Raw genomic sequence first — 57,003 nt, 5'->3', positions numbered from 1 at the left:
TTTGATGGCTGCTTTTCGATATTGGCCGTTAAAATAGATAATTGAGAGTTCTCCAAATTATATTCAATCGCTAATATGCCGCCCTGACAGCCTTTTGAGCACAAACCCAACTTATGTTTTTGGTTTAATTGCGCTATCCATAATTGTTGCTGACGTTCGTCAAGATCGCTTTCGCTCACGTCTATGAGTTTTAATAGTTGCACACTGGTATCGAGTCCTAACACTATTTCACCTTCGCCAAGCAATTTATTATCAATGGTGATTCTTACTGTTAATGGGGCATTGAAAAAATGCTCAGAAAATCCATCAGGTAAGTCTTGATATTGCTTTAGCAGCTTGAGCGAGTCCGATGGCGTGTTATTAGCCAAAGAGCAAGAGCTAAAGATTAGCGTTGCGATCAGAATAGTCAGGATCAAAGATGACAAGTGTGTTGCCTCATATCGAAAAAATGAAAAGCATGAGTCGTTAACTTGAAAATTAATAAAGCTCCCTTTGCGGGAGCTTTTTTGAAATTTAACTTAATAAATCTCTATGGTTTTTTAGGTGGTGCTTCAGATTCGAAAATCATATTGACCATGCCTTGGTAGTTACCTGCGACATAGCCGCTTGCTGGGACAGTTGGAATGATCTCTAGTCCAAGGGTTTTACCCGTTTTAGCATTGTCGACATCGACTAATTCTGTCGCAGATGTCTTCAGTTCAATACCGCCCACTTTAACTGTTAGTGCAATATTATCATTGCCACTGGCGATAATGGCTGGGTTTGATAAGTAACCTGTAATAGCACCAATGGTACTTTTAACTTCTAGTTGCTTATTTAATTGATCTAGCTTTTTTGTATGGGCGTTATATGCTAACTTTTGCTGGCTGTTGATCCAGTTATCATTGCCTGTTGGTTGCACAAAAAAGTTCTCTGACGGAATTTGTGCAATCACAGTGACTTGATGTTCAATCTTTTCAGCCGCAAATGAGTTCATGGCCACTAATAAGGTTATTGGGGCCGCTTTCCATATTTTCATTACAGTCTCCTTTAGGATGCATTAGTTACCAATAACTATGCTTTTGGTTTTATCACCTTCAATCAATTGAAAGTGATAGCTTTCGTTACTATTTTTTACCAGTTGTTTTTTTGAACCGGGTAAGATGTGCAATTTGGTCGCTGTGGAACACTCTTTGGTTTTTTTGTTACATGATTCAAAAAAATCTAAAATGATAGTCGTATTCCCGTTATTTTTTATTTCTGCGCTATTTGTGTCTTCCGTTATTTCAGTTGAGTATTTAGGTTCTTCTGGGGTGATAAATAAAAATGCCCCATAACCTGTTAGTATTTGTATTCCGGCCGTGAGTTCTTCACGAATTTTTTCAGTTTTTTGCTCATCAAATCCATCATTGTTTTTTGGCTGCACTGGTACAAAGCGAACTCTAAAGTAACGTTCTGTGTCTTTTTTATCTAAGAATAACAATCTCGTTGCTTGTACTCCCTTGGCTGGGATAATTAAGCGAGACGGGCTCGCTATCAAGGCGCGGTTTTCTGTTTCCTGTTCTGGCACTTCATAGGGTTGGCCATTTTCATCATATTTTATTTCGTTAATCGATATTTTAATAAATGCGGTTGAATCACCTATGTTCATTATTTTTTTCAAATAAGTGGTTTTATTGCTAGGCATATAGTCAAATAAGGTTCCTATGCTTATTTCTGCCGCAGCATAAACTTGAGAACTATAAAAAATAATACCAAACAGCGCTAAATATAATCGCATTATTATTGAGTTACCTTGTATTGAGTTGCCTTTATTTCATTTTTGGTTGATGTTGCTGTTCGATTGGAACAACATTTTAGCTGTATTTTATATGGATGATTTTTATGCGTTAATAGGAATAGTCCTATAATAAAGTGCAGTGATTTTTTTGTTTTTAGGATTTATCTGATAGAAACGAGTGCCAATTTAGTTAAAAATAAGTCAGATATATTAATATTCTGTAGGTATCTATGCTGTCAGTTAAGCGTAAAAAAGTGAGTGAAGATATTGCAAGCTGCATTATGTCTGATGTGGTTATGCCTTTTTATCAGCCTATTATCGGGGTTGATAAAACCGTTATAGGATATGAAGCACTTGCACGCCGTTGGGATGCCAAGCGTCATGCATATACAGGTATTGATTTTTTATTGTTAGATAAAAATGCTGCTTTGCATATTGATATATGGATGTTGAGGTCGATTATCAAAGACTTACCTCGATTAGCCGATCAAGGCGTTGGCATACTGTCCATTAATTTAAATCCTATGCCATACAGTGTGACTTACCAAAATTTATTACAAATGCTGTTGCTTCAAGCAAAAGTGCTGTGCATCAAAATTTGGTTTGAAGTGTTAGAACACACTTTATTAGATGATAAACAGCATGAATTGATTGAAATGTTACGGGCACGAGGAGCCAGCATCGTACTGGATGATTTTGGCACCCAAGAATGTAATTTCTTGCGTATGATGGTATTGCCCTATGATGTCATCAAGTTAGACCGTTCCCTTTTGCTGCAAGCTTGTCGCTCTTCACATTCAATGCGTATGTTGACGAGCTTAGTTGAGTATTTACAGCGATTAGGAATGCAGGTTGTTTGTGAAGGTGTGGAGACTTTGACGCACATTGATGTGGCAACCTTATTGGGATGCGATTATCAACAGGGGTATGCCTATGCTATGCCTGCGCCGATTTCACACTGGGATCGTTAGGGCGAATCACGCATTAGCTGCAAATTAACTGAGGCTGTTTATTTTTTTTTTCGCTTACCGAGTAATCCAATCCAAAATGTCCCTTCCAATAGCATGCCTAAGATGATGAACACCAATGCACTGGTGGCGCTGCCATAGGCATAAGCGCTTAATGCTGCTATTAGTAACAAGCTTAAGCTTATCCATCGTATGACTGGTTTCATTTTCGCTCCGATTTAAAAATACCGTTACCTGACGCTAAGTTATCTGACTTTAGTCGAGGGCGATTTATTTGCCAATTCCACATTTTAATGACACAGATAGACTAAAATACCCGCTAAAATTCAATCCTCTTGATTCTAAATGGCGAAATTGAGGGTTATCACTGAAAATGTCATGTTTAAAAATCCTCAGATGATCAAAGCTTAATCTTGTTTCCATCGGTGTTTAAGCTGGTATTAGGTAGACTTAACACATTAGCCATAAAATGATTGAGTGTTTGGCTTATCAGCGATTTAGGTTCTGTTGACGTTGGATTTCAGATCAATTGATGGCCGAACCTGAGTTAACGCTGACACAGTGTGATGCTATATCCAGTGGTAAATTGTGAGGGATTAGCTTGGAATTGCATACAGGCGTAATAGGTCCATCGACTTCTAACTGATTGTCTCATAAGATACAAACTTAGCTGATTTATATGGAGGGGCCATGAGACTATGGTTGCTAGGATTCATGTTGGTATCTGGTGTCGCAACGGCGGCTCAGAGCATGTATTCGATGTTTGCGGGTGGAGACTATGTACCGCCGTTGAGCGTTATGCAGCAGATTGAAAAAGGGTTCTCCGGTGTGATTGCCGAATTTCATATGGAAGAGCAAGAGGGTGAATTAGTCTATCAATTTGAGTTGATTAATCCTTTAGCAAACTCTATAACGCGGTTTGAATATCGTGCCCGTGATGGTAAGTTACTGAAACAAAAGGCGAGTAAAGTAAGCGCCGATGATCTGGGTGAGGTTGAGGCAACGCGTATGATCGCGGCAAAAGATCAAACCTTTTCAGGTCTAATCATTAAGGCCACTAAAGATCATAAAGCCTTCTTAACCGAAGCAAAATTAGACCACGACTTAGGTATCAGTTACTTAGAACTTAAGCTGCTAGACGATACGGGTAAGTTTAAGTTGGCCTTTGATGTCGAAAATTTACGACCGTTACCTTTACTCAAGTGGGATTGAAATATCTAAGTCAATCGAGTGCTCACACGAGTGCTTAAGATTGAGGAGCGCAACATACAGATGAAAATACTTTTAGTTGAAGATGATGCGACGACGATTGATTACATCGTCAAAGGATTTCTTGAGCAGGGCCACAATATCGAAACGGCGAGCGATGGCCACCAAGGTTTGTCACTCGCCACGAGTAGTCAGTACGATCTCGTGATCCTCGACCGCATGTTACCCCAGCTCGATGGCTTAAAATTGCTGGCTGCCTTAAGGGCAACGGGCAATCAAACCCCAGTGCTGATTTTATCTGCCTTAGCGCACGTTGATGAGCGAGTGAAAGGCCTGCGCGCGGGCGGCGACGACTATATGACTAAGCCGTTTGCTTTCTCCGAGTTATTAGTCCGCGCTGAAAAACTAATGCACCGTGGGCAATCTGTGCCTGTGACAACTGATCTCGTTGTTGGTGGTTTGAAGATGGAGTTACTGACCCGTAATGTCACTTTAGACGGGCAGGAGTTGATGCTACAGCCAAAAGAGTTTCAGTTACTTAAGTATCTGATGGAACATGCTAATCAAGTTATTAGCCGCACCTTATTGTTCGAAGCAGTGTGGGATTATCACTTCGATCCTCGCACTAACGTCATCGATGTGCATATCGCAAAATTACGCCGTAAATTTGAAGAGTTAGGCCATGGCGAGCTTATCGAAACCGTGAGGGGAGCGGGTTATCGCTTACGACAAAGGCATTAAGCCTTACCAAAGCAGCGCCTGGCGCATCACAATCGTTTTTTCGACCTTAGTGATAGTGATCATCGGGGCGTTGCTATTTGCCCTTTATCGACAGTTGATTATTGAGCAGCAGTATCAAGTGACTCAATATTTAGAGTCAGAGACCCAACGTTATCAGCAACTTGCCCTAACGGTTGATCGCCGTAGTTTTGCCGCTCAAATCCGCGCCGCCGATCCACAAACGGCCCTGATCGCTTGGCGTAATAGCTATGATATGGTCGGTGCCTTGAGCTTTATGCCCGAAGGCATGCCCATGTTGCCGCAAACGCGGGATTTTCCTATCTTAACCGGTGGCCCAGATAAGCTGCATATTCTTACCGGTGGTCTGGTGATGACCCGCTACGGCCCTGTGTTGATTGCGACCCGTACCGATAACTTAGCGACGTTAATTGATAAGTTTATCAGTGCCGCAGCGACGGCTGTCATGCTTACCGTAGTGTTGACTTTAGCGCTCGGCTATCTGTTTTCTAAGGCGATTTTACGTCGATTAGTGCAATACAACCGCTTGAGTGAACAGATTGAACGCGGTCACTATGACACCCGCTTACCCTTGAGTTGGCGTCAGGATGAGTTCGATATGTTGGCGCTGCAGTTTAATAATGTGCTGGATATTCTCGAAAATAACCTGATGGCAGTGCGTGGTGCGACCGATAATATCGCCCATGATTTACGTACTCCACTGTCACATATCCGTATTGGTATTGAAGAGTTAGCGAGTAAGCCGAGCAACGAGATTAGCGAAGGTTGCGCCATTTTGACCGAGGAGCTCGATCATTGTTTAGCGACGTTTGATGCCATGTTGTCGCTCACGCGTATCGAAGAAGGTCAGCAGACACTCGATTTGCAGGAGTTAAGCCTAGCGCAACTGTGTACTGATTTATTGGATATGGCCGATGCTGTGGCTGAATCTAACGAGCAAACCTTGAGTTTATCGTTACTGACAGATCATAAGGTTTTTGGTGATAAATACTTATTATTCCAAGCTTTATATAATCTTGTCGATAATGCGATGAAGTATTCTGGCCAAGGTGCGCGGATTGAGATTATTCAGTCAGGCCCACAAATTCAGATCCGTGATAATGGCCCTGGTATTCCAGATGAGAGTAAAGAAAGAGTGTTCGAACGTTTAGTGCGCCTCGACCCTAGCCGGCATTTACAGGGCACTGGTTTAGGATTATCTATGGTCAAAGCGATTCTCTCACGGCACAATGCCAAAATTAATCTCACGGATAATCATCCCGGCTTAGTCGTCACTATTCAGTTTTAAGTCGATGATCCGCATTACAACGTCGAGTACTCCATGTATCGAATCATAGCCGATGAGGCTGATTTTATTGTTATTTCCAAATCAGCCAAAGTGCATTTCCACAGTCAGAATGGGACTGCAGGCGTGGTGGCGCAGGCTGAGCAAGATTTAGGGATTAAGCTTTTTGCTGTTCATCGACTCGATACACCCACGTCCGGTCTGTTGATTCTGGCTAAGAGCGCGGTCGCCGCCAAGCAATTTACTGAGCTGTTTACCGCTCATAAAGTGCAGAAATATTACCTCGCCCTCGCGAAAGGCAAGCCGAAGAAGAAGCAAGGCTGGGTGATTGGTGACATGGCAAAGTCGCGTCGTAGCATGTTTAAGTTACTGCGGACTAAAGAGAATCCAGCGATTACGCAGTTTTTCTCCTTGAGTGTTGGTGAGGGGTTGCGTTTATATTTGCTTAAACCCCACTCAGGTAAAACCCATCAATTAAGAGTTGCCTTGGCGAGTTTAGGTGTACCCATTTTAGGGGATGATTTATACGGCGGTGGGGCAGCGGATCGGTGTTATCTGCATGCCTATTGTCTGCATTTTCGCTATGGTGATGACGTGACAGGTTGGCGTGATTACGCTTATCGGGATTTGCCGACTCAAGGTGAGCATTTTGACGCTGAAGGTGTCACTGAGGCGCTAGTTTCATGGCGTGAGCCCGATACTTTGGCTTGGCCTGCGAAAGGAGATTAATCTTTGCAGCGTTATGTTGCAAAAGCCTAGCAAGCTTGGCAAATACGGTCTCGACCCTCAGATTTTGCGCGGTACATAGCTTGGTCTGCTTGAATGAGTAGTTTGTCAGGTTGGCATCCTTGATAAATCGTGGCGTAACCTAAACTGGCATGAATTTTTATCGTAACACCTTGCCAGATAAATGAATTGTCCTTAAGTACTTGATGCAATTTCTCGGCGACGACTCTGGCCGCGGGTGCATCAGTCGCGGGTAAAATCACCAGAAACTCCTCTCCACCGTGACGACATAGGGCGTCATTTTCTCGCAATACCGACCCAAACAGTCTCGCCGCCGTCAGCAGGGCGAGATCGCCCGCATCGTGCCCGTATTGATCGTTGATATCTTTAAAATGATCAAGATCCAATAAAATCATACTGTAAGGTACTTTATCCCGCAGCCAGCGTTGATGGATATTGTTTAAAAACTTATGCATAGCACGGCGATTCCACAGGCCTGTGAGTTGGTCCCGCTCCGCTAACATGCGGATTTTACTGACAAGCCGCGTCATGGCATTACCTATCATCACGATATTGATCAATAGGGCCAGAAATACATAGAACCAAAGCACAGGTATGGCTTCTTGCGTGTGCATGGCGATAAACATCGGACTTTCTTCGGGAGAGAGTAAGGCGATAAAGATACGAATGATAAAAATACCCACCATGGCGACTAAGGGCATGGCCATAGCGATGGCAACTCGATTTCCCGTATCGCGTTTGATGGCAAGATAGTTATCTCGAGTTAACATGGCGAAAATGAGCGCGGCGCAGGCTGAGAATGCGATGGCCAAAATGCGTTCGGAGCTGAAATTAGGTGGAACCAAGAGCATCACACCAGCGGTGAGTGCTAAAAGAATAAGATCCGATTTTACGCTGGGCTTGAGTCTAAAAAGCGCCTTCGTTCCCCAACGCGCTAGAATGAAGCCAAATAAAATCGCCATATCCGAGCAGAACCAAAAAAAGTAACTGGAGGCTTCGGTGCGTTGGCTGTTGAGTATTATGCCAAGGAGGACGAACAAGTTCGCCAGAGAAAAGCGCATACTGGCTTGAGTGGCAATTTTTAAAGGTTGTGCAATGAGTCCCCATGCGACGGCAGCCGTGCTAGTAAGCAGGCAAATAAACTTGATGAGTAATAAGGCTTGGGGATCAAATATCATTCTTTTACTTCATATTTTTCTTTAACTATAGATGCTTTTAGGGATTTTCGGTTGGAGTTTACTGGTTATCTTAGTCTACTCTGGACAGATAATGGGTTGAATATCCTTTTTCATTTTAGGGAATGGTAAGGGCCTTCATTTAGGTTGTGACTGGGATTATTTACGCTTTGCAAACTAAAAGGTTTGCAAATTCTGAGTCTTCCTGCGAAGTTAGATCTTGTTGATTTGCCTACAATCTCCGTTTTGAGGATGTTCTGTTATGGATACAAATAAACTACTTTTAGTCATTATTGCGATTTTATTGCCCCCAGTTGCTGTATTTTTGAAGGCGGGAGCGGGTAAAGATCTGCTAATAAACATAGTGTTATGTTTACTGTTCTGGTTCCCTGGTTTATTACACGCACTCTGGGTCGTGACCAAGGCATAATTTGCTTTCTTCCACACAATAAAAAAGCGCAATTTAATTGCGCTTTTTTATGTTTCAAAATGGGCCTTTCACTTAGAAAGGTAAGGTGTAGCCTATTGTTGCAGTACGCCCCATCCCTTTGAAATAACGATCATTTGTACCCATGGTTTGTGAGTAATAATTGAAATAATCCTTATTAAATAGATTTTGCAAACCTAGGCTCAGGGTGCCAGTGTAAAGCGGCATAGAGAAGGAAGCATCGACTGTCGTGTAGCCATCAAACTCTGCATACTTGTTGCCCGCCGCGTTTTTAAAATCGCGGTCCATGTAGTAATTGGCTTGAACGCGGGTCGACATTTCATTATCGAAGCTATGGGTCCAGAACAGGTTGATACGGTTTGGTGAAATATTTGCACCATCGAGATCGGTATCGACTTGGCTATCACCATTTGAATCGTATTCGCCCTGCTGGAAGGCGATATTCATGCCGAGATCATCATTGCTGGTAATGTAGGCGGTGACATTGGCTTCAATACCATCGATCACACTCTTTTCGCGCTTCACGTCGTAGAAACCATCACTATTTAAGGCCAAACGTGAACCAAAATCAGTGGCGGAACGATAGTAAGCTAGCTTAGCGCTTAAGTATTTACCTTGGTAATCGGCGCCGACTTCAACGTTATCTGTGACGATCGGCGTGAGTGCCAGTGAGCCATCTATGCTGGGATTGTCGCCGGGGAAGCTTTTACCATCACGCAGAATTCGGCCGATATCCGGCATGCCAAAACCTTGGTTATAGCTGGTATAAACGCGAATGTCAGGAGTGATTTTATAAGAGATACCGACGTTAAATAAGGTTTCATCGAAGGTGGCTGAACCGCCCGCAATTTGCTTATTGCCTGCACCCCATAGGGTTTTGTAGTCATCGACACTTAACTCGGCATGTTCGTAACGAACACCAGTCGATAAGGTTAAATTTTCAATTAAGTCATAATCTAACTGCAAGTATGGCGCAACGTTGTCATAGGTACTTTCGGGAACCCATGAAAAGCCTGTTTTTACTAAATCTTGCTCAGTGGTGTCGCGGAAAAGGTCGACACCGTAGGCCGCATCAATTCCTGAACCTGCAATATCCTTAGCGATTAAGGCGCTTTTTAAACCCCATTTAACCGAAGAGTTACGCGATTGCTCGTAGTACAAGCTTTCACCTTTACTGCCGATACCGCATTGGATGACTTGATCGCTGCCTTCGAAGGATGGATCGTAGAAACTGTCGAAACAGCCACCGCCATAAACCGCTTTAAAATCTTGATTAAAGAGTTGTAGGCTAAGTTGCTGGCCACCAATATTGGCGTGGGTGTAAGTCAAACTTGTGGTGGTCACTTGGTTGTTGGCGGCTTCCCATGGCTGAGTTTCTTTAACTGCACCTGTGGGGACACCATTGGGCTTGTCACCTACAACGGGCATCCAATCGCCATTGTTGTCTGCATTGTAATGGTTAACCATTAATTCAAGGCGAGACTCATCGAAGTTATGGCCAAGCTTGATGAAGAAGTCTTTACTCTGACTATCCATCGACTCGCCTTGAGTCGTGTCGACACCCACTACGTTATGATTGGCATCGTAATAGACGCCATTATTGCGGTAGCTAACCGAACCTATCATGTCGATAAATTCTGACTCGCCAGAAAACGCATAGCTAGCACCAAAGCTTAAGCCATTGGATTTCATTGAATCAGGCACTGTGACATCGAAACTAGCAACCTGTTCGCTGTCGCCTGTTGGCTTTTTAGTGATGTAGTTGATGATGCCGCCTTGGGCACCGAGACCGTGCATGGCATTGGCGCCGTGAATGATTTCGATGCGCTCAATCATGGCAGGATCTATGGTTTGTCCCTCTCTACCACCACTGCGAAGTGGGTTCGATTGAGGCACGCCGTCGATCATAATCAATGGCGGACGACCACGCAGGGTTTCACCTGTGTTACTCATCTTCTGGCGGCTCGGTGAAAAGCTAGGCGCTAAGTTACCGATAATCGTCGATAAATCTTTAGTGGTGCGGAACTGTTCTTCTAATTGGGCACGGTCGATGATAGTGACAGTATTGGGGATCGAGCTGGGAGATTTATCCATTCGACTCGCGGTGACAGTGATTTTTTCTATGTCTTTATTTTTGTTGTTTGGACTGTTGTCGGTGGCATCTTGGGCCGCAGCGGATTGGGTTAACGCTGCCAATACGGCTAAAGCAACAAACGAGGTTTTGAATGTCATATAACTTCCTGCTAAGGGCGAATGAGTTTGTTACACCGGCTCCCTTGGCATAGGTTAATATTCCATTAAATTGTATTACAAATGATAACGATTTTTATTATTCGCGATTTTAGGGGAGGAATTACAGCTTGTCTAGTCACGCCATACAGGAAATTGCATGATTTGACGACAGTATGAATAAATTGCGACACAGCACTCGGTATCGAGAGATTTTACCGTAAAGGCCATACATATAATGCGATTTAATGTCGGTAAGGCATTACCTTTTTTGGCATTTGTCTTTGATTTAGGAGACCTATGCTTAGTCGCAGGTTTGATTATTTGATTGGGCTACGCGTTTGCTTTAGTGCTTTCGATTGTCTGGCGCGTTGATGGAAGGCTATAATCGCGCCCCTTTATATCGTATCTTGCATTGGTACTCTGATGAACCGTAAAAAGAAGATTAATCAAACCTTGAAGAGCAAGGCAAAAAAGGCCAATGCCAAACTGCAATCTAGCAATAAACCTAAATATATTGCAAAGGCAGAGAGAGAAGCATTAGCTGCGGCAGTTGAGCATGAGACCCCATCAAAAACCGCAGAACCTCAGCTTGATATTGCACTGCCAATAAGCTGATTAAAGTAAGTAGTTAAGCCTATAGTGCAGTTAAATACTCGATAGGGTTTTGATAAAAGGCCTTTTTATAACCTTGGGTTGAAGTATCCATCAGCCAAGGTTTAGGCAATAAGCTCAAAATGGAATAGTGCAGATGGGGCGGTTTACCTTGTGCATTGCCCGTATCGCCGACAGTGCCCAAAGTGTCACCTTGGTAGGCAATCAATCCTGTGGCTGATTCAATTTGTGCTAAATGGGCAAAGTAGTGAATTTGCCATTTCGGACCTAAACCAACCACCACATTTCCTCCTTTGAAGAAGTCACCTCGATACAAGATCAGCATAGGCGTTGGCGCAATCACTGCGGTGTTTTTGGCGGCGAAAATATCTATCCCCTTGTGAACGCCCGATGGACCCCAAGGTTCATACCAAAAGGTTTGGCTGTTCCAATCTTTACTGCTGGCACCTTTTACTGGGATCGCGGGTGACTCAGGGATCAGATAACCACCAAGTAGCAGTAACGTCAGTGCTAATCCAACATATTTCAATTTCATTTTTTATCCTGCATTAAGTGTTTGCGTACCTTAAGTTTTAATGAAACTCGCTAAATTCCCGCCAACTTTCAGGATATTGCAAGCGCTCAGTTTCTGAGAGTGATAGCCAATAGGGGCGCCAAAAATAGCTGCACCAAAAGTCGATATTACCTTGAAGACTGCCGAGGGTATCGGGATCGATATTAGGAAAGCTTTCCCATGGATTGGGCGGGGCAGATTTGAATCTGATTAATGCTTCTAGCAAGGGTTTGTCATTGGTCACTAAGGTTATGCACACACCCGCAAAATCGTCATATTGGTTCAGTAATACGCAGGTCGCTTGGGTTGGATGTTCGATAAAACCGTTAAAGTTGACCGTTTGCTCGGGCAATGTGTTAAAGCCTGCCTGGCTAAGTAAAGTGTTTAAGGCCTCTTTCCCTTGGTAAGTCAGCAAGCAATGCAATTGATAAGCAAAAATATCTGCTCTGTCCATAGGTACAACGAGTGGATAGGTTTGTATGATTGGCAAGCTGATATTGGGCATCTGGGTTTGATGAAAAACAGTGCGTAACTCAGTTTGTGGCCTAGATTGCTTGAGGCTATCACTATTACGTGCAAGGCGTTGTTTAATCCAAGTTAATACTGACATTATTGTTATTTCTCAGTGAACCTTACTGGGGAATGGCGTATTTGCGGATTCAGCAATCGGGGATGCCGTGATTTCCGGAGCCTGCCATCTTAACCAACCTTTTACTCGAGGCGCATCAATATACCAGAGGCCGTTTTGTTGAATTAATGCCAACCGTTCGCGTGATGGGCCAAAGGGGCCGGGATTTTGTTGGGCAATTTCAATACTGCTATCGGTAACTGAGGCAATGATTGCAACGTGACCATAGGGGTTAAATATCCATGGAGAAAACACGAGTAGATCATCCTGCATAGGTTTGGTCTGACTCGCATTAGTGTATTGCTGCATAGCGCGTTTTTCATTCCACATGCCATCGCTTAACTTGTTATCAAAAAAGTCTCTAGCATGGCCTAAAGCGTCAGGCATTTTATGCTGGTAGCGTTGGTAAAAGTAGCGCTTAACAAATTCAACACATTGATATTGAATGCCTAAGTTATAACCATCTATAGATAGGTTACGTCCTGAATGGGTATTAACTCCTCCGTTATAATAGATATTAACCCCGTTTAGAGTGTCGATGACTTCTCCTACTTGATGGTGGGAATTAAAGTTAATCCGAGTTATCAGACTGTAGGCACAGTATACGAGCCCCATCAGTATCGCGAAAAAAGCTAATAGAATGGATAAGCGTCTAATCATCTTTAGTATGGCAAGCTAAAAAGAGTTGTTGAGTAAGATACTTATCTCACTTTCGGGCTGCGTATTTTATGTTCTGAAGAATATGGGCGTCTAGGGTATGGGTTTTATATTGGCACAGGTTAATACTTTTGTGTGATCTAAGGCTATCTAAAACAAAGGCCGCATTAGCGGCCTTTGTTATTTTGGCGGTTAGAGTAAAGCGGTTGCGAGTAGATAACCGACAGCCGATGCTGTCGCTACACCGATAAAGCCTGGAATGATAAAGCTGTGGTTAATTATGAACTTACCTATTTTAGTCGTACCTGAACGGTCAAAGCCGATACAGGCCAGATCACTTGGATAGGTTGGTAGCACGAAATAACCGTAGCTTGCAGGGAGGAAGGCGATTAAGAGTTTTGGATCGACCCCTAAGGCGAGTCCCATAGGTGCGATTGCTGTGAGTGCTGCCGCTTGGCTATTAACAAGCTTAGAGATGAGAAACAGCACTAAGGCATAGGTCCAAGGCTGGCTTTGTACTACATGGGACAGGTTTTCCTGAAGTACATCCATATGGCTGATGAAGAAAGTATCACTCATCCAAGCCACACCAAATACTGAGAAAATTGCTACCATGCCCGCTTTAAAAACGGGACCGTTAGAGATGTTGGTCGGTTTGACTTTACAGGTCATCAGGATAAAAGCACCTGCAATTAACATCATCATCTGGATCACTAAGTTCATCGAGAGCAAGGTCGACTTACCTTTAACGTCAAAGGCGGGACGCAATTCACTAAATGAACCTAACAGTACCACAGCAGCGATAGCGGTGAAGAAAATCCCCGTTGCCCAGTAAGCTTCCTTCGGATATTTTTGATTTAACAGGGTTTCGCTTTTGTCATAGATAAAGGCTCTTTGGACTGGATCTTTAATGCGTTCTTGAAACTCTTCGTCTTTATCTAAATCTTTACCACGACGCAGACTCCAAAGTGCAGCAGCCATGACACCGCAAAGCGATGCTGGCACTGACACCATTAAAATTTCGAGCAGATTGTAAGCGCGGCCTACACCCTGTTGTGATGCCAGAATCGACACCATAGACACCACAGCTACCGACACGGGCGAAGCACAAATCGCCATTTGTGAAGCGACAGATGCCACCGCCATTGGGCGCTCTGGGCGAATATTTTTCTTCAGCGCGATATCGGAAATAATCGGGAACATGGTGTAAACCACATGGCCAGTACCGCAAAGGAAGGTCAGCGTCCACGTGGTCAGTGGTGCCAGAATCGTGATGTATTGTGGATGACGGCGCAGTAAGCGCTCGGCATACTGCATCATCACATCTAATCCACCCGCGGTTTGCAATACGGCTGCACAGCCAATGACTGCAAGTATGGTTAGCATAACTTGCACTGGCGGTTGTCCCGGCGCTAAACCGAAAACAAAAATCAGTAAAAATAAGCCAATACCGCTGATGAGGCCGAGTCCCATGCCGCCGTAGCGGGTACCTAGCAGTAGGCAGCTAAGCACTACTATAAATTCCATTAAAATCATCCGATTTACCTCTGCGGAACTACCGCTTAGCTATTAGTTGAGTGATGAGTGTCTTCAGGAACATTCTGCGGAGTAAAAGTGTTTGAAAAATTGCGCTGGCGCATGGTGTAAATAAAAAATGGCATTAGTTTTTTCGGAAATTTGACCTAACGCTAGAAACACGTGGCGATAAGTTGCATTCTGGTTACGAGTTTTACGGATTGGGCTAACGCTTTGAGCTCACTCCGTTTAAAAGAACGATAACAATACTCAAGGATAAGCCCGTGAAACCTGCCACCTTTAATACCGAAGCCTTTGATGATTGGATCCGCAGCCGCTTTGTGGAACTCAATTCCGAGCTAGAACAGCTTTACTACCAACAAACGGATCGGGCCAATGTGCTCGATATCGGCGCAGAAGCTAAGTTGGCGCTGGAGAGCGAAGGGCGAGAGTTGATTAAGACCTTGCTCGATGAGGGGAATACTGATGAAGGTTTCGACAGTGCCTTCGATTTACTCGGCAATGTGGGCTTGTATATGGCGGCCTGTCGGCGCCATGAAATTACCGAGCCCTCGCGGGAAACGACATCGCCATTAGCTGAGGCTTCTGCGCTCGCCATGCATATTGGCGCTTCAATAGGCGTCACGCCGCGCTTTGCCACCGCACATTTAACCACTCACAATCGTGCCCACAATGGCGTTTATAAGCGCTTTACCGATTTGCCCGCTGAAAAGTTGTTTGTGGATTACAACACTAAAGGCATTTTAGCCTATAAACGCGCCGCCGATGCGCTATTGAAGATCCAGCCTTTGGGCATTTCCCATCCCATCAGTCACGATTTACTGCGAGTCGCTAAACAGGCATTGCAAGATGTGATTGAGTCGAATACCCAATTATTTAATCGATTAGATACGGACCGTTTCTTTTACTGTGTTCGCCCTTACTACAAACCTTATCGGGTGGGCTCGGTCATTTATCGCGGCGCTAACGCCGGGGATTTTGCGGGGATTAATGTAACCGATTTAACGCTAGGTCTTTGTTTTGCAAACGAAGCCTCCTATTCACAAATGCTGGTGGACAAGTTTTTATACATGATGCCGGAGGATCAACAGATATTGCGCGAGTGCATGCGTCGGCCGAATTTGATGGATGATTTTCTACAGGCAAAAGACAGTGCAAACCAAACTTGGTATCAAGAAAATTTGCGACTCTTTATCGAAGTCTGCGAATTACATGGCGAGACTGCGATTCAGCATCATAATGAGTTAGTAACTAAATATATTGCAGAGCCTTCGACAAGTATGGAGCAGCAACATCTGGCTAAAGTTACCGCGAGTGGTCCGCCACTGCATGTGCTACTCGGCTCATTGGAGCGACTCAGAGACAGACGCGCCGCCGCTCAACGCAGCGATATTCGGACTCGTTATTGTGATATTAAAAAACTAAAAGAGAGTTTGAGATAACACTATGTTTGAAGATTTTAAAAAGGACTTTTACCTAGCAGGTCCAGGATATCTATTAAACCATTCCGTTGGCCGGCCATTAAAATCGACCGAGCAGGTCTTTAAAGAAGCCTTTTTTGCGCCTTGGCAGGAGTCGGGGCGTGAACCTTGGGGCCAGTGGTTGGGTGTGATTGATGATTTTACCTTTGCTTTATCTAAGTTATTTAACGGCCACCAAAAGGATTTTTGCCCTCAGGTCAATCTTTCCAGTGCGCTGACTAAAATTGTCATGTCCCTCGACAGATTGAACCGCGAACACGCCGTTGTGTTAATGAGTGAGATTGATTTTCCCAGCATGGGTTTTGCCCTTAAAAAAGCGCTGCCTGCCAGTTGCGAAGTACGCTTTATTCCTAAAGGGCTCGATATCACCGACCCTAATGTGTGGGATACGCATATCAGCCGCGATGTGGATCTGGTGTTTGTCAGCCATGCTTACTCGAATACGGGGCAGCAGGCGCCATTAGCCAATATTTTCACTATAGCCCGTGAGCGAGGTTGTTTGAGCTTAGTGGATGTCGCGCAATCGGCGGGGATTATTCCGCTGGATCTCGCGCGCCTACAACCCGATTTTTTAATCGGTTCGAGTGTGAAATGGCTCTGCGGCGGCCCTGGTGCTGCTTATCTTTGGGTTAATCCCGCCATATTGGAGAGTTGTCAGCCTAAGGATGTGGGTTGGTTTAGCCACGAGAATCCGTTCGAATTTGATATCCATGATTTTCGTTACCAGCATTCCGCGCTGCGCTTTTGGGGAGGGACACCATCAATCGCGCCTTATGCCATTGCCACCCATAGCATTCATTATCTTGCTGGTTTAGGTACTCCGTTGCTGCGTAAATACAATCAGCAATTGATTGATGCTGTGGCGCAAGAGCTCGACCATGAGTTTGTGTCGCCGCGGGATACTGAAAAGCGCAGCGGCACGCTTATTCTGCAGTTTGGTAAACAGCAGCATCAAATGATGACGGCATTGGCGAACGCGAATATTAGTGTCGACGCCCGCAGTATGGGGATCCGGATTTCTCCGCATATTTATAACAATATGGCTGATATCAAGTTGTTACTTGATGTGATTAAAGCAAATCGCTAACTTAAATGATTTAAAATGGCTTGCTAGGCTAAGTTGTACCACGTAATTACAACTAACAAGGCACAACACTCTGGGAGGCAAACCGCGACATGGTCGTTCCCGTATGCCGGCGTTAATTCACCGCCACACGGGCAACTTGAGGTTATTTATTGGGTGCGATCATGCTTAAATCTTATAGTCATAGCGGCAGACCATGGGTCGCGGGGTGTGGAGCTTGGGATCGCTGGGCGTGATCGCTAAATCTGCAGGTAGCATAACAGTATCGATGATCAACGCACTGCTCATATCAACGAGTGTCAGCGGGATGGTAAAGAGCAGTAAGGGTGGGGCCGCTAACGCGGAGATCATCATACACTCCTCGCCATTATCAACAGCCGTTTGCACACTTGAGAAAGAGTGACCCCAAGTTGAATTTTCTCCCATCCTCGACGTTATCGTTGCACATCCCGTGAGAGAACAGCACACGACCAACCAAGTCAACCAACGCATAACCACTCCATTGTTTATATGTGAAAAACTGCATTGCTTCGGTATGATCTACTCACTTGATCAACTGAGAGCGTTAGTGATGTGGAACCAGATCAGGTTTCATTTGACGCCAACCTGTTCTGTTTCAACAGCTTGGCATTCTAACTATATGATTATATCTGTCAATTATTCATCAACAGAAACGAGATACAACCAAGCTCAATAACCTAGTTGTTAACGGCGACTCTTGTTTTGGATTGGTATTAAACATGGAGGTTTGTATGCCGTGCCCTTGCAGAACTCAGATGAGTTTTGAACATACTCTTTAAAATCAGTCTCCACTTCCCTCACTGGCCATCTAGCTACTTTTATTACTTTCCTTAAAACCGTTTCAGTAAATATTCGCTTGAGGGTAGGCCGAGAGCATATTATGTTGCTGATTTAAAATGGATGACTGGATTTACTGCCTGGCGATGGCCACGCTACAAGTAGAGTCTACCGAGAGGTAACAGGATGAACAATAAAGCAGCGTCGCCGCAGTCGACAGAGCAAGAGACACAACCGTTGGACGACAGCCGGTATGAAGACCTGCCGCGCAGTGAGTTCCTGCAATTACCCCAAGAGGAGCAAGACCGGCTCAATAAGCTACGTCAGCAGCGGGTGCGTGAGGCACCCACCCTCTATGAATGGTATATTAAGATAGCGACCGTGTATGGCATGGGGTGGCTCGTTGTCATTATTCCCTGCGGTATAATGGTGCTGATTGGCTTGGTGGCGCACTGGTATGAGTCTGACCAATGGTATGGTTTTTTTTTCATGGCACTGATTTTTGCGCCATTTATCCGCTACCTCTGGTTGGCCGACAAACAGTACCATTATCGGCTCACCACCGAGGGGTTAGTTACCACCTATCATGACGTTATTCCGGATGCCGCCTACGCGGTAGTGCGGGGGCTGGCTTGGTTTGGGGTGGTGGTTTGTATTGTCGGGGTGGCCTTTTTAGGCCCGGCCGTCTTAGTCGGCGCGGGTGGTTTTGCCGTGATGGCATTTTTCTTCACAGGTTTTAAAAATATAGAGACAACTTATGAGAGTCCTATAAAAAATGGGCATCGTCATTTGATTAAGGTAACGCGGAATCGTCCATTTATTGCCTGCCAATCGGATGTGCGAACAATGGGCTTACGCGCAAGTATTCGTCTTCATTGCCCATTGGATAAGATACACATTATCTTGTCATTGCTGATGACGCAGTTACCTGATTCTGAAATCCGTGTATTTAAAAATGAGCGCGTGTTAGATGGCGTACCATTTGCGTCATTTGAGTCAGGCGAACCTGCCCAACTGTCAGATTTCGCCCCTAAGAATCCCCAGCCCAGTTAACGTTTTTTCTCGCGCCTGTTATTGGCGCGAGATTCGGTGTCATCAATGGCAGCTTTGCCACTAAGATGCTGGCAGGCCTTTCGCGGCTAGGTCGTCAAGAGCGAGAAGACATTAAGTACGAGCTGTGTGGGTAGGTTAACGATGACCGTGCAGTCCGTGGGCACAGCAAAGGAATAGCTATATGAATAAGAGAGCAGCGCCGCAGCAGTTGGCGTCGACAGAGCAAGAGACAAAACTGTTGGACGACAGTCGGTATGAAGACCTGCCGCGGAGTGAGTTCCTGCAATTACCCCAAGAGGAGCAAGACCGGCTCAATAAGCTACGTCAGCAGCGGGTACGCGAGGCACCGACCCTCTATGAGTGGGATATTAAGGTAGCGACTGTGTATGGCATTGGGTGGATCATGGTCCTTATTCCGTGCGGGATTACGGCTCTAGTTGGGTTGGTGACATACTGGTATGGATTTGAGCAATGGTATTATTTTCTCATCATAGTGATGATTTTTGGGCCATTCATGCGCTACCTCTGGTTGGCCGACAAACAGTACCATTATCGGCTCACCACCGAGGGTTTAGTTACTACCTATCATGACGCGATTCCGGATGCAGCCTACGCGGTAGTGCGGGGGCTGGCTTGGTTTGGGGTAGTTGTTTGCATCGTCGGCGTGGCGTTGTTAGGCCCGGCCGCCTTGGTCGGCGCGGGTGGTTTTGCCGTGATGGCATTTTTCTTTACTGGTTTTAAAAATGTAGAAACCACCTCAATAAGTGCTATCAAGCGTGGACATCCCCACATGATAAAAGTGACCCACAAGAGGCCATATATATCGTGTGATACAGACAGGTTTTATTTCGGATATTATTCAAATCTCGACTGTTATTGCCATCCCGAAGATATGCATAAAGTGTTGTCGCTACTGATGAAGCAATTACCGGGGTCGGAACTCTTTTTATTGAAAAATGAACGAATAGTTGGCCTCTCTAAAGTTGGCACCCGTGACGGCAAACTAGCCCAACTGTCAGATTTCGCCCCTAAGAATCCCCAGCCCAGTTAACGTTTTTTCTCGCGCCTGTTATTGGCGTGAGATTCGGTGTCATCAGTGGCAGCTTTGCCACCAAGATGCTAACAGACTTTTTAGCGGCGAGGTCGTCAAGAGCGAGAAGACATTAAGTACGAGCCGTGTGGGTAGGTTAACGATGACCATGCAGTACCGTGGGCACAGCAAAGGAATAGCTATATGAATAAGAGATCAGCGCCGCAGCAGTCGGCGTCGACAGAGCATGACACACAACCGTTGAACGACAGCCGGTATGAAGATTTGCCACGCAGTGAGTTCCTGCAATTACCCCAAGAGGAGCAAGACCGGCTCAATAAGCTACGTCAGCAGCGGGTGCGTGAGGCGCCCACCCTCTATGAGTGGGATATTAAGGTAGCGACCGTGTATGCCATGGGGTGGCTCGTTGTCATTATTCCCTGCGGTATAATGGTGCTGATTGGCTTGGTGGCACACTGGTATGAGTCTGACCAATGGTATGGTTTTTTTTTCATGGCATTGATTTTTGCGCCATTTATCCGCTACCTCTGGTTGGCCGACAAACAGTACCATTATCGACTCACCACCGAGGGTTTAGTTACCACCTATCATGATGCGATTCCGGATGCCGCCTACGCGGTAGTGCGGGGGCTGGCTTGGTTTGGGGTAGTGGTTTGTATTGTCGGGGTGGCCTTTTTAGGCCCGGCAGCGCTGGTTGGTGCAGGTGGAATGGCTCTGGGGGCATTTTTCTTTACTGGTTTTAAAAATGTAGAAACCACCTCAATAAGTGCTATCAAGCGTGGACACCCCCATATGATAAAAGTGACCCACAAGAGGCCATATATATCGTGTGATACAGACAGGTTTTATTTCGGATATTATTCAAATCTCGACTGTTATTGTCATCCCGAAGATATGCATAAAGTGTTGTCGCTACTGATGAAGCAATTACCGGGGTCGGAACTCTTTTTATTGAAAAATGAACGAATAGTTGGCCTCTCTAAAGTTGGCACCCGTGACGGCGAACCAGTCCAATTGTCAGATTTTGCCCCTGAGAATCCCCTGCCCAGTTAACGTTTTTTCTCGCGCCTGTTACTGGCGCTAATTACGACCATTATCTGGATGCAGGCTAACAGACCTTTAGCGGCGAGGTCGTCAAGGGTGAGAAGACATTAAGTACGAGCTGTGTGGGTAGGTTAACGATGACCGTGCAGTCGGTGGGCACAGCAAAGGGATAACTAAATGAATAAGAAAGCAACGGTGCAGCCGTCGGCGTCAACAGAACAAGCGCCCCCCCCATTGGACGACAGCCGGTATGAAGACCTGCCGCGCAGTGAGTTCCTGCAATTACCCAAAGAGGAGCAAGACCGGCTCTATCAGTTGCGTCAGCAGCGGGTGCGGGAGGCGCCCACGCTTTATGAGTGGGATATTCAGGTGGCGACTGTGTATGGCATGGGGTGGATCATGGTCCTTATTCCGTGCGGGATTACGGCTCTAGTTGGGTTGGTGACACGCTGGTATGGATTTGAACAATGGTATTATTTTCTCATCATAGTGATGATTTTTGGGCCATTTATGCGCTATCTCTGGTTGGCCGACAAACAGTACCACTATCGGCTCACCACAGAGGGGCTGGTCACCACTTATCATGATGCGATTCCGGATGCAGCCTACGCGGTAGTGCGGGGGCTGGCTTGGTTTGGGGTGGTGGTTTGTATTGTCGGGGTGGCCTTTTTAGGCCCGGCCGTCTTAGTCGGCGCGGGTGGTTTTGCCGTGATGGCATTTTTCTTCACAGGTTTTAAAAATATAGAGACAACTTATGAGAGTCCTATAAAAAATGGGCATCGTCATTTGATTAAGGTAACGCGGAATCGTCCATTTATTGCCTGCCAATCGGATGTACGAACAATGGGCTTACGTGCAAGTATCCGTCTTCATTGCCCATTGGATAAGATGCACATTATCTTGTCATTGCTGATGACGCAGTTACCTGATTCTGAAATCCGTGTATTTAAAAATGAGCGCGTGTTAGATGGCGTACCATTTGCGTCATTTGAGTCAGGCGAACCTGCCCAGCTGGTAGATTTCGCCCCTGAGAATACCCATGCCGTCTAACGCTTTCTTTCGCGCCTGTTATTGGCGTGAGATTCGGTGTCATCAGTGGCAGCTTTGCCACCAAGATGCTAACAGGCCTTATAGCGGCAAGATCGTCAAGAGTGAGAAGACATTAAGTACGAGCTGTGTGGATAGGTTAACGATGACCGTGCAGTCCGTGGGCACAGCAAAGGAATAGCTATATGAATAAGAGAGCAGCGCCGCTGCAGTTGGCGTCGACAGAGCAAGAGACACAACCGTTGGACGACAGTCGGTATGAAGACCTGCCGCGCACTGAGTACCTGCAATTACCCCAAGAGGAGCAAAGCCGGCTCAATAAGCTACGTCAGCAGCGGGTGCGTGAGGCGCCCACGCTTTATGAGTGGGATATTCGGGTGGCGACTGTCTATGGTCTATTTTGGTTAACCTTCCTGATCCCGTGTGGTTGCTTAGCACTTATAGGGTGCTATTTGCTATCTGGCGATACTAGCTTGGGTATAGGGTTAATCATCATGGCTTTAATTATGTGCTTATCTGCTCGTTACCTCTGGTTTGCAGACAAACAGTACCATTATCGGCTCACCACCGAGGGGTTAGTTACCACCTATCATGATGCTATTCCGGATGCAGCCTATGCGGTAGTGCGGGGGCTGGCTTGGTTTGGGGTGGTGGTTTGTATTGTCGGGGTGGCCTTTTTAGGCCCAGCAGCGCTGGTTGGTGTAGGTGGAATGGCTCTGGGGGCATTTTTCTTTACTGGTTTTAAAAATGTAGAGACAACTTACGAGAGTCCTATAAAAAATGGGCATCGCCATTTGATTAAGATAACGCGGAATCGTCCATTTATTGCCTGCCAATCGGATGTACGAACAATGGGCTTACGTGCAAGTATTCGTCTTCATTGCCCATTGGATAAGATGCACATTATCTTGTCATTACTGATGACGCAGTTACCTGATTCTGAAATCCGTGTATTTAAAAATGAGCGCGTGTTAGATGGCGTACCATTTGCGTCATTTGAGTCAGGCGAACCTGCCCAACTGGTAGATTTTGCCCCTGAGAATACCCAGCCTAGTTGAATAAAGCGTGGACACTTAACAATAATGGCGCGGTAGTTAACTTCCGACTATATAGGTGGTTTTTCTGCTGCATCCATGTTTAGTTTAGATCGGTTTTTAACCATCTATCTCTATTGTTGCTGTTGTCGCGGTGTCTGGCGTGCCTTCTCTGAATGATAAAAGAGTGGTTGGCGATGATGCCTATTTAGAGAACAACGCGATGATTGAATCAGAATAAAAGTTGTATATACCTTCAAAATACAAAAAGCCCCGATAGCGTTGCTATCGAGGCTTTTATATTTTCTGTATCAATTACATAAAGCGAGCTGGTTGTATAGCGCTAGCCATTACAGGCTGTAGTACATTTCAAACTCAAGTGGGTGAGTTGTACGTGCTACGCGCTCAGCTTCTGCTGTTTTCAGTACGATATAAGATTGGATGAAATCTTCACTGAACACGCCGCCTTTAGTCAGGAACTCATGGTCAGCTTGCAGATTTTCAAGGGCGTTTTCTAATGACGTTGCCACTTGTGGGATTTCAGCCGCTTCTTCTGGAGGCAGATCGTACAGATCTTTGTCCATTGCTTCGCCTGGGTGGATCTTGTTTTGGATACCGTCAAGACCCGCCATCAGCAGCGCTGCGAAACCTAAGTATGGGTTTGCATGTGGATCTGGGAAACGTGCTTCGATACGACGGCCTTTAGGGCTTGGTACCACTGGAATACGGATTGATGCAGAGCGGTTACGGGCAGAGTAGGCCAACATAACAGGTGCTTCAAAGTGTGGCACTAAACGCTTGTAAGAGTTAGTGCTTGGGTTAGTGAAAGCGTTCAGCGCGCGAGCGTGCTTGATGATACCACCTATGTAGTACAGAGCCGTTTCACTTAAACCTGCGTATTTGTCGCCAGCGAACAAGTTAACACCGTCTTTCGCCAGAGATTGGTGAACGTGCATGCCGCTACCGTTGTCACCAACGATGGGTTTAGGCATGAAAGTCGCCGTCTTACCGTAAGCGTGTGCCATGTTGTGCACTACGTACTTCAGAATTTGGATTTCATCCGCTTTCTTAGTCAAGGTGTTGAAGCGAGTTGCGATTTCGTTTTGACCTGCAGTCGCCACTTCGTGGTGATGCGCTTCAACCACTTGGCCCATTTCTTCGAGCACTAAACACATAGCGCTACGTAGATCTTGTGATGAGTCAACCGGTGCAACTGGGAAGTAACCGCCTTTAACAAATGGACGGTGACCTGTGTTGCCGCCTTCGTAGCTAGTGCCTGAGTTCCAAGCCGCTTCTTTAGCGTCGATCTTAACGAAACAACCTGACATGTCAGTACCGAAACGGACATCGTCAAATAGGAAGAATTCTGGTTCTGGTCCAATCAATACAGTATCAGCGATACCAGTAGAGATCAGGTAAGCTTCTGCTTTTTTAGCAATTGAGCGTGGGTCACGGTCGTAACCTGTCATGGTACCTGGTTCAAGAATGTCACAACGGATCAGCGCTGTGGTTTCTTCGGTGAAAGGATCCAGTACGAATGTCGTTGGATCTGGCATCAGTACCATGTCTGATTCGTTAATGCCCTTCCAACCTGCGATAGAAGAACCGTCAAACATTTTGCCGTCTTCGAAGAAATCAGCATCTACCTGATGAGAAGGAATAGATACGTGCTGCTCTTTACCTTTAGTGTCGGTAAAACGTAAATCAACGAACTTAACTTCTAATTCTTCAAGTTGCTTTAAAACTGATTCAACTGACATTCTCAAGCCTCCGGTAGGGTAAAGGGATGCCCCTTCTATAATCTTTTAACTCAAGTGATTTATCTTGAGCCAAACTTACGAGCTATAAAGCGATATCCATGCCAATAATTTAACTTACTGATTAACATGATTTAAAATCTTTGTTGCACTTAATTGGATTCGCGTGTGCACCATAATGGTGCTTTTGTCTGTGGCATTTTGGTGCATTACTCCATTTTGGTGCGCACTGAATTGATTCATGCAAACCTTAAGCTGGGATGCACAGCGATAACATGCACCGCTTATATGGCACTGAGATGGCAATAACGCTTTGGCTTTCACAGTCTCAGTAAGTACTGCCTCTGTGAAGCTTGCACATACTTGCAGCACAGAACGGGACTATTTACCACCGCATAACCGCCGCATAATTGTCATAAAACCACGCTAGTCTGTCCAACTATGCCACGCATTATCAATCCAATAGTGGTTTATTATCATATTATTAGGAAAGAGTTCGTTCTCATGTGCGAAATGTCTTTGCTGTTCACAGGCCAAGTGAAATCAGTGATGCGTAAGAAAGGTATCCCGTGACAATGAAGTGAGTCTTAATGTCATCGGGTGTAAACGCCAACATGAACGTTAGATTAAGTGTGCCGCAGAATTTATTGCAGTGTGTTCACGTGGTAATTTCTCTGTACCTAAGTCGATTTTGCTGATGCTTAAATCGACATTAGCAGGGCTAACATTGAATACGAAAAATAGCAAATTCAGCTGCTTAACTCAGATTTTTCCTATGAATATGGCAATTAAACAGAGCGTTAACTCTGGCTACAGAGGATTTCACTCAGTGGATGATTGGCGGAAATTACCCAAGGATTGGCGGATTGTTTTATAAGTGTTCAAAAATAATCCTGTGCGCCAAGGCCGCTCTGGAGTAGAATGGCACGCTTTTTATTGTGGTAGATCGAGCTAGATCACCATAACGAATTACTGAAATATCCCTATTTTTGTTTGATGGTAAGAGGTTTATCCGTGCTAGAGAATTTACGTAACATCGCCATTATTGCACACGTTGACCATGGCAAAACGACCCTGGTAGACAAGTTGCTGTCACAGTCAGGCACCCTTGCAACCCGAGGAGAAGCCACTGAGCGGGTGATGGACTCCAACGATCTTGAAAAGGAACGTGGGATCACGATTCTGGCAAAGAATACTGCCATCAAGTGGAACGACTACCGTATTAACATCGTTGATACCCCAGGCCACGCCGATTTCGGTGGTGAGGTTGAGCGTGTTCTGTCTATGGTTGACTCAGTATTATTGCTAGTTGATGCCGTTGACGGTCCAATGCCACAAACTCGCTTCGTAACGAAGAAAGCGTTTGCTCAAGGCTTAAAGCCAATCGTTGTTATCAACAAAATTGACCGTCCAGGTGCACGCCCAGATTGGGTTATTGACCAAGTATTCGACCTGTTCGATAACTTAGGTGCAACTGACGAGCAGTTAGATTTCCCGATCGTTTACGCTTCTGCGTTAAACGGTTTTGCAACTTTAGATCCGGATGTAGCGAGCGATGATATGACGCCGCTGTTCCAAACTATCGTTGAAAAAGTATCTTTCCCAGATGCTGACGCCGAAGGCGCGTTCCAGATGCAAATTTCGCAAATCGACTACAACTCATACGTGGGTGTTATCGGTATCGGCCGCATCAAGCGTGGTAGCGTTAAAACTAACCAACAAGTGACTATTATTGGCGCTGATGGCAAAACTCGTAACGGTAAAATGGGCCAAGTATTAGGTTACATGGGTCTAGACCGTACTGAAGTTGAAATTGCTAACGCTGGCGACATCGTTGCTATCACTGGTTTAGGCGAGCTGAAAATTTCTGACACTATCTGTGCCGTTGGTGCAGTAGAAGCTATGCCACCTTTGACTGTTGATGAACCTACTCTGACCATGACTTTCCAAGTTAATACTTCACCTTTTGCAGGTAAAGAAGGTAAGTATGTGACTTCACGTAACATTCTGGAGCGTCTGCAAACAGAATTAGTCCACAACGTGGCACTGCGTGTTGAAGAAACAGAAAGTCCAGATCGCTTCCGTGTATCTGGTCGTGGTGAATTGCATTTATCAATCTTGATTGAAAACATGCGTCGTGAAGGTTACGAGTTAGCCGTATCACGTCCAGAAGTTATTCTGAAAACTATCGACGGTGAACTGTGTGAACCATTTGAAACCTTGACTGTTGACGTTGAAGAAGAAGATCAAGGCACAGTAATCGAGAAATTAGGTACCCGTAAAGCTGAAATGAAAGACATGCAGCTTGATGGTAAAGGTCGTGTACGTATCGACTTCATCATCCCAAGCCGTGGTTTAATCGGTTTCCAAACTGAGTTTATGACTGCGACTTCTGGTACTGGTCTAATTTATCACTCATTCGACCATTACGGTCCGCACAAAGGTGGCGATATCGGTCAACGCGCTAACGGCGTATTGATCTCTAACGCAACGGGTAAGGCATTGACCTTCGCACTGTTCGGTCTGCAAGATCGCGGTCGTCTCTTTATCGGCCACGCCGCTGAAGTATACGAAGGCCAAGTGGTTGGTATTCACGCTCGCTCAAACGATCTGACAGTTAACTGTTTGAAAGGTAAGCAGCTGACCAACATGCGTGCTTCTGGTACTGACGAAGCCCAAGTGCTGACTACGCCAATCACAATGACACTTGAGCAAGCGCTTGAGTTCATCGATGATGATGAATTAGTTGAAGTAACGCCTAAGAACATTCGTGTTCGTAAGAGACACTTGACTGAAAACGATCGTAAGCGCTTTAACCGCGGTTAATGCCAGCCTGTTAATTCAGGTGACTCGCCCTTAAGGTGAGTCAATCGGTTTAAAAAGCCCTGCATTAGGAAACTGTGCAGGGCTTTTTGTTGGGATAAATTGAGTAATGGGTATTAGTAGTCCTCATCCATCACCCGTATGCAATTGCGCCCAGCGGATTTTGCGCGGTAGAGGGCGGCGTCCGCTTGGCGAACGAGTTCTAGAGCATTTTGTTTGTTAGAGGGTTGCAGATAGGCGACGCCTGCGCTCACTGTTACAATCCCAAGGTCGGTATTTGCATGCGGAATGGCAATGGCTTGGATCAGCTGATGTATATGCTGCGCTGTCTCAAGTACGGTTTGATTATCGACATTCGGTAATAGAATGACAAATTCTTCGCCGCCGTAGCGAGCGACTAATTCGCCCGCTCTGCGACCGGACTGGGACAGTGTACTCGCTAATTGTTTAAGGCAATCATCTCCGGCGAGGTGGCCATAGTGATCGTTAAATTGTTTAAAGTGGTCAATATCGAGCATGATGAGGGCCAGTGATGAATTGCTCCTTTGTCCTCGACTCCACTCCGTTTGTAACATCATGTCAAATAGGCGGCGATTGCCGATATTGGTTAAACCGTCGGTATTGCTGAGTATTTCAAGTTGCCTATTGGCTTCTGCCAGTTCACTAGTTCGAGCTGTGATCATGGATTCAAGTTCGACGTTACGCTCCTCTAATCGCGCGATCGGGTAAATTTCCCCTTTGTGGGCTAAGCCGTAGGGGATGGATATGCCACTGTGGACAATCACCCAGTCGTTGTTTTCTCGGTGAAATATCAACACTAGCCGTGCTGTCTCGCGGGAAAGCATAGGATTAGGGATAGGTAAGTGGATATGGAAAAAGGCAGTCACCACCACGAGGTTGTCGGCAAGGTCTTGTAAAGAAAGATCTAACATTTCGATGTGGATTCGCTCAGGCACTTGTGCAAAGTCCTGACGAGTGATTCGCACCCATTCTTCCCTGCTGGTGACAAGCTGATCACTGCTCCCTGCATAGCCGCTAAAGTTATCACTAAAGCGACGAGTTAGCCTGTCATCACGGGAGGCATACATCTCAATATATTCGTCAAATAACGAATGGATCAATTGCTGTCGGTCGGGTCGCATAGGTTAGCTCCGTTGGGGAACATAAAACCATTTTCCTAATATCCGTATAGGAATATTATCTGCGATAAAGTCTAGCTGTTGCCTGATTGTAATCAATTTTATGACGTATATATTAAAAATACTGCAGAGAGTGATGTAAGCCATTATCTGCAGTATGGTCTGTGAGACAAAATTGTTTTGCATTCACTTAATGTATCATTTCGCCCAAGTATTATTTAACACAGCCTGTTGGGATTGTTGGAATTCAAGTTTTAGTTGTTCTGCATACTTAGGAGCATCATTTTGAGTAAAATCTGCACTATCACTCTCTGATATGATTTTATCTCCCGCAATTAAAAACGAACCTGAGTTAGTAAATGCGCCTAGTAAGTCCCCTTTTACTACTATGCTGTAGGGTTTTCGGTCTCTATAAAGTGATCGTCCAACAGATGCGAACTCGTTATTAAAACCGAGTAAATCAAAAGCTGTAGGTAAAATATCTAGTTGGCTTGCAAGTATTTTATGCCGTTTAGGGGCTATGTTTTGCCCTGGACGGTAAATCCATAACGGAATATGGAATGCACTTTTTAAGCCCGGCGTTTTCGTATTGAACAAGGTATGATCTGCTAAAATCATGAACGTCGTATTTTCGTACCAGTCCTGCTTTGAAGCTTCTGTAAAAAATGCTTTAAGAGCTTCATCTGTATATCTAACAGTGTTCAAAAAATCTGTAAATGTATCTTGGCCATACGGATAAACCTGTAAGTGCTTCGGTGTTTCTACGTATGGCATGTGGGTGGTGCCTGTAAATGAAAAACTGATAAAAGGTTTTTCACTTTTATTGGCCAGTTCGAGTGTTTTCATTAGCATTTCATAGTCCCAACCAAATTGAGCACCATCGGGTTCGGGATAATCTGTGCGGGTAATGGGGATATCACTGCGACCTAAATATTGCTGAAAACCCGCATAGTTAGCGATGGAATCTAGGCGAATTGAATCGCGTTTTGAGCTTTGCAGCATTTGGGTTTGGTAGCCGTGTGACTGGGCGATATTACCGATTTTTGTGAGGCGTGATAATTCGAGACCACCACCAATATAGCCCACACTTTCTAGGGGCGGTAGGCCGAATAAGCTGGCTTGAACCCCTAAATTACTGCGCTGACCGACGGCGTAAAAATTGTCATATACTTCTGCTTTTTTAGATAATTCATCTAAAAATGGTGTGACTTTATAATCTGATCCGGATAAGCCATCGACATAGGCGTAGCTCAATGCTTCAACTAAAATAATGACTAAGTTACGACCATTGGGGCTATTTTCTGGGAATTGACTGAGAAATGGATATTGATACGCTTCATCTTCAGTTTTGTTCAGACGGGCTGTAAGCTGTTCTGCGTTGAAATATTTGTAATCTGTGCGTTGGTAGCTCTGTGCTGTTCCTTTGGCCCCCGTGTAAATGCCATTTAATATCAAATTAGCTTGCTGCTCATTCTGGCTATCATAGGCATCGATAATCCCTAATGGCTTACCGTGTAAGTCCAATCCGCGCATGCACAGGATCAATAAGGGTAATGCGAGTAAAAATGTACCACATTGAGCTAGAAATGATTTATGCGGTTTGGCGACATAGAAAAGGGTACGCCATTTTTTTAGCCAAAAAAGGATGGCTGAAATAACTAACACTAAGCTAAATATGGTCAGAGCAAGATGATCTTTGACTAGAAACGGAATAATAAATGATGTCTCTGTCATGAGTAGAGGCAGATCATTAAATGTGTGTCTGTTTACTACCCCAAAATAGATGAAATCACCCATCAGTGCGATGGTTGATAGCATCAGCATAACTAGACCCAGTTGCAGTCCAGTTCCTTTTATCATTGAGGCAATTCGGCCCTTTGCTGGGGTTAATATGAGTAAGGTCGGCAATAGCAGCACATAGCTTGCTGTCATTAGATCAAATCTAACTGAAGTGAACAGTATCGTCATGACATCGATACTTCCCGCAAAATAATCGTGATACGCAATGTAATTGGCTAAGCGGAAACAGGCGAGAATGAATAACATTGAGACATAAAGAAACAACACACTGCGAAATTGACTTAACTTCATACGATTAATTTGATCATCAGACATTGAGAAATGGCGCATAATAGCACAGCAGTCGTCATGAGTTCAAAATCAGGCAAAGCTTGTTGGTATTGCTTAGCATGGGCTGCTGATGAGAGGTTACTGGATTACGTTAGCTGAGTGTGTCACTAGGCGGCACGTGAGGTATTTTCTGGATAGTATTACTTGGCAGAGGCTTTATTGCTGACGCCTATCATCGCTGTGGTGCGACCGAGGACATCGGGATACTCGATAGGACTTAGAGCCCTATCGAGTGAGCAGTCAAACTTATGATTTAGCTTTATCTGCCAATTTTACCGCATTGACACTTTCACCTTTGAAGCTGATAGTCACATTTTTCTGAGCGACTTCATTATCTTTCAGCAAAGTTTTAGTGGTTTCTGCCAGCATTGGAGAAGCTGCATTTAACGCACTGAGATCATAGGCCCAAACTTCTAGATCCGCTTCATTATAAGTGCTAGCAGGCGCACCTAATTTTTCAGTGATTGTTTGCTTGGTTGAGCCTTCTTTAATGCCGAATGTATTTTTAATCGCTTCATTCGTTGCGCTGTCTAACGCATTGGTTGCCGTATCATTCACTGTGTCAGTGACAGATTGAGTTGCTGATTTAACGATTGAATCGAATGGGCCAGCATAAGCAAATAATGGTAGAGCAGTAAGAGCGATCAATAATGATTTTTTCACACAATAATTCCTTTGGTTAATACATTCCTTTATTAAATGCGCGCGAATTAGACCAGTAATTAGATTTTGTGTCAATTAAGCATCTGTTCTATATGATTTTATTTTAATCCTTTCAGATTATTCCTACTAAGTTGGCCAACCTTTAGTTGTACCTAAAGGTTTCCATTTTGAGGTTTTCTAGTCTTATCTGCTGCTGTTCTTCAATTTCGTTAGTGTTTTATTCCATCGCAATTGGATCCCGTCATATGTGTCATTTTAGGTGTTCTAGTGATGTCGCGTGTTCTAGTGCCCAATTCTATTAATCACTTGGATCAATTCCATGCGGATGTTGTCTGGTGTTTGGCTATGCCAGAAACCTGCTAAGTAAGCGCCCAGCGGTAGGATAAATAATGCGATAAGCACTAATGCGAGCAATCCCTTATGACCGAGTCTGTGGCCGGATTTCAGTCCAAGGCCGAGGGCGGCGGATTTAGGGCAAGCTGCGACACAGCGCATGCAGGCTTGGCACTCGTCACTGCGAACCGTGGTTTTGGTGTGCACTATGATGTTTGCTGGGCAAGCGCGGGTGCACTTGTCGCATTTCATCCCTTTTGCTTCGATAAGGCAGTGCTGGGTATTGCGGCGGATTTTTAATGGGCTCGCAAAGCTTAAGATCCCAAGCATTGCACCATAGGGACACAAGTAACGGCAGAATCCCTGACGACGCCATGCAGCTAAAGCGAGGATCAGCGCAAATACCAGTAGCGTGATTAGGCTGGGTGTTAGGAAGAACAATGCCATCTTCAAGTCGGCAATCTTATGATAATTACCTTCAAGATAATGGGGGATGGATTGTGCTGGCATACCAATGACTATGTAGCAAAGTGCTAGGAGTAATAGATATTTCAACATTCGCAGTGGCCAATCTAGCCAAGCGGGTGGTGTAAGCTCTGATTTAATAAAGCGTTTTCTAAAGGAATACAGGTATTCCCCTGCCAAACCTAATGGGCAAGCCCAACCGCAAAATGCCCGCTTGCAGAGTAAACCTGTGAGTAATACCGCCGCTAGCATGACTGCTGCCGCAGGATGGGTTTGATCCCACAAATTGAGGCTGATAATGGCTTTAAGCTCAATGCCACCCGCAATCGGTAAAAAGGCATCGACTACGTCGGGGCGCATTAGCCAAGGTGTGATTCCTTGCTTAAGCAGTACGGTATTGATTGTGTATTGTATGGCAACCAGCAAGAGCGATAGCGCTAAGACATGTTGAGTCCCTTCACGAAGGGTATTGATTTTAATTTCACCCTTGAGTGCATCAGGCGCAAATTTATGCCCAAGTAGCATCAGTGGTAGTGCAATAAGAAGCCCGAGAGCCAGTGGCCAATAAAGACTCATTGCCACCGCACCGATACTGAGCAACAGTGTGGCGACCGCGCCCCATTTCTGGCCGCTCCAATAGCTGAGGGAGGCGAGATACATGAGTGCCAACATCAGCGTGAGTGATTCGATAAAAGTCATAGTGATGAATACAGCTAATAAGTTACAAGTACAGGCTCTGAGTGGTGAACTGAGGATAAGTTTTTGAGTAATAAGTGAAATTGTGCGTCAGATCTAAGATTCGCGCTATCAATCAATTAAAGCGCGCCATAGCTCACAAAGCTAAGTGTTTTAGTCTTGCACAAATAAAGTATGGCTTGCAGGGACAGCGTGCGAGGTCACATAAAGAATAAAAAGCCCCAGCAATTTATTTTGCTAGGGCTTAGGAGTTCAGTGGGGCATTTGGATTAATTTTTTGATTTTTCGAGTGCTTCAATAAATTTGCTCGATTCGTTAATCGAGGTGTTCATCTCTTTAATCAGGGCCGAAATATCGGTTTGCAGACTAGCAAATTCGCTTTTAATCGCACCAATGGCTTGGGCGTTCAAGTTATGCTTGAGATACAGCATATTGTCTTTCATGGCGGTGAGTATCGGCGGCATTTTTGACTCGGCACGGCGCATACTTTTGATCAATTGTTCATAGGCGCGGCGCGTTTCTTTGAGTTTAGCTTCACTGTTGCGGCGTAGGTTGGCTTTACTGATCTCGCTAATTTCATTTTGCCACTCATCGAACAGGGCTTCGGCTACATCTTCGACTTTATTGATGCGGTTGCTGACGTTATCGGCGGCACTTTGAGCCGATTCGTATTCATCTTTGGCTCTGCTATAGGCTTTTTCTAAGTTGCCATCACTGTAATTGAGCAGTGCTTGCATTTCTTCTAGGGCAGAGCTGAACTCTTTTTGAGCATCCTGTTGGGATTTTTTCGCATCTTTAACTCTGTCGACCATAATATCGCGTTTATGGTAACCGACCTTTTCCATTGCGCCGTAGTAGGCACTCTGGCAACCACTAAGCAGGAGACTTGTGGCAATCAGCCCTGAAGCTATCAGTCTTTTCATTGGGTGTTCCGTCGCTGAATGAAATTAATTAATCGGCTTTAAATCGCGCCGCATCGATAATGCTCCACAGATGAAAGATAGCACCTATTACCGCGGGTACAATCAGCCACCAGAGGGCATAACCCACCACTGTGATAATGAAAAATAACAGTGCGGCCATTATTCGGCCTTGCAATAATTGGCCTAGCCCAGGAAAAAATAGGCTAGCAATAGCAGAAATAACGTTACCTGCAGATCCTTGTTGAGACATCAATTCACTCCTTAGACTTGTAAATTAAGTGTTTATTGTACGAAGATAACGAGTCTATACCAACAGAATCAAGAGAAACCCGTGACTAAGAAGATAGAACTGGCACAAATTCGCGCCTTATTCCTCGGGATCTGGCACTTCCTGCTGCATTTGAGACGGCGTTTAGTTGAAGATCAAATCAATATCCGCGCCGGACATTTAGCCTATGTCACACTGTTGTCACTCGTGCCTATGGTAGCGGTGACTATGTCTATGCTGTCAGCTTTTCCGGTATTTAAGGGGATACGTGGACAGATAGAAGGTTTCGTTTATCAGAATTTTTTACCCGCCGCTGGCGATACTGTGCAAGTGTATATCAATGAGTTTGTGGCCAATGCCTCTAAGGGGACTGCGGTTGGGATTGCGGCCTTAGTTGTGGTTGCCATTTTGCTGATTTCCGCCATTGATAAATCGCTTAATAACATTTGGCGTACTAAAGAGAAGCGTTCAGTGGTGGTGGCTTTTTCTATGTATTGGATGGTCATCACTTTGGGCCCGGTATTGGTGGGGGCCAGTTTGGTCGCCACTTCCTACGTGGTGTCATTGAAGGTCTTTGATGGTCAGTTGTCGGGTGTGGTGCCCGTGTTTCTTGAGCGTTTACCTATGCTTTTCTCTGTGGCGGCATTTTTGTTGTTGTATATGGTGGTGCCTAATCAAAAAGTGAAGTTTCTACATGCACTATTAGGGGCGATTGTTGCCGCAATCTTGTTTGAGTTAGGCAAAAAAGCCTTTGCTTTGTATGTCACTCAGTTTCCGAGTTATGAAGCGATTTATGGTGCTTTAGCCGTGATCCCCATTATCTTTGTCTGGGTGTATTTATCGTGGATGATAGTATTACTCGGCGCGGAAATTACCGCCGCGATGCCTGAATATTTAGATTATGAGTCGAGCTCAGATGATGATGAAACAGCTCTGAATGCTAAGCCTCTAGAAAATGCCTCCCAAGATAATTCCGCTGCGGTGTTAACTTCGGCTGAGGTGACGGCACTCAAGGCGGTGGCTAAATCTGAATGACCCCATTAGAGGATTATTAATGGCGATGACACTGAATGCCTGAATCCTTCCCATCTTTTATCCGTCGCGACTGGTTTAACGTTGGCAATGGTCAGCAATTGCATCTGGCGCAATACGGTAATCCACAAGGTATCCCACTGCTGTATTTGCACGGCGGTCCGGGAGCGGGTTGTGATATCAGTGATTTAGCTTTATTTAATGGCGCTCAATATTGGATTTTGCTTTTAGATCAACGCGGGTCTGGACAATCTTTACCCTTTGGTGATTTAGCAAATAACCATCTCACGGGTTTGATTAGCGATATTGAGGCGATTCGCCTTGCATTGGGTATTGAGCGTTGGTGTTTAGCAGGCGGCTCTTTTGGGGCCACATTAGGCTTAATTTACAGCGGATTATTCCCAGAGCGGGTGATTGCACAGGTACTGTGGGCGTTATTTATTCCATCCAAAGAAGGTCTCGACTGGCTCTATGGCGCTGACGGCGCTGCAAAATTGCAACCTGCGGCTTATCGACTCTTCAATGACATTTTTCCGGTTCAGTTATCGCTGACTGAACTGCTGGATTCGTACCATCAAGGTTTGGCATCGGCAGATGAATATGTGCGATACCATTTTGCGCGGCGTTGGGTACAGTGGGAGTTGCAGCTTGCGGGGGCGAGGTTAGTGCTACCAAGGCTGTTACCCGAATCCGTATTAGCATTAGCCAATATCGAGTTACACTTTGCTCGACATAATTACTTCAATGCCATGAATGTGTTACAGCGCGTGACGCCTAGAGTGAAGGCGCGTAGTGTGTTATTGCAAGGAATGCAGGATGCGATTTGCCCAGCGACACTATTACGCGATTTTTTGGCTGGGTTGGAGCATGCTATTACAATTCAATCTGTTGTCGATGGCGGACATATGCTCAATAGTGAGTCTTTGTTTTTGGCGGTTACAGCAGAAATCCATGCTATGTGGTCGTGGATACATCAAAGGGAAATACAATGAAAACATTGCTCATCAGTGCCAGTTTACTCGGATTAACCGCCTGTGCCGCTACGGCGCCCTCGCAAACCAGCGCGATTGATCAAGTGGCGACTCAGGAGGTCGTGAGTGCCCCTGTCGCGCCCAAAGTTGTTGAACTCGGTGGGTTGACCAATGAAACTGCCGCTGATCGCTTGTACCAAGCGCTGATTAACGCAAATTATCTGGCCACCCAAGTTGCGCCGACTAAAGTGGCTGTGCAGTTTGGCAATAACCAATTCTTGCTTGAGCCGAGTATCAATTCGGCGGGCATTGACCGTATTTTAATGAATCGCTTCTATGCAGTGCATCCGCAATTGCAGGCCAGCCAAGAGTTGCCTGCCGTGATTGGCACCTTGAATCAGAAGCTTAATTTTGCCAAGTTTGTGTTGCTGGACCAAGGCGCAGTGATCCAAGTGCAAGGTACAGTGACCTTTGCCGACCGTATTGAAATAGAAGAGTTACGTCGTTTTATGCTGTGGACTAATGGCGGCTTAGCGCAGGTCGTACAATCTTTGCCTGATGGCGTAGAGCAATATATCCGCCTGCTCCCGCTAATGCCGCAAATGGTTCCCGTTAAGCCTTAATCTAAAAGGAAAAGTTGTGATTGCGTTAATTCAAAGAGTGAGTCGCGCCAGTGTAGTGGTTGATAACCAAACCCTAGGTGAAATCAATAAAGGCTTGTTGGTTCTGCTCGGTGTCGAGCAAGAAGATACCCGCGAGAAGATGGAAAAGTTGGCGACTAAAGTCATGAGTTATCGCGTTTTTTCCGATGAAAATGGCAAGATGAATCTCAATCTAGAACAAGTCGGTGGGTCTTTATTAGTCGTGTCACAATTTACCTTAGCCGCTGATACAGGCCGAGGCTTGAGGCCGAGTTTTTCAGGGGCGGGTACGCCGGATCAAGCCTTAGGCTTGTATGAAGAGTTTGTCGCATTCTGCCGCGCTAAGGGCGTTCACACAGAAACCGGACAGTTCGGCGCCGATATGCAAGTGTCCTTAGTCAATGATGGCCCAGTGACCTTTAATCTGCAGGTGTAGCTTCTATCGTGATGTTTATCTAGGGGTCTAGGTGATGGGGGGCTAGGCATAATCAATGTCGCTTGTACCAAGAGGGAGTATTAAGGGAATGCACATGGATCAATTACTCATTAAATTACGCCAGACTTGGCACAGTACGATCCCCGTTAGCGAGTTTATGCAGATAATGCCACTCGATTACAGCGAGGGAGAATTTCGAGTCACAGCGCCGATGACGCCCAATATTAATCTGCATCAGACCATGTTTGCGGGCAGCATTTATACCTTGATGACCTTAACAGGCTGGGGTGCAGTCTGGCTAAATCAGCAGTTGGTGGGCGTGGCGGGTGATATTGTGCTCGCCGATGCCCATATTCGTTATCTTGCTCCTGTGACTTGTGACCCTGTGGTAAAAGTACAATGGCCAGATGTGGATCTCAGTCCGTTACAAAGGGGGCGCAGAGTTAAGGTGAAGCTGGAAGTGCAATTGTATTGTATGGATTCATTGTGTGCGGTTTTTGAAGGCCTGTATGTTAGTACGTCGAAAGTATGAATGCGTCGAAAACAACTTAGTGTATCTGTACGTCGAAGGTGACGTATAACCTTTCTAAAAAATCGAAGCTAATCTCAGATTTTATCCGCTTTATTTCTTTTTTATGGGCTAATACACTAGCGTCATAGAGTTGAGATATTCCATCTGACTCTGAGTCATTTACCTATTTTCGGAGCAGATTATGTCTAAAGTCTTAATTTTAAAATCAAGCATTCTTGGCGGTTATTCACAATCTGCCGTGTTAATTGATCACTTAGCGAGTCACTGGGAAACCCAAGGCGCCGCTATTACAGTGCGTGATTTAGGCGGTAAAGACGTACTACCTATGGTAGACGGTGAAATCGCTTCTGGGTTACGCGGTGGTGCAGAATTATCGGCACGTCAGCAAGAAATGCTCGCCTTATCAGATACCTTAGTCGCTGAATTAAAAGCGAACGATACGATTGTTATCGCTGCACCTATGTACAACTTTACGATTCCGGTTCAACTTAAAAACTGGATCGATTTTGTCGCCCGTGCCGGTGTGACTTTTACTTATACTGAAACAGGTCCAAAAGGATTAGTGGAAGGTAAACGCGCTGTGTTGGTGACGACCCGTGGCGGCGCTCACAAAGATGGCCCAACGGATCACGTTGTACCTTACTTGAAAACGGTTTTAGGCTTTATGGGTATCACCAATGTTGAAGTGGTTTACGCCGAAGCACTGAATATGGGCCCTGAAGCACACGATAAAGGCATGGGCGAAGCGAAACACAGTATCGATCAGCTGAAAGCTTAATTGTCCCATTGATTAGCTGAGTCATTTGATTTAGCTGAATAAATAATGCCAGCCCTTAATAGGCTGGCATTTTTGTATGTGCATTTCAGCTAAGCACGCTTGGCTTAAGTGGGTAGGTTTGAGCGGCTGGACTCGAGCGGCTAGTTTTAAGTGGCACGCTTAGCTCTTATTCGCAAAGGCTGCAGCCTTTGGCGAGGGTGCTTGTCTCAACATAACGCATCTTAGTGCTGGCTTGGTCGCGATTACGACTGATGCTAAAGCGTGTATGGCGTTCAGTTTCAAGCGGCTTTTCAGCAGTGTTACTCTGTGTGGCTTCAAACTGTAACGCTTTGGCATGATTTGTTTTATGCATACACCACCTCGCAGATATTTAAGTCATCGCAATATACAGACTGGCCTGATTAGCGCCGTACAACCAAGGCTTAAATTAGCTCGGCTGGCAGCAGACTAAATCTTTAAGCGAACCACCATTTACTACGCAGCTAAAGCCATTGGCCTTGAGAATGTCGCAGCCCTTTTGTGCTCGAATCCCTGCGCCACAGTAGAGCACGAAGGGATGTTGCTTATTGTCGACTTGGTGTAACCATTGGTCGAGCGTTGGCAATGGCACATTAATGGCTTGGGGCAAGTGACCGGAGGCAAATTCCTCTGGTGAACGCACATCAATCACCCGTGCGCCTTGCTCAATCAATTGCCAACATTTTTCGCCCGAGTGGCTGCCGGATAACTTAGCCAGTAAAGATTGAAACATAGCATTGCTCCTACCATTAGAAAATTTTCAATAAGTTTATTCTAATGAATTGGCGTGTGCAAGCGTTGCAAATTATCGGCAGTGAATGGTTTTTGGCATTACTGGCACTAGACAAGTAGTTAGAGGCTAGACACATTAGCTCGTTGATAGTGAATGATGTCGTGGAATACCACGGCTTGGTCGTTTAGATTGCGATAGCCATGGGGTTTGTCGGCCGAAAATCGTACTGCTTCACCTTGCTTGAGTGTTTGCCATTCGCCATCAACTAGCACTTCCATAGTACCGCTCAAGACAATGACATGCTCAGTGACACCCGTTTCATGGGGCTCAGAAAGCCGCTCATAGTTTGGCAGCAGGGTGAGTTCAAACATCTCGAAACCGAAGCGCTCTTCAAAGGGGAAGAGTGAGGCGACTAGCATGCCGTCGGTGGCGGGTTGTTGGCGTAACTCGTCGGGCTTACGGAATACTGCGCCTTGGCTCTGGGGCGTGGGTTCGAGAAAGGTCGACAGCGAGATATTGAATCCACTGGCAATTTTCCACAGCGTCGCAATGGTTGGGCTTGATTCACCGCGCTCGATTTGTCCTATCATGGCTTTACTAACGCCCGTCTCTTGAGCGGCTTTATCTAAACTCCATCCCTTTTGGTTGCGAAGTGCTTTAAGCGTGCTGGCGAGATAGCTGTTTATCGTTTGCACAATGGCCCCATCATTTTTATGAAAATTTAGTTTGTACGTTATAACGCACAGGTGTTATCTTGTCCATCTCGTACGTTATAGCGCACAAGAAGCTATCTTGTTCATTTTATAAGTTATAGCGCACAAAGTAATGGCGACATCAATTGCAGAGAAAGGGAGTGGATATGTGGCGAGATGCAGGGAGTTTATCAAAAATATCAGCGGGTTTTATTGCGGTATTAGTGGGTTATAGCAGCTCGGCTGTGATCATCTTTCAAGCGGCGGAGGCTGTGGGGGCGACACCAGCACAGATCAGTTCATGGCTGTGGGCTTTAGGTGTGGGCATGGGTGTGACCAGCATAGGGTTATCGCTTTACTACAAGAATCCTATTCTAACGGCTTGGTCTACACCGGGCGCGGCGCTGATGGTGACAAGCCTCGCGGGATTGAGCGTCAATCAAGCCATAGGCGCTTTTCTGGTGAGTTCTCTGCTAATCACACTTTGCGGGGTGGCGGGCTGGATGGATAAGCTTATCCGCATCATGCCGCAGTCGGTGGCTTCCGCCATGTTGGCGGGGATCTTATTGCAATTTGGGCTAGGGCTATTTCAGGCGATGCAAACCCAGCTGAGTCTGATATTGATCATGCTGTTGGTGTTTGTCATCGTTAAGCCTTTTGCACCACGTTACATCATCTTGCTGACGTTGCTGGTGGGCATAGGCATGAGTTTTCAATTAGATTTGCTCAAGCTAGATGCCGTTCAGTTGCAACTGGCGATGCCAGTGTGGACTACGCCTGAGTTTTCGCTGGCGAGTGTTATTGGCGTGGCGCTGCCGCTGTTTGTGGTGACTATGGCCTCGCAAAATATGCCGGGCGTTGCTGCGCTGCACGGTAATGGTTACAGGCCACCCATTTCACCTTTGATCACGAGCACAGGGTTAATAGGGGTTATTCTCGCGCCATTTGGCGGTTTTGCCTTTAACTTATCCGCCATCACAGCGGCGATTTGTATGGGTAAAGAAGCAGATCCGAATCCCGCGACTCGTTACTGGGCGGCGGTGTGGGGCGGGGTATTTTACTTTATCACTGGGTTACTCGGTGCCACTGTGGTTGGTCTGTTTTCCGCTTTCCCGAAGGAATTAGTACTGGCCATCGCCGGATTAGCCCTGCTCGGCACTATCGCCAATAGCCTGACCGCCGCATTAGCTAAAACCGAAGATCGCGAAGTGGCAGTGATCACTTTTTTGGTCACGGCATCAGGTTTTAGTGTGCTGGGCATCGGCAGCGCATTTTGGGGGCTGTTGCTTGGGTTTATTATCCATTGGTGGAACGGGCACAGAACTGCATCAGTAGTTAAGCGAGCGAATACTTAACTGCAGCAAAGCGCCTTAGATATGAATTTCAAAGACTAAGGCGCATGTGTTTTAGATTTTCTTCGTCATAAACACGCTATTGGGATCGAGTCGATAATCGGCGAAGGGGCCGCAGCTTTCGAAGCCAAATTTGGTGTAGAGCATTCGGGCGGGGTTAAAGAAGTCCATCGAACCGGTTTCTAGACTAAGGCGTTTAATGCCAGCAGCTTTAGCGTTGTTGATCAGGTGCTGCAATATTTTAGACGCTATGCCTTGCTGTTTATAGGGCGCGGCGGTGCGCATTGATTTGATCTCGGCGTGCTCGGTATCTAACCATTTTAGTGCACCGCAGCCCGCTAAATTGTTGCCATCCCACAGGGTCCAAAAGCGAATATTGGGCTGACGCAGGCCATCAAGATCTAATGCGTGAACGCTTTCAGGCGGAGAGGTTGCCCGCATATCGTCGAGGTGTTCTGTTAAAAGTGCTGCAATTTCAGGCCCTTTTAGATCATCTAGTATAATTTTCATCGTCTTTCTCAAGATTGAAACTCCCTCTGTTGTTGCTTATCCATCATAGTGTTATCGCGTTTAGTTCTTTTTAGGGGTAAACGCTGTGGTGGATAAGCAAAGGGTAGGCCAAGAGTTTTTATCTTTAGCTAAAGCTAAACCCAGAATCAAAGTCGTGGGGTTCACCCCACACCCGACCAAAAGGGGAAAAGCGCCTGTTCCCCTTTTGGATATCCCCCGGCGTCGTCCCCAACGGAGTTGAAAGCCCCTTGTGCTCATTGACAAATTTGCTATCGCTTCCGAAGGATGCGTCCCTGCACCTGCGAAAGCTAGCTCGGCATCCATGCCGAGACTCACGCAATTTGCCTACTCGCCCTGCGGCAACTCCTAGGGGATGGTGTATTCCTTAGACTCTAGTGTTATTGGTCAATTATTAAGGAGTAAAGTTATATCCCATCTTTTTAAATGACAGTTTTATTTTCTATAGCCAAAATTTACCGTGCCAAAAATTGACGCGGTAAATATCTTCTTGCTTTCTTTCTTTGTGTCGCAAATAGTTGAACATGATGCGATAACGGTGATAACTTGCTGTCATGTTTAAAGAAGTTTGCCCTAAAAGTTCAAACCCTAATGTATTTTTATTTGGGTTTAACGAGAAGTCTGGGTAAAACCCAGTAGGCTCAGTAGGACATAATGACTAAACCCTATACCAAAACCTTGCAAGACGAACTTGATTGGAAGCTTCTCGATCAACTGCACGGGGCTGTCGCACAAATAAGCAGCTTTTGCTTCGAGATAAAGAAATTTTGTGTTACTACATTATTTATAGTGCTAACCCTCATGGCAAAGTTCACATCAGACAAGCTTGATCATTCGCTATTTGTTGCCGGCCTCATGATACCTTTATGTTTTTGGTTTCTAGATGCGACCGGTTATTTCTATCAGGTCAAACTACGAGGAACAATGCAGGCAATTCGCACTCGTCTTGCCTCGCAAAATGATCAGAAGCTAATTGTTACTACTGAGGTGCAAATTATCGAACCATCTCGAGTATCAGCCTCTACATACAGACGAATTGTCGCCGCGGGGTTCAATCACTCTATGTGGCTCTACATATTGCTAGTGGTTATCAACCTATCGATCTGGTTTCTATACTCAGAGGGATTTATTAAATGAAACTTTTCGTTAGCTACTCGCGTAGAGACGGAGTAGTTACCACAGAATCCCTTCGAGCTCTGGATGCGCATCTACGACAAGTGTGTACACCGTTCATACATTGCTTGCATGACTCGGGCTCACGCTGGGAACAGGTGCGCGTAATGATGGCGCTGCTAGCTTCACACGCCGTTCTTCTAGTGGAGTCGCCTGCGGCAGAAGCCTCAGGCTGGGTACGTTTAGAACTATTCGTCGCACGATTACTTGGTCTACCGTTAATGCGCCTGCAAGCCGGCGACCTAACAGATTCCCAATAAATTCAGTCGCATAAGGCGGCTTGCTGACGTGGTAAAGCCTAATAAGTGGTTTAAGTCGCTTGTACGTTCACTAGGGACTGACTGAAGCCGGCCTCTTAACCCAACGCGATAGGGCAAAAATGGATAACCTCGAAAAAGTCCGAAAACTTATTCCGCTGTGGTATGCACACCGGAAATGGGCAGAAGAACTTCTTGTCCGTGTATTTGATTTGGAATCTGCTGAAGAAATATTGAAGTCAGAGATCCGAGGAAACAAACCAATTCCTGGTACAAATTGGATGTATCGAACTCACGGAATTGGAGTTGATATATACCGAACTGCAGATGTCGGCGGAATTGACTTCGATTTCAATAAATCAGAGCCTGATGCATGGCGTTTGCAAATATTCTTTGAAAAGCAATATAACGAAGGAAATCTACCTTTCGCAGAGTATCGAGAGCTTTATGAAGATGAAGAGTTACTTCAATGTTTCATAAAAATGGTATTAGAGGAGTATGTACTATAAAAATGGTTCAAACCCTTCGCTTCGCTCGTTGAGACCGACTAAAGCCTGTCTCTTAGCTTAAAAATTGTAATATTTATGAACCATTAAGCTTTTATTTAACAAGATATCTATTGTGATTTTTTCAAAGGGATTGGCGAAACCTGCCATCGCTAAATGTTAGCTCTAGTCTTTGAACCTAAGGTTACGCAGATGCTCGAAAGGCAAACCATGGTGATTGGTGAGACGACCGTCCGCCCCATGGACGGGGCGGTCGAGCATCCAGGGATGGACTTGCTGCGTGTCGTCGAGCCGGTACCATGGTTGGCCTCACTCTGAACAATATCTATGTTTAACTGCCTCTTCGCCTTCCGTAACTTTCGTTTATCAACTTAGATTCCCTAGGTTTCTTTCACAGTGTTGTGAGTGAATGTCATGGCAAGCCTGTATAGGCGAATATCAGCAAATGCTAAGGACAATAGCAAATTTTCTTTTAATTTAAAAAGTGATCCAAACGGATATAAAAATGGCCGAGTATAAGCTCGGCCATGATTTGTTCTATTAAGCTTAAACGGGTAGGTTTAGTAGTATTTCTTCAAATAACTCTCGGCGTAGTTTTTGAGTTTTTTGTTTGAGCTCGCGGTTGCCATATTTTCAATCACATCGCGGTAAGCGGTATTCCCCGAACTAGCTAGCGCTTTTGCCATGTTGGCATAAGTATCGATGGCGAGTTTATCATCGGCCATTAAGCGTGGTGTTTTCAATTCGTTACTGAGTACGGCTAGGATAAAATCATCGTACTGGCGGTCATCCATGATGCGTTTAGCCGCGAGACGCATTAATTCTAAATCATTGCTGCGTAGGGCATTGGCGAAGGCATTATTTTGCTGACTTTGATCGGCAGTATATTGGCTTTTATCCGCAAGAATCGCATTCCATTTTTTATATATCGTTATGTTTTCTAAAGCTTGACCTGCGTATTTTTTGAGTTTTTTAGGATAATCACCATTAACAATCTTGTTGATGGTTTCGCTGTACTTATCATTGCCTGAATAAGCTAAGCCTTTGACTAACCAAGCACTGTAGTCAATGGCATTTTTTTCAGTGGCTTGGGGCAAAGATGCGAGTAGCTTTGCTTCGAGCGCATCAAAAATGGCAGGATCGGATAAACCAGCGATGGTGAGTGATTCAATGGCTTCTTTTTGCTTGAATTGGTTATCACCCTTAAAGATTTCTTGATAGGTTTCAACCGTATATTCCTGAGCCAATAAAGGCGAGCTTAATAAACTGATGCTAAGCAGCATACCTGCAAAGAGTGGTTTCATGGTGATGTCCTTATGGGTTTTTTATATGTTGTTATTGGGTCCAGCGTTTAAAAATCAGCGAGGTATTAATGCCGCCAAAGGCGAAATTATTACTCATCACATAATCTGTGTCGATTGGGCGCAGTTCGTTGCGGATATAGTCCAAATCGGCACATTGTGGGTCGATACTTTCAAGATTAAGTGTCGGCGCAAACCAGCCCGCATTCATCATCTCAATACTCACCCAAGCCTCTAACGCGCCGCATGCACCTAAGGTGTGGCCCGTGTAGCTTTTAAGGGATGAAATCGGCATACCAGCACCAAAAACTGCATGGGTCGCGTGGCTTTCGGCGATGTCACCGCGATCCGTTGCCGTGCCGTGGGCGTTCACATAACCTATGGCGCTAGGCTCAAGCTGTGCATCTTTGAGCGCCAACCTGATGGCGATTTCCATGGTCTGCGCATTCGGTTGGGTGACGTGTTGGCCATCTGAATTCGTGCCAAAACCGACTAACTCAGCGTAAATCTTGGCGCCGCGCGCCTTGGCGTGTTCTAGCTCTTCGAGTACCAGCGTACAAGCACCTTCGCCAATCACTAGGCCATCACGGCTCGCATCGAAGGGGCGTGGCGTGAGTTCGGGTGTGCTGTTTTTAGTGCTGGTGGCAAATAAGGTATCGAACACGACAGCCTCGGTAGGGCAGAGTTCTTCACCGCCGCCCGCCAACATTAAGGTTTGATGACCGTATTTGATGGCTTCATAGGCGTAACCTATGCCTTGGCTCCCTGAGGTACAGGCGCTGCTCGTGGTGTGAATTCGGCCTTTTAAGCCGAAAAATACCCCTACATTCACCGCTGTGGTGTGTGCCATCATGCGGATATAACTCGTGGCGGTGACGCCCGACATATCACCGGTTTTCAACATATCACCAAAGGCGATGATGGCATCGGTACTGCCAGTGGACGAGCCATAGGCGATACCCATTTCACCCGAGGACACGATAGGATCGTCTAACAATCCCGCATCGATTAATGCAAGCTCGCTGGCGCGGGTCGCCATGATGGAAACCCGACCCATAGAACGAATTTTCTTGCGCGAATAATGGCTTGGCACTTCAAAGTCGCTAATGGGCGCGGCTAAGCGGGTATTGAGGCCATCGTATTTATCCCATTCGCCCATAGTGACGACACAGTTTTTCTGCGCCTTAAGGCTCGCTGCTATCGCCTCCCAATCAAGGCCCAGGGCGGTAATGCCGCCAATGCCAGTGACAACCACTCGTTTCCCTAAGCGGGTTTGATTTGTCGGCTCGCTCATTTAGATCATGCCTCCATTGACCGATATCACTTGGCGAGTGATATAGGCGGCATCGTCAGACATTAAAAATGCGGCTAAGGCTGCGATTTCATTCGGTTTGCCCATGCGGCGCATCGGCACTAATTGTTCGACCATATCCTTAGGAATATCGGCCACCATGTCGGTTTCAATCAAGCCGGGGGCGATACAGTTGACGGTAATTTTGCGTTTTGCCAGTTCTAATGACAATGCCTTAGTCGCGCCGATAATACCCGCTTTTGAGGCGCTGTAATTCACTTGGCCACGGTTGCCCGCAATCCCAGAAACTGAGGCTAAGGTGATGATACGCCCGCCCTTGCGGCCTTGTACCATAGGCATCACACAGGGATGGATGACATTATAAAAGCCGTCTAAGTTAGTGTGGATGACGCTGTCCCACTCGCTTTCTGTCATGGCGGGAAAGGCGGTATCGCGGTTGATGCCAGCATTGAGGATCACGCCATAATAGGCACCATTGGCCTCGATATCGGCTTCAATGGCGCCTCTGACGGTTGCGCGGTCGGCGACATCAAATTTCAGCAGGCTCACATTGACCCCAAGTACGCGGATTTGCGCGGCAGTGTCATCGGCAGCTGCTTGGTTACTGTGGTAATGCAGGGCGATATCGAAACCCGCAGCGGCGAGTTTTAGGGCGATGGCTTTACCAATGCCACGGCTCGAACCGGTAACTAATACTCTGTTATTCATCTGTTTTCTCCACCCCATTTTATCGTTATGTATCGGTATGGGGTTTCATGTATTTATGGTAAAAAGGCTGCTTACTAAGGCGCTTTAAGGCTTTTTTATCTACACCATAGCTTTAGTGTCCAAGGCTTCTATTTGCCGCGTCTTGATTGCCTGCAAGGTAGGCTTGTGTGTCCTGAGGCTGGAACACATTCACATTGGCTTGGGCCACTAAGCTCTTTTCTAGCTCAGTGCCGGCTTCGGGCAGCAGATAAATTTGGCAATCGAATACCGCTAATCCCGATTCCTCTTGATAGAGGCGGCTGACTTGGGTGCGATAGGTGCGCCCGAGCTCATATTGCTTTGCATACAAGGTTAATTTGCGCGATCCCAATAGAAACCCGACGCGGATTTTATCATTGCGAAGCTTTGCCTCAACCCCTGCAAGGGCGGCAATACTTTGGGCCATATATTCGATACCCACATAATTGGGTACGGCTTGATATTTATCATTGAAATAGGGGCTCTTGGCCGTGATAGTGACTTCGGTCTCTAGGTTATCGCGCCGATAACCAATGATTTTATCGAGCAAAATCATCGGTGCCCTATGGGGAATAAAATCGGCAATATCCTGTTCGGCAAAGGGTTGGTTAATCTTAAGTAACTGCATGGTACTAGGCCTCGTTACGGCAGAAAATCAGGCTGGCATTACTGCCGCCAAAGGCGAAGGAATTGCTCATCACATAATTAAGCGCGCCCTTAGCGGCGACTTGATGGCGCTCGACCAATGCAATGGGCGGATCCTGTGGATCGACTTGTCCGTCCCATTGATGGGGCGGCAGGGCTTGGCCGTGATTATGTGCTGAAAGTAATAAATAACAGAAGGCGGCTTCAATTGCGCCTGCGGCACCTAAGGTATGACCGACTAAGGGCTTGGTCGAGCTACAGGGCGGTGTGTTAACGCCAAACACTTCAACCAGGGCGCGGCTTTCCATCGCATCATTTTTAGGTGTGGCAGTGCCGTGCAAGTTTATGTAACCAATATCTTTTGCTGCAATGTGTGCATCTTGCAATGCCGCGTGCATGGCTGCGATGGCACCTGCACCTTCGGGGTGTGGCGCCGACATATGGTGCGCATCGCTCGATTCGCCAATACCCGCTAGCATGACCTCTGACTCGCCCAACGTCAGGACGAAAAGCGCCGCGCCTTCGCCGATATTGATGCCATCACGGTTGATGCTAAAAGGATTGCAGTGGCCTTCCGAGACAGATTCTAAGGCGTGAAAACCATTGACTGTGAGTTGGCATAAACTATCGACACCGCCGACAATCACAACATCACAGAGATTCGCCTGTAATAGGCGTTTGGCACTGGCAAAGACTTTGGCGCTGGATGAGCAGGCGGTTGAAATCGTGTAGCAAGGACCATCTAGCTCAAAATATTGGCGTAAAAAGTCGCTGGTGCTGCCGAGTTCCTGCTGGAAATAGTGGTAATCCGCGGGAAAGTGGCCGTGTTGATTGCGGTAGCTCAGCGCGGCTTCACCTTTTGAAATCCCTGACGTGCTGGTGCCTAGCACTACACCAATACGGGCATGACCAAAATCCCGTTTCGCTTGTTCAACTGTGGTCGCAATTTGCAGTGCGGCGCACAGCAGTAATTGGTTGTTACGGCAATCGAACTGAATGAGTTTTTCGGGAATGGTTGGTAGTGCTGCCGTCACGGGGGCAACTAAGGTTGGGTGCTCGAACAGGAGAGTGTCACTGCGCAGCATCGCACTGGTATCACCGGCGATCAGGCGGTCTAAAACCTGCTGGGGATCTTGCCCTAGCGGGGTACACAATCCAATCTGTGTAATAGCTACTCTGTTCATCATTGTGTGTCTTTTTACCATGGCACAGTTAAGTGCGGATGCTAACAGATTAAATAGGTTCGATTTCTAGCTCAAATTTAGCTTGTGGCATAGTTAAGCTGATGTGGGCTTGCCAAAGGACATCGCCGATATTTTGTTGATAACGGATTTGCACCACATGGGTTTGCTGGCCGCTTTTACTGATCAAGGTATCTTGACTATAGATCTGGCGACAGGGGATTGTATTCACTCGGGTGCCTATAAGCGTATCGCCCTGATTTCCCCCAACCGTATCGCAAAGGTCTGTGACTAAATGACCACCTTCTAAATGGGCGCGAATACTCTGCTCAGGCCAATAGATCAGTTGCATCACCGCCATTAAATACTCGGCTTTAAAATTGTCGCCCAATAGCACACTTTGCTCACTGCTGAGTGTATTCCCATCATAAACCAAGGTAAACAACGCCTGTCCGAGTGGCGCTAAACCCACGAGCGTCATGCGCTCGCCCTCTAACTCCAATTGAGTGAGCAGTTCGTGGGACTCTTTCCCCACTTTAATACTGACTTTTTGGCTAAAGGACTGGGGAGAAGATACGCCTGTGTTGCTGTCGGTTTGCTGACTCGCCATGATGGCGGGCTTAGTTGTAGGCTCAGTCGTGGACTTTATCCTTGGCTGAGTCAACGGCTTATCGGTCGCGGGAGCAAAATCATGGGGCAGTGGCGCCAAGCAATAACGCATGTCTTTAGCGAGGCCGACACAGGTTTGCCTGAACAGCAGTTCGCTACATCCCGTCAGCCCTAGACTGATGATCAGTAGCGCGGGGAACACTCGCCATTTCGCGTTAAAGTTGAGCGACATGCGGTTACGCCTCTGCAAATTCAGGAATGGCAACTTGGTTTTGGCACAATTCGACCACCATGTTCAGGCGGCGCTCCGAGTCTTTAACGAAGGGATTATTGAGGTCCCAAGCGTAGCCCGCCAGAATCGAGCAAATCATTTGCTTGATGCGTGGATTCGGTTTTTCATAGAAGATCACATCCTGAAAGCGGCCATCATACCAAGCTTGCACATAGGTGCGGAAGGTATTCACCCCCTGCATTAAAGGCGCTGAGTAATCGGCTTGCCAGTCAACCGTTTCGCCATTGAGTTGTTTAGTCACACATTTTGCCGCCATCGATGCCGATTGCATGGCGATAGTGACGCCGGAGGAAAATACCGGATCAAGGAACTCGCCGGCATTACCCAGTAGGGCGAACTTGTCGGTCGCAAGGCGTGACACATTGGCTGAATAGCCCTTGAGCGTGGCGCATTCTTGCACTACCTTAGCGTTTGCCAGTAGGGCTTTTAGTCCTGGTTCTTCATTGACTATGCTCATCAATTGTTGCTCAAGCGAACCTTGTAAACGCGCCAGTAATTGCGGTTCTGCCACTACGCCGAGTGAACAACGGCCATTGCTAAAGGGAATGAGCCAATACCAAATGTCTTTATGCTCAGGGTGGACACTGATTAAAATCTTATTTCGATCAAAGTGAGGATCGCTGATGTTGTCTTCCACATGGGTAAAGATGGCGCTGCGCTGTGGTAGGCAAGATGGACTTTCTAAGTCGAGCAAGCGTGGCAACACACGGCCAAAACCACTGGCATCAAGCACATATTGGGCGCTGATTTGATAAAGCTCGCCCTGTTCATTGCGCACCATTAAGCATGGATTCTCGGTTAAATCTATCGCCTCGACGCTTTCACCGTAGCGGATGTCGACCCCTTGGCTTTGGGCGGTATCGGCTAACAGTTTATCAAAACTGGCGCGCTGCACTTGGAATGTGGTGCCAGGCCCAGGGGTAAATTTATCGGTAAAGTCGAAGGTAGTGTAAGTGCCATTGCGACGAAAGGCGGCGCCATTTTTATGCTGGAATCCGGCGGCATTGAGTGCGTCTAACATGCCGGCTTCTTCGATGAATTGCATGCAGCAGGGCAGTAAACTTTCACCGATGGAAAAACGGGGGAAATGTTGTTTTTCTAACACAAGCACGCGCTTACCTTGTTGGTGTAGCAAGCTGGCGGCGATGGCGCCTGAAGGTCCTGCGCCGATAATAGCCACATCGACGGCAAGTGAATTTGGCATAGCCGATAAATCGTGAGCGGGTGTAGGCATGTAAAGTACGTTCCTTGTCGTTATCAGGACTTTTTAGTCGTTAAAATCAGTGGCGAAAGTAAAAAGGTTAAACCTATACCTAGCGACAGGGTTAAACCAAAATAATGAATCGCTTGGGTCTGGCTAAAGGCGAGTAAACCAAAGGCTAATAGGGTCGAGCAAGCGGACATAAATACCGCCATCATCACTGCCTTGCCGTGGTTTTGAGCAGAGGCAAAGAACAAGCTGTAGTCTATCCCAATCCCGAAAACTAAAATGAGCGCGAGTGCATGGAACAGACTCAGTGGCGAGCCTGTTAAGCCTAAGGTTGCAAGCGTTAGCAAGGCAGCAAGGGCTGGCACTGCAACCACAACCGCGGCTTTTTTAATGCCAAAATTCAGGCTAAACAACAAGAGTGCGATACCGAGTGCGAGCGCTAACAGCTTTAGGGTTAACAGTCGGTAATGGCCCATGACCGCGGAGATATCCGCGACTTTATCGATAAGTTGTACGCTTTGAACATTGGCAAAGCGCGCCTTGAGCGCGTCGATCTGTTTAATGCCGCCAAGCAAGACAATTGCACCATACTCAGCGCTCGCCCCATCATTTAGAACGTCATAGTCGGTGGCCTTGCCATTTGGTGCTAGCCACAGCGGTGCGAGTTGCTTGCCTGCCTCTAGCGTAAAGAAATCTGCTGGGGCGATATATTGGTCTTTAGCTGCTAAGTAGCTTGCTTGCAGCTCTGGCTTTAAGTTCTCATCTAACCCAAGGCTTGTGAGCACAGTATCTATCTGAGTTTGATAGATTTCACCCTGTAAGCGATAAGCCGTGTCTTGCCTTTGATGGCTGGGCAGATACCGGCTGAGGCTGACGTAGTTGCCTAACTCTTGGTTCGCAATAGCGGCATCGAGCAGTGGCGACACTCGCTCAAGCTGTTGCAGCAGTGCTTCTTCACTCGCGGCGCGTACCAGTAAGAATTGATTATCTGTGCCGCCACTGAGTAGCTGCCTGAGCTTATTTTCAGGTTCAGTCACGCTCGCGGGGCTTTGCTGTAAATGGCGAATATCGTCATCGACGGTTAACTTGGTTACGCCAACCAGACACCACACCACTATCACTAAAGCAAACATGCCCATGCCTAAAGGTGTGGTCAATCTGTTGGATAACTGAGTGAGGTTGGCAAGATACTTCCCCGCTAACGCTAATGGGCGGGAGCCAGATGGCAAACGACTTCCCGCTAACAGTGGGTAGGCGAGAATGAGGGTGAGATAGGCCCCGAGCAGCCCCGCGGCGCAGAAAATCGCCACTTGCTGCATTCCTGGAAACGGCGCTAAACCTATGCCTACATAAGCTAAGGCACTGGTGATAAAGGCAAGTGTCACAGTGGGGAAGATATACGCGACCGTCGCCTTTGCGTTGCGTTCGGTATCGCTTAAGCGCTCGCAGTAAAAATGAAAGCTGTAGTCGATGGCAATGCCAATCAAGCTAGTACCAAACACTAAGGTGAGTAAATGCAGCTCGCCAAACACACTTAAGGTAAAAGTCACTGCCAGCAACAGCCCGCTGGAAATGGTAACGATTGCCAACAGTAGCGGCATCACAGAGCGAAACGCCAGCCAGACTAAAGCTATTACCCCAAGTAAGGATGCAAGACCAAGGATCGAGATTTCACTCTTAGCCGTTTGTGTCGCCGCAATCGCGTGAAACAGGACGCCAGCTTTGAGCAGGGTAATATCGGGATAGCTTTGTTTAACCGCATCCAATCCTAGGGTTAATGCCGTCATCTGCGCCAATTGCGCATTGGGATTAAAGGCACTTTCTTGGCCCTTTGCCATAACAACCGCGGCAACATTATCGCCTTGATTCGCGAGCAGTATCCCTTGACTGGCCCTGACTTTTGAACTCGGCGCGAGGGCGAGTAAATTGGCGGGGAATAACAGCAGCGGATCTTGGGCAAGCAAGTTGCTATTGGCGTAACTAAAGGCGTTGTAAAGCTGCGCTGTGGCCGCTTCAATCAGATTTCCAATGTCTTTCGTTGCTAACGCCTCAGCTTGTGGCGCTGTCAGTAATTTAAATCTGTGGGGGAAATAATATTGCCCCAACGCTTCACCGAGCTGCATATCGGCGCTGCGAATATCTGTGAGTGCAGCATTTTTTCCAGTAGCAACAAGGTCAGTTTCAAGCTTTTGCATCAACAGCTTAGCCGCAGAGATTGCCGTGGTTTCATCCTTGGCGACGAGCGCAATATAGACTTGATCGGCGAGCGTCGCTTCAACTTGGTTAAGGGCGCGCTCTGTGAGTTTGTCCTGCTGTAAATGCGGCAGCATAGCAAGAATATCGCTCTGCACCCTTGCGCCGTTTTGCCAGAGTTGCAAAGTCCACAGACTGGCAGACAGCATCAATAGCAACCAAATGGCGAGGCGCCATTTAGGGGATGATTGTATTAGCGCTTGATTGGCGCGCGCGGTGAAATTGGCGGCCATGGTTAAGGTTTATTCGCCTCTATCGCCACAGCATACTGCGTCAATTCGGTTTCGCTGAGTTTACCTTGGGAAAGCGCACTAAAGTCGATGCGGGTCATATCCTGTTGTGCCACACTCGGCGCCGCGCTCAGCAGCACTAAGGATTGCAACACATCGCTCCCCTCTAACACCATATTGGCGATGGCTTTTTTCATTAAGGGATCTTTGGGCGTTAGGCCTAATTGCCATTGACCGTCTGTGCTCAAGCCTTCTATTTTTAACCTATCTGTGATGAGAAAGTGCAGCTCGAAGTTTTCGCTTAAACCGGAAATATCACCGCCGAGCATAGCGCGCACTAGGCTGGGTAATAAATCGCCCATAGCGGCGGCGCTCGCCGAGGCATCGGCCTTGCTGACTTGGACTCGACCTTGGCTATCGCGCTGAATAAGCTGCTTATCTTTTAAAATTAGTAGGGATTCGAAGGGCTTTATCTGCTGCCAAATCAGCCCTTGGGTCTGATCGAAGATAAATTGACCTTGGCTGATTAACGGCTTTTTGAGCACCTTTAGTTGCCGAGATTGCACAAACTGGCCTCGCACCGTTTCGCCCAAGTTAAGCTTTTGGCTCAGGGCGACAAGCTGCGCGGTATCCGCACTTTGGCTAAAGAGTGTTTGATAAACACCGGGCTCTGCTAAGGTTTCTGCTTTGAGTGGCAGGGTTATCAAAGCACAAGCCAAGCCGCAAGCAAGGCAGAGGAGTAATGCACACTTCGCCAGCACAGAGCTCTTGGCGAGTACTGAATTCATTAGTTTTCCACCTTAGCGAGCAGGGTGGCTATTTTGTCACGGAACACCTCTGGGGTAACAAAGCACAATTCTTGGGTGCTCATGTCGACTGCTGCCTGAATGGTATAACCCTTAGTGATGCGCGCACCCGTTTCAACGTCGCGAATTTGATAATTGATTTTTAAGCGGTTTTCCCACTCGACTAACTCTGCGCGCACTGTGATTTTTTGCTCGAAGGTGCTGGCTTTGACGTATTTAATCTGCAAATCGATAATAGGCCACGCATAGTTAGATGCTTGCATTTGGCGGTAGTTGTAGCCCAACTCATCGAGCAGTTTGCAGCGAGCAATCTCGAAATAACGTAGGTAATTGCCATGCCAAGTGATCCCCATGGAATCCACATCGTGGAAGGGGATTTGCATTTCCATATCGATAGTGAGCAATGATTTCATCGGCACACTTCCCATTCGCCCGCTTGGATTTTAGCTATGGTTTGGCGCAGCACGGCTTCAAGCGGTCGGTCTTCAATTAAGGTCTCAAAATCACCGCGCACTTGGGCGAGTGTTTTCGCCAATGAAGGTGTGAGCGAGGCTTCGTCTAGTTCATTTTGGGCGATACGCAGGCCAATACCTTGGGTCATGGCGAGCAGGGCTGCCGCCGCGACTTGTTCGGTCAATTGCAGCACGCGCATACAGTCGCGGGCAGCAATAGTGCCCATGCTCACCTTGTCTTGGTTGTGGCATTCGGTCGAGCGCGAGAACACGCTGGCGGGCATAGTGTGCTTGAGCGCTTCTGCTGTCCACGCCGATACCCCAATTTGCACCGCTTTAAAGCCATGATTAATTGCGCGGCGCGTGCCGGTTGAGCCGGATAAGTTAGCGGGTAAGCCATTATTAAACTTAGGGTCCATTATCAGTGCCATTTGGCGATCGATAAGATCGGCTAAGTTAGCCACAGTATTTTTCAGCGAATCCATCGCAAAGGCGATATGGCCGCCGTAAAAATGGCCACCGTGGAGAATATGCTCGCCTTCGCCGTCGACAATCGGGTTGTCGTTGGCGCTGTTGACTTCGGTTTCGATAAACTGACGCATAAACGGCAGCGCATCCTGCAATACGCCGATAATGTGCGGTGCGCAGCGGATGGAATATCTGTCCTGCAGCCTGTCCGAATTGCGCGGATGTTCGTGGTGATTTAAATCTTCCCGTATCCAAGTGGCGATTTGGTTTTGTCCCGGATGCGGTTTGGCGGCAAATAAGATTTCATCAAAATGGTTCGAGTTGCCTTTTAACGTTAACGAAGCCATAGCGGTAATGCGGCTACTTAATCGGGCAAGATATTGGGCGCGATCGAAGGCTAAACAGGCCAAGGCCGTCATTACAGCCGTGCCGTTCATCAGGGCTAAGCCTTCTTTTGGACGCAGGACATGCGGGATAATGTTGAGCTTAGCGTACACAGCTTGAGTCGCTTGGCGCTCACCTTGGTAAATCACTTCGCGCTCGCCGACTAACACGGCGGCCAAATACGACAGCGGCGTTAAATCACCGCTGGCGCCGACTGAACCTTCTTCTGGGATTACAGGGACTATGTTGAGATTGAGCAAAGTTTCGATGCGCTTTAATAGCTCATAGGTCACGCCAGATTTGCCAATGGCTAAGGAGTTTAAACGGCAAGTCATCACAGCGCGGGCCTGCATTATGCTTAAGGTCTCGCCTAAACCGCAGCCGTGGAAGCGGGTTAAATGCAGTGGCAATTCGTGGACCAGATCTAAGCTCACATTGACTGTGCAAGAGTCGCCATAACCAGTTGTTACACCATAAACCACGCCTTCTTCGTGCAGCAGGCTATCGATAAAGCGCGCACCTTTTTGGATATATTCTTGATAATCCGCATCGTCACAGAGCTTGACTGGTGCGCCCTTGGCGACGGCAACCACTTGTTCTAAGGTGATAAATTGACGGCCGAACTCAACAGCCTTTAAGTCTGATTGATTCTTTGAGTCGGCGGCTTGGGTGTGGCTCATGAATGACTTGTCCTGTCTGTCTTATGATCCTGCTCTGGGATCTGCGGTGATGTTGACTCTGCTGTTACAGCATCGGCTTGTACTGAATTGGCTGATACGCGTTCTAACTCGCTGTCTTTACGCCAAAAATCGAAGAAGTTAAACCATTGCAAAGGCTCGCGTCTGGCAAAGTATTCTAAACTTTCGCTGTAGCGATTTACCGCCTGCTGTAATCTGTCCATTCTGCCCGCCCTTGGGCCTTTAAGTGTTTCGGCGAAGTGCTCTAAATGCACCCGATAACGGCCCTGTTCCCGCAGGCAAAACATTAAAAACACAGGGCAATCGAGTAAACCTGCCAAAATAAACGGCCCTTGTGGAAACGCTGCGTCTTGCCCCATAAAGGGCGCGTACATGACGCGACCTTGGGTATTCGGCGAGGTTCTATCGCCCGCGATCACCACCAGTTCAC

General features: G+C 46.5%; 59 protein-coding genes (2 of these 59 only partly in view). 25 read left to right on the top strand and 34 right to left on the bottom strand.

Features of this window, described 5'->3' with window-relative positions; genetic code table 11:
- The 3 genes from L5L98_RS11310 to L5L98_RS11300 form a co-directional block, all read right to left on the bottom strand.
- A protein-coding gene (locus L5L98_RS11310) for a CS1-pili formation C-terminal domain-containing protein (protein ID WP_263140830.1) crosses the window boundary here: on the bottom strand, positions 1-425 show its start. 2,044 nt of this gene lie to the left of the window's left edge; only the first 425 of its 2,469 coding nucleotides appear in the window; the start codon lies at positions 423-425; its stop codon lies off the left edge, out of view.
- Positions 426-529: 104 nt separating this feature from the next.
- On the bottom strand, positions 530-1,018 hold the full coding sequence (locus L5L98_RS11305; protein WP_212600250.1) for a CS1 type fimbrial major subunit: 489 nt from the start codon (positions 1,016-1,018) through the stop codon (positions 530-532).
- 21 nt (positions 1,019-1,039) lie between these two features.
- Entirely contained in the window at positions 1,040-1,759 is a 720-nt protein-coding gene (locus tag L5L98_RS11300) for a hypothetical protein (RefSeq protein ID WP_212600251.1), read from the bottom strand.
- Between the two features lie 230 nt (positions 1,760-1,989).
- Between L5L98_RS11300 and L5L98_RS11295 the strand changes: the two genes are divergently transcribed.
- Positions 1,990-2,730 (top strand): EAL domain-containing protein, encoded by a 741-nt coding sequence (locus tag L5L98_RS11295; protein WP_219255002.1) that lies wholly within the window; start codon positions 1,990-1,992, stop codon positions 2,728-2,730.
- A gap of 38 nt (positions 2,731-2,768) precedes the next feature.
- On the opposite strand, the gene L5L98_RS11290 is transcribed toward L5L98_RS11295, so the two are convergent.
- Entirely contained in the window at positions 2,769-2,933 is a 165-nt protein-coding gene (locus tag L5L98_RS11290; RefSeq protein ID WP_263140826.1) for a hypothetical protein, read from the bottom strand.
- 484 nt (positions 2,934-3,417) lie between these two features.
- Between L5L98_RS11290 and L5L98_RS11285 the strand changes: the two genes are divergently transcribed.
- Genes L5L98_RS11285 through L5L98_RS11270 form a run of 4 tightly spaced genes read left to right on the top strand, consistent with a single transcriptional unit; the run spans position 3,418 to position 6,709 of the window.
- The gene (locus L5L98_RS11285; RefSeq protein ID WP_131524044.1) at positions 3,418-3,939 is read left to right on the top strand and encodes a hypothetical protein; all 522 of its coding nucleotides are present in this window, start codon (positions 3,418-3,420) and stop codon (positions 3,937-3,939) included.
- 60 nt (positions 3,940-3,999) lie between these two features.
- A complete protein-coding gene (locus tag L5L98_RS11280) occupies positions 4,000-4,677 on the top strand; it encodes a response regulator transcription factor (protein WP_006079763.1) in 678 nt (225 codons plus the stop codon).
- 49 nt (positions 4,678-4,726) lie between these two features.
- Entirely contained in the window at positions 4,727-5,983 is a 1,257-nt protein-coding gene (locus L5L98_RS11275) for a sensor histidine kinase (protein WP_105251097.1), read from the top strand.
- A 33-nt stretch (positions 5,984-6,016) separates the two neighbouring features.
- The gene (locus L5L98_RS11270; protein ID WP_263140822.1) at positions 6,017-6,709 is read left to right on the top strand and encodes a TIGR01621 family pseudouridine synthase; all 693 of its coding nucleotides are present in this window, start codon (positions 6,017-6,019) and stop codon (positions 6,707-6,709) included.
- Between the two features lie 26 nt (positions 6,710-6,735).
- Here L5L98_RS11270 and L5L98_RS11265 read toward each other — a convergent pair whose 3' ends face one another.
- Entirely contained in the window at positions 6,736-7,905 is a 1,170-nt protein-coding gene (locus tag L5L98_RS11265; RefSeq protein WP_263140820.1) for a GGDEF domain-containing protein, read from the bottom strand.
- Positions 7,906-8,164: 259 nt separating this feature from the next.
- On the opposite strand from L5L98_RS11265, the gene L5L98_RS11260 reads away from it, so the two are divergent.
- Positions 8,165-8,332, top strand: a complete 168-nt coding sequence (locus L5L98_RS11260; protein ID WP_006079767.1) for a YqaE/Pmp3 family membrane protein — start codon at positions 8,165-8,167, stop codon at positions 8,330-8,332.
- A gap of 72 nt (positions 8,333-8,404) precedes the next feature.
- Here L5L98_RS11260 and L5L98_RS11255 read toward each other — a convergent pair whose 3' ends face one another.
- Positions 8,405-10,582, bottom strand: coding sequence for a TonB-dependent receptor (locus tag L5L98_RS11255; RefSeq protein WP_263140819.1), 2,178 nt, complete (start codon positions 10,580-10,582; stop codon positions 8,405-8,407).
- 423 nt (positions 10,583-11,005) lie between these two features.
- Here L5L98_RS11255 and L5L98_RS11250 point away from each other — a divergent pair, with 423 nt between their 5' ends.
- The gene (locus tag L5L98_RS11250) at positions 11,006-11,197 is read left to right on the top strand and encodes a DUF2986 domain-containing protein (RefSeq protein WP_113941341.1); all 192 of its coding nucleotides are present in this window, start codon (positions 11,006-11,008) and stop codon (positions 11,195-11,197) included.
- A 19-nt stretch (positions 11,198-11,216) separates the two neighbouring features.
- Here L5L98_RS11250 and L5L98_RS11245 read toward each other — a convergent pair whose 3' ends face one another.
- The 4 genes from L5L98_RS11245 to L5L98_RS11230 form a co-directional block, all read right to left on the bottom strand.
- A complete protein-coding gene (locus L5L98_RS11245; protein WP_168826445.1) occupies positions 11,217-11,729 on the bottom strand; it encodes a M23 family metallopeptidase in 513 nt (170 codons plus the stop codon).
- Positions 11,730-11,766: 37 nt separating this feature from the next.
- Positions 11,767-12,357, bottom strand: a complete 591-nt coding sequence (locus L5L98_RS11240) for a hypothetical protein (RefSeq protein ID WP_263140816.1) — start codon at positions 12,355-12,357, stop codon at positions 11,767-11,769.
- 12 nt (positions 12,358-12,369) lie between these two features.
- The gene (locus tag L5L98_RS11235; protein WP_263256964.1) at positions 12,370-12,990 is read right to left on the bottom strand and encodes a CHAP domain-containing protein; all 621 of its coding nucleotides are present in this window, start codon (positions 12,988-12,990) and stop codon (positions 12,370-12,372) included.
- A gap of 234 nt (positions 12,991-13,224) precedes the next feature.
- Complete coding sequence (locus L5L98_RS11230) at positions 13,225-14,568, bottom strand: anaerobic C4-dicarboxylate transporter (protein ID WP_105251110.1); 1,344 nt, start codon at positions 14,566-14,568, stop codon at positions 13,225-13,227.
- Positions 14,569-14,831: 263 nt separating this feature from the next.
- Between L5L98_RS11230 and L5L98_RS11225 the strand changes: the two genes are divergently transcribed.
- Complete coding sequence (locus L5L98_RS11225; RefSeq protein WP_263140808.1) at positions 14,832-16,010, top strand: PrnB family protein; 1,179 nt, start codon at positions 14,832-14,834, stop codon at positions 16,008-16,010.
- 4 nt (positions 16,011-16,014) lie between these two features.
- Positions 16,015-17,136, top strand: a complete 1,122-nt coding sequence (locus tag L5L98_RS11220) for an aminotransferase class V-fold PLP-dependent enzyme (protein WP_105251112.1) — start codon at positions 16,015-16,017, stop codon at positions 17,134-17,136.
- Positions 17,137-17,301: 165 nt separating this feature from the next.
- On the opposite strand, the gene L5L98_RS11215 is transcribed toward L5L98_RS11220, so the two are convergent.
- Entirely contained in the window at positions 17,302-17,559 is a 258-nt protein-coding gene (locus tag L5L98_RS11215; protein ID WP_263140905.1) for a YceK/YidQ family lipoprotein, read from the bottom strand.
- A 558-nt stretch (positions 17,560-18,117) separates the two neighbouring features.
- On the opposite strand from L5L98_RS11215, the gene L5L98_RS11210 reads away from it, so the two are divergent.
- The 5 genes from L5L98_RS11210 (at position 18,118) to L5L98_RS11190 (ending at position 23,184) form a co-directional block, all read left to right on the top strand.
- On the top strand, positions 18,118-18,984 hold the full coding sequence (locus L5L98_RS11210; RefSeq protein WP_263140804.1) for a hypothetical protein: 867 nt from the start codon (positions 18,118-18,120) through the stop codon (positions 18,982-18,984).
- A gap of 181 nt (positions 18,985-19,165) precedes the next feature.
- The gene (locus L5L98_RS11205) at positions 19,166-20,035 is read left to right on the top strand and encodes a hypothetical protein (protein WP_263140803.1); all 870 of its coding nucleotides are present in this window, start codon (positions 19,166-19,168) and stop codon (positions 20,033-20,035) included.
- Between the two features lie 183 nt (positions 20,036-20,218).
- Positions 20,219-21,088, top strand: a complete 870-nt coding sequence (locus L5L98_RS11200) for a hypothetical protein (protein WP_263140800.1) — start codon at positions 20,219-20,221, stop codon at positions 21,086-21,088.
- 168 nt (positions 21,089-21,256) lie between these two features.
- A complete protein-coding gene (locus L5L98_RS11195) occupies positions 21,257-22,129 on the top strand; it encodes a hypothetical protein (RefSeq protein WP_263140799.1) in 873 nt (290 codons plus the stop codon).
- Between the two features lie 182 nt (positions 22,130-22,311).
- Entirely contained in the window at positions 22,312-23,184 is an 873-nt protein-coding gene (locus tag L5L98_RS11190; protein WP_263140797.1) for a hypothetical protein, read from the top strand.
- A gap of 326 nt (positions 23,185-23,510) precedes the next feature.
- On the opposite strand, the gene glnA is transcribed toward L5L98_RS11190, so the two are convergent.
- Positions 23,511-24,920 carry a glutamate--ammonia ligase gene (gene glnA / locus L5L98_RS11185; protein WP_113941334.1) on the bottom strand — a complete coding sequence of 470 codons (1,410 nt, stop codon included), beginning with the start codon at positions 24,918-24,920 and terminating at the stop codon, positions 23,511-23,513.
- A gap of 1,011 nt (positions 24,921-25,931) precedes the next feature.
- Here glnA and typA point away from each other — a divergent pair.
- Entirely contained in the window at positions 25,932-27,743 is a 1,812-nt protein-coding gene (gene typA / locus L5L98_RS11180; protein ID WP_105251119.1) for a translational GTPase TypA, read from the top strand.
- A gap of 113 nt (positions 27,744-27,856) precedes the next feature.
- Here typA and L5L98_RS11175 read toward each other — a convergent pair whose 3' ends face one another.
- From L5L98_RS11175 to L5L98_RS11150, 6 genes are all read right to left on the bottom strand, one after another.
- Positions 27,857-28,882 carry a GGDEF domain-containing protein gene (locus L5L98_RS11175; protein WP_263140793.1) on the bottom strand — a complete coding sequence of 342 codons (1,026 nt, stop codon included), beginning with the start codon at positions 28,880-28,882 and terminating at the stop codon, positions 27,857-27,859.
- A gap of 195 nt (positions 28,883-29,077) precedes the next feature.
- Positions 29,078-30,796: an LTA synthase family protein gene (locus L5L98_RS11170; RefSeq protein WP_263140792.1), complete on the bottom strand. Its 1,719-nt coding sequence runs from the start codon at positions 30,794-30,796 to the stop codon at positions 29,078-29,080.
- A 459-nt stretch (positions 30,797-31,255) separates the two neighbouring features.
- Positions 31,256-31,747, bottom strand: coding sequence for a hypothetical protein (locus tag L5L98_RS11165; RefSeq protein WP_263140790.1), 492 nt, complete (start codon positions 31,745-31,747; stop codon positions 31,256-31,258).
- Positions 31,748-31,954: 207 nt separating this feature from the next.
- Entirely contained in the window at positions 31,955-33,169 is a 1,215-nt protein-coding gene (locus tag L5L98_RS11160; protein ID WP_105251123.1) for a 4Fe-4S binding protein, read from the bottom strand.
- A gap of 266 nt (positions 33,170-33,435) precedes the next feature.
- Positions 33,436-34,089, bottom strand: coding sequence for a DUF2959 domain-containing protein (locus L5L98_RS11155; RefSeq protein ID WP_105251124.1), 654 nt, complete (start codon positions 34,087-34,089; stop codon positions 33,436-33,438).
- Positions 34,090-34,117: 28 nt separating this feature from the next.
- Positions 34,118-34,339 (bottom strand): hypothetical protein, encoded by a 222-nt coding sequence (locus L5L98_RS11150; RefSeq protein WP_006079786.1) that lies wholly within the window; start codon positions 34,337-34,339, stop codon positions 34,118-34,120.
- 81 nt (positions 34,340-34,420) lie between these two features.
- Here L5L98_RS11150 and L5L98_RS11145 point away from each other — a divergent pair, with 81 nt between their 5' ends.
- From L5L98_RS11145 to azoR, 6 genes are all read left to right on the top strand, one after another.
- Positions 34,421-35,392 carry a virulence factor BrkB family protein gene (locus L5L98_RS11145; RefSeq protein WP_212600263.1) on the top strand — a complete coding sequence of 324 codons (972 nt, stop codon included), beginning with the start codon at positions 34,421-34,423 and terminating at the stop codon, positions 35,390-35,392.
- Positions 35,393-35,427: 35 nt separating this feature from the next.
- Positions 35,428-36,381, top strand: a complete 954-nt coding sequence (locus tag L5L98_RS11140; RefSeq protein ID WP_263140785.1) for an alpha/beta fold hydrolase — start codon at positions 35,428-35,430, stop codon at positions 36,379-36,381.
- Complete coding sequence (locus L5L98_RS11135) at positions 36,378-36,983, top strand: hypothetical protein (RefSeq protein WP_263140782.1); 606 nt, start codon at positions 36,378-36,380, stop codon at positions 36,981-36,983. The genes L5L98_RS11140 and L5L98_RS11135 overlap by 4 nt, the downstream gene beginning before the upstream one ends.
- 16 nt (positions 36,984-36,999) lie before the next feature.
- Positions 37,000-37,437: a D-aminoacyl-tRNA deacylase gene (gene dtd, locus L5L98_RS11130; protein WP_113941328.1), complete on the top strand. Its 438-nt coding sequence runs from the start codon at positions 37,000-37,002 to the stop codon at positions 37,435-37,437.
- Between the two features lie 94 nt (positions 37,438-37,531).
- The gene (locus L5L98_RS11125; RefSeq protein ID WP_168826476.1) at positions 37,532-37,969 is read left to right on the top strand and encodes a thioesterase domain-containing protein; all 438 of its coding nucleotides are present in this window, start codon (positions 37,532-37,534) and stop codon (positions 37,967-37,969) included.
- Positions 37,970-38,150: 181 nt separating this feature from the next.
- On the top strand, positions 38,151-38,747 hold the full coding sequence (azoR, locus tag L5L98_RS11120; protein WP_105251130.1) for an FMN-dependent NADH-azoreductase: 597 nt from the start codon (positions 38,151-38,153) through the stop codon (positions 38,745-38,747).
- Positions 38,748-38,913: 166 nt separating this feature from the next.
- Here the strand turns inward: azoR and L5L98_RS11115 are convergent, their stop codons facing one another.
- The 3 genes from L5L98_RS11115 to L5L98_RS11105 form a co-directional block, all read right to left on the bottom strand.
- Entirely contained in the window at positions 38,914-39,099 is a 186-nt protein-coding gene (locus L5L98_RS11115) for a hypothetical protein (RefSeq protein ID WP_263140776.1), read from the bottom strand.
- Between the two features lie 75 nt (positions 39,100-39,174).
- Complete coding sequence (locus L5L98_RS11110; RefSeq protein ID WP_105251132.1) at positions 39,175-39,498, bottom strand: rhodanese-like domain-containing protein; 324 nt, start codon at positions 39,496-39,498, stop codon at positions 39,175-39,177.
- A 119-nt stretch (positions 39,499-39,617) separates the two neighbouring features.
- Positions 39,618-40,193, bottom strand: coding sequence for a helix-turn-helix domain-containing protein (locus tag L5L98_RS11105; protein WP_263140774.1), 576 nt, complete (start codon positions 40,191-40,193; stop codon positions 39,618-39,620).
- A 164-nt stretch (positions 40,194-40,357) separates the two neighbouring features.
- On the opposite strand from L5L98_RS11105, the gene L5L98_RS11100 reads away from it, so the two are divergent.
- On the top strand, positions 40,358-41,545 hold the full coding sequence (locus L5L98_RS11100) for a benzoate/H(+) symporter BenE family transporter (RefSeq protein WP_263140771.1): 1,188 nt from the start codon (positions 40,358-40,360) through the stop codon (positions 41,543-41,545).
- Between the two features lie 51 nt (positions 41,546-41,596).
- Here L5L98_RS11100 and L5L98_RS11095 read toward each other — a convergent pair whose 3' ends face one another.
- On the bottom strand, positions 41,597-42,052 hold the full coding sequence (locus L5L98_RS11095; protein ID WP_263140770.1) for a GNAT family N-acetyltransferase: 456 nt from the start codon (positions 42,050-42,052) through the stop codon (positions 41,597-41,599).
- A gap of 672 nt (positions 42,053-42,724) precedes the next feature.
- Between L5L98_RS11095 and L5L98_RS11090 the strand changes: the two genes are divergently transcribed.
- The 3 genes from L5L98_RS11090 to L5L98_RS11080 all read left to right on the top strand — a co-directional run bounded on the left by L5L98_RS11090 (position 42,725) and on the right by L5L98_RS11080 (position 44,009).
- Positions 42,725-43,207: a hypothetical protein gene (locus L5L98_RS11090; RefSeq protein ID WP_050801855.1), complete on the top strand. Its 483-nt coding sequence runs from the start codon at positions 42,725-42,727 to the stop codon at positions 43,205-43,207.
- A gap of 143 nt (positions 43,208-43,350) precedes the next feature.
- The gene (locus tag L5L98_RS11085; protein WP_007651688.1) at positions 43,351-43,503 is read left to right on the top strand and encodes a hypothetical protein; all 153 of its coding nucleotides are present in this window, start codon (positions 43,351-43,353) and stop codon (positions 43,501-43,503) included.
- Between the two features lie 119 nt (positions 43,504-43,622).
- Entirely contained in the window at positions 43,623-44,009 is a 387-nt protein-coding gene (locus L5L98_RS11080; protein WP_037459586.1) for a DUF6896 domain-containing protein, read from the top strand.
- A 557-nt stretch (positions 44,010-44,566) separates the two neighbouring features.
- Here L5L98_RS11080 and L5L98_RS11075 read toward each other — a convergent pair.
- The 12 genes from L5L98_RS11075 to L5L98_RS11020 all read right to left on the bottom strand — a co-directional run.
- Positions 44,567-45,310 carry a hypothetical protein gene (locus tag L5L98_RS11075; protein WP_263140763.1) on the bottom strand — a complete coding sequence of 248 codons (744 nt, stop codon included), beginning with the start codon at positions 45,308-45,310 and terminating at the stop codon, positions 44,567-44,569.
- 31 nt (positions 45,311-45,341) lie between these two features.
- On the bottom strand, positions 45,342-46,601 hold the full coding sequence (locus tag L5L98_RS11070) for a beta-ketoacyl-ACP synthase (protein WP_263140760.1): 1,260 nt from the start codon (positions 46,599-46,601) through the stop codon (positions 45,342-45,344).
- Entirely contained in the window at positions 46,602-47,327 is a 726-nt protein-coding gene (locus tag L5L98_RS11065; protein WP_263140758.1) for a 3-ketoacyl-ACP reductase FabG2, read from the bottom strand.
- A gap of 112 nt (positions 47,328-47,439) precedes the next feature.
- Entirely contained in the window at positions 47,440-47,973 is a 534-nt protein-coding gene (locus L5L98_RS11060) for a hotdog family protein (protein ID WP_263140757.1), read from the bottom strand.
- A 4-nt stretch (positions 47,974-47,977) separates the two neighbouring features.
- Positions 47,978-49,177 carry a beta-ketoacyl-[acyl-carrier-protein] synthase family protein gene (locus L5L98_RS11055; RefSeq protein WP_263140755.1) on the bottom strand — a complete coding sequence of 400 codons (1,200 nt, stop codon included), beginning with the start codon at positions 49,175-49,177 and terminating at the stop codon, positions 47,978-47,980.
- Between the two features lie 46 nt (positions 49,178-49,223).
- On the bottom strand, positions 49,224-50,012 hold the full coding sequence (locus L5L98_RS11050; RefSeq protein WP_263140753.1) for a DUF3261 domain-containing protein: 789 nt from the start codon (positions 50,010-50,012) through the stop codon (positions 49,224-49,226).
- 4 nt (positions 50,013-50,016) lie between these two features.
- Positions 50,017-51,306, bottom strand: a complete 1,290-nt coding sequence (locus L5L98_RS11045) for an NAD(P)/FAD-dependent oxidoreductase (RefSeq protein WP_263140751.1) — start codon at positions 51,304-51,306, stop codon at positions 50,017-50,019.
- Positions 51,307-51,329: 23 nt separating this feature from the next.
- Positions 51,330-53,768: an MMPL family transporter gene (locus tag L5L98_RS11040; protein WP_263140750.1), complete on the bottom strand. Its 2,439-nt coding sequence runs from the start codon at positions 53,766-53,768 to the stop codon at positions 51,330-51,332.
- Between the two features lie 2 nt (positions 53,769-53,770).
- The gene (locus tag L5L98_RS11035; protein ID WP_263140747.1) at positions 53,771-54,553 is read right to left on the bottom strand and encodes an outer membrane lipoprotein carrier protein LolA; all 783 of its coding nucleotides are present in this window, start codon (positions 54,551-54,553) and stop codon (positions 53,771-53,773) included.
- A complete protein-coding gene (locus L5L98_RS11030; protein WP_263140745.1) occupies positions 54,553-54,984 on the bottom strand; it encodes an acyl-CoA thioesterase in 432 nt (143 codons plus the stop codon). The genes L5L98_RS11035 and L5L98_RS11030 overlap by 1 nt, the downstream gene beginning before the upstream one ends.
- The gene (gene hutH, locus L5L98_RS11025; protein WP_263140743.1) at positions 54,981-56,555 is read right to left on the bottom strand and encodes a histidine ammonia-lyase; all 1,575 of its coding nucleotides are present in this window, start codon (positions 56,553-56,555) and stop codon (positions 54,981-54,983) included. The genes L5L98_RS11030 and hutH overlap by 4 nt, the downstream gene beginning before the upstream one ends.
- Positions 56,552-57,003, bottom strand: partial view of a glycosyltransferase family 2 protein gene (locus L5L98_RS11020; protein WP_263140741.1) — the 3' end only. 1,435 nt of this gene lie beyond the right edge of the window; only the last 452 of its 1,887 coding nucleotides appear in the window; the start codon falls outside the window, past its right edge — the gene reads right to left on this strand; its stop codon occupies positions 56,552-56,554. Before L5L98_RS11020 ends, hutH begins: the two co-directional genes overlap by 4 nt.

It is taken from the genome of Shewanella sp. SM23 (genome assembly GCF_025654295.1).
In the GTDB taxonomy this organism is placed as follows: Bacteria; Pseudomonadota; Gammaproteobacteria; order Enterobacterales; family Shewanellaceae; genus Shewanella; species Shewanella oncorhynchi.
The sequence above is the reverse complement of the archived record's forward strand: the minus strand, read 5'-3'. Positions and strand labels throughout refer to the sequence as shown.

What these genes read in the sequence shown, in the direction of transcription:
- L5L98_RS11305 (WP_212600250.1), bottom strand. Translation starts at nt 1,018, where the DNA reads ATGAAAATATGGAAAGCGGCCCCAATAACCTTATTAGTGGCCATGAAC.
- L5L98_RS11300 (WP_212600251.1), bottom strand. Translation starts at nt 1,759, where the DNA reads ATGCGATTATATTTAGCGCTGTTTGGTATTATTTTTTATAGTTCTCAA.
- L5L98_RS11295 (WP_219255002.1), top strand. Translation starts at nt 1,990, where the DNA reads ATGCTGTCAGTTAAGCGTAAAAAAGTGAGTGAAGATATTGCAAGCTGC.
- L5L98_RS11290 (WP_263140826.1), bottom strand. Translation starts at nt 2,933, where the DNA reads ATGAAACCAGTCATACGATGGATAAGCTTAAGCTTGTTACTAATAGCA.
- L5L98_RS11285 (WP_131524044.1), top strand. Translation starts at nt 3,418, where the DNA reads ATGAGACTATGGTTGCTAGGATTCATGTTGGTATCTGGTGTCGCAACG.
- L5L98_RS11280 (WP_006079763.1), top strand. Translation starts at nt 4,000, where the DNA reads ATGAAAATACTTTTAGTTGAAGATGATGCGACGACGATTGATTACATC.
- L5L98_RS11270 (WP_263140822.1), top strand. Translation starts at nt 6,017, where the DNA reads ATGTATCGAATCATAGCCGATGAGGCTGATTTTATTGTTATTTCCAAA.
- L5L98_RS11265 (WP_263140820.1), bottom strand. Translation starts at nt 7,905, where the DNA reads ATGATATTTGATCCCCAAGCCTTATTACTCATCAAGTTTATTTGCCTG.
- L5L98_RS11260 (WP_006079767.1), top strand. Translation starts at nt 8,165, where the DNA reads ATGGATACAAATAAACTACTTTTAGTCATTATTGCGATTTTATTGCCC.
- L5L98_RS11255 (WP_263140819.1), bottom strand. Translation starts at nt 10,582, where the DNA reads ATGACATTCAAAACCTCGTTTGTTGCTTTAGCCGTATTGGCAGCGTTA.
- L5L98_RS11250 (WP_113941341.1), top strand. Translation starts at nt 11,006, where the DNA reads ATGAACCGTAAAAAGAAGATTAATCAAACCTTGAAGAGCAAGGCAAAA.
- L5L98_RS11245 (WP_168826445.1), bottom strand. Translation starts at nt 11,729, where the DNA reads ATGAAATTGAAATATGTTGGATTAGCACTGACGTTACTGCTACTTGGT.
- L5L98_RS11240 (WP_263140816.1), bottom strand. Translation starts at nt 12,357, where the DNA reads ATGTCAGTATTAACTTGGATTAAACAACGCCTTGCACGTAATAGTGAT.
- L5L98_RS11235 (WP_263256964.1), bottom strand. Translation starts at nt 12,990, where the DNA reads ATGGGGCTCGTATACTGTGCCTACAGTCTGATAACTCGGATTAACTTT.
- L5L98_RS11230 (WP_105251110.1), bottom strand. Translation starts at nt 14,568, where the DNA reads ATGATTTTAATGGAATTTATAGTAGTGCTTAGCTGCCTACTGCTAGGT.
- L5L98_RS11220 (WP_105251112.1), top strand. Translation starts at nt 16,015, where the DNA reads ATGTTTGAAGATTTTAAAAAGGACTTTTACCTAGCAGGTCCAGGATAT.
- L5L98_RS11215 (WP_263140905.1), bottom strand. Translation starts at nt 17,559, where the DNA reads ATGGGAGAAAATTCAACTTGGGGTCACTCTTTCTCAAGTGTGCAAACG.
- L5L98_RS11210 (WP_263140804.1), top strand. Translation starts at nt 18,118, where the DNA reads ATGAACAATAAAGCAGCGTCGCCGCAGTCGACAGAGCAAGAGACACAA.
- L5L98_RS11205 (WP_263140803.1), top strand. Translation starts at nt 19,166, where the DNA reads ATGAATAAGAGAGCAGCGCCGCAGCAGTTGGCGTCGACAGAGCAAGAG.
- L5L98_RS11200 (WP_263140800.1), top strand. Translation starts at nt 20,219, where the DNA reads ATGAATAAGAGATCAGCGCCGCAGCAGTCGGCGTCGACAGAGCATGAC.
- L5L98_RS11195 (WP_263140799.1), top strand. Translation starts at nt 21,257, where the DNA reads ATGAATAAGAAAGCAACGGTGCAGCCGTCGGCGTCAACAGAACAAGCG.
- L5L98_RS11190 (WP_263140797.1), top strand. Translation starts at nt 22,312, where the DNA reads ATGAATAAGAGAGCAGCGCCGCTGCAGTTGGCGTCGACAGAGCAAGAG.
- glnA (WP_113941334.1), bottom strand. Translation starts at nt 24,920, where the DNA reads ATGTCAGTTGAATCAGTTTTAAAGCAACTTGAAGAATTAGAAGTTAAG.
- L5L98_RS11175 (WP_263140793.1), bottom strand. Translation starts at nt 28,882, where the DNA reads ATGCGACCCGACCGACAGCAATTGATCCATTCGTTATTTGACGAATAT.
- L5L98_RS11160 (WP_105251123.1), bottom strand. Translation starts at nt 33,169, where the DNA reads ATGACTTTTATCGAATCACTCACGCTGATGTTGGCACTCATGTATCTC.
- L5L98_RS11155 (WP_105251124.1), bottom strand. Translation starts at nt 34,089, where the DNA reads ATGAAAAGACTGATAGCTTCAGGGCTGATTGCCACAAGTCTCCTGCTT.
- L5L98_RS11150 (WP_006079786.1), bottom strand. Translation starts at nt 34,339, where the DNA reads ATGTCTCAACAAGGATCTGCAGGTAACGTTATTTCTGCTATTGCTAGC.
- L5L98_RS11140 (WP_263140785.1), top strand. Translation starts at nt 35,428, where the DNA reads ATGCCTGAATCCTTCCCATCTTTTATCCGTCGCGACTGGTTTAACGTT.
- L5L98_RS11135 (WP_263140782.1), top strand. Translation starts at nt 36,378, where the DNA reads ATGAAAACATTGCTCATCAGTGCCAGTTTACTCGGATTAACCGCCTGT.
- L5L98_RS11125 (WP_168826476.1), top strand. Translation starts at nt 37,532, where the DNA reads ATGGATCAATTACTCATTAAATTACGCCAGACTTGGCACAGTACGATC.
- azoR (WP_105251130.1), top strand. Translation starts at nt 38,151, where the DNA reads ATGTCTAAAGTCTTAATTTTAAAATCAAGCATTCTTGGCGGTTATTCA.
- L5L98_RS11115 (WP_263140776.1), bottom strand. Translation starts at nt 39,099, where the DNA reads ATGCATAAAACAAATCATGCCAAAGCGTTACAGTTTGAAGCCACACAG.
- L5L98_RS11110 (WP_105251132.1), bottom strand. Translation starts at nt 39,498, where the DNA reads ATGTTTCAATCTTTACTGGCTAAGTTATCCGGCAGCCACTCGGGCGAA.
- L5L98_RS11100 (WP_263140771.1), top strand. Translation starts at nt 40,358, where the DNA reads ATGTGGCGAGATGCAGGGAGTTTATCAAAAATATCAGCGGGTTTTATT.
- L5L98_RS11095 (WP_263140770.1), bottom strand. Translation starts at nt 42,052, where the DNA reads ATGAAAATTATACTAGATGATCTAAAAGGGCCTGAAATTGCAGCACTT.
- L5L98_RS11090 (WP_050801855.1), top strand. Translation starts at nt 42,725, where the DNA reads ATGACTAAACCCTATACCAAAACCTTGCAAGACGAACTTGATTGGAAG.
- L5L98_RS11085 (WP_007651688.1), top strand. Translation starts at nt 43,351, where the DNA reads ATGATGGCGCTGCTAGCTTCACACGCCGTTCTTCTAGTGGAGTCGCCT.
- L5L98_RS11080 (WP_037459586.1), top strand. Translation starts at nt 43,623, where the DNA reads ATGGATAACCTCGAAAAAGTCCGAAAACTTATTCCGCTGTGGTATGCA.
- L5L98_RS11075 (WP_263140763.1), bottom strand. Translation starts at nt 45,310, where the DNA reads ATGAAACCACTCTTTGCAGGTATGCTGCTTAGCATCAGTTTATTAAGC.
- L5L98_RS11070 (WP_263140760.1), bottom strand. Translation starts at nt 46,601, where the DNA reads ATGAGCGAGCCGACAAATCAAACCCGCTTAGGGAAACGAGTGGTTGTC.
- L5L98_RS11065 (WP_263140758.1), bottom strand. Translation starts at nt 47,327, where the DNA reads ATGAATAACAGAGTATTAGTTACCGGTTCGAGCCGTGGCATTGGTAAA.
- L5L98_RS11060 (WP_263140757.1), bottom strand. Translation starts at nt 47,973, where the DNA reads ATGCAGTTACTTAAGATTAACCAACCCTTTGCCGAACAGGATATTGCC.
- L5L98_RS11055 (WP_263140755.1), bottom strand. Translation starts at nt 49,177, where the DNA reads ATGATGAACAGAGTAGCTATTACACAGATTGGATTGTGTACCCCGCTA.
- L5L98_RS11050 (WP_263140753.1), bottom strand. Translation starts at nt 50,012, where the DNA reads ATGTCGCTCAACTTTAACGCGAAATGGCGAGTGTTCCCCGCGCTACTG.
- L5L98_RS11045 (WP_263140751.1), bottom strand. Translation starts at nt 51,306, where the DNA reads ATGCCTACACCCGCTCACGATTTATCGGCTATGCCAAATTCACTTGCC.
- L5L98_RS11040 (WP_263140750.1), bottom strand. Translation starts at nt 53,768, where the DNA reads ATGGCCGCCAATTTCACCGCGCGCGCCAATCAAGCGCTAATACAATCA.
- L5L98_RS11035 (WP_263140747.1), bottom strand. Translation starts at nt 54,553, where the DNA reads ATGAATTCAGTACTCGCCAAGAGCTCTGTGCTGGCGAAGTGTGCATTA.
- L5L98_RS11030 (WP_263140745.1), bottom strand. Translation starts at nt 54,984, where the DNA reads ATGAAATCATTGCTCACTATCGATATGGAAATGCAAATCCCCTTCCAC.
- hutH (WP_263140743.1), bottom strand. Translation starts at nt 56,555, where the DNA reads ATGAGCCACACCCAAGCCGCCGACTCAAAGAATCAATCAGACTTAAAG.